This is a genomic window from Arthrobacter sp. (assembly GCF_031179385.1).
GTDB lineage: Bacteria > Actinomycetota > Actinomycetes > Actinomycetales > Micrococcaceae > Arthrobacter_D.
The window spans coordinates 1-42799 of sequence record NZ_JAPSHV010000009.1 but is presented as its reverse complement, the minus strand read 5'-3'; the positions used below and the strand labels follow the sequence as shown (position 1 = coordinate 42799).

Sequence of the window (42799 nt, the reverse complement as noted above, 5' to 3'; positions counted from 1 at the left end):
GACAAAGCCGATGTTCAGGACGGAGGGCTGGAACGCGGGCACGTCCTCACAGTAACGCAGTCAGCTATACCGCGTTCCTGGCTTCCACCCCTCGCTACGCTCGGCGCGGGGCCCTCGCCCAGTACGCTTAGGAGAATGACCCCACCGAAGTCCCCGCAGACCATGAAGCCGGCTACAGCCGCGAAGAAACTTGGCATCTACCTGCCCGCAACGCCACAGGAATTCCAGGACAACGACATCACCCGCGGCGGCTTCAACGAGCTTCAGGAGAACCCGCCCGAATGGCTCGCGGAGCTGCGCCGTAACGGTCCGCATCCCCGTCCCGTGGTGGCGCACAAGCTTGGCGTCTCGATCAGCGGCCTTGCCCGCGGTGGGATCACAGACCCGCTGACGACGGCGGAAATCACCGCGCTGCTGCAGTCGCCGCCCGACTGGCTGGTGGCCGAACGCTCCACAATGGCTCGGGTGCGTGCGGAGGAAAAGCGCGCCAAGGAAGCACGGCGCGCGAAGGACTAGCTCCTAGGCCGGATTCAGCGGTTCGATCAGGAGAGGGCTGTCGTCCCGGACCGGCCGAACCTCATGGAACTGTAGCCGTTCGGCAACGGGAGTGGAGGCGGCAACCGCTTCATCTGCCAGTTCCTGTGTCCCCTTGGTGGCTGGGTTCAGCCACTCGTTCCAGAACTCACGGGGAAGCGTCACCGGTGTGCGGTCATGGATTTCCGCCACTCCACCTACTGCTTCGCGCGTCAGGATGGTTGAGGAAAGAACCCACCGGTTGGGGTGGTCATCCGGCAGTTCACGATTACGCCACCATGCATACAGACCCGCGAAGACCACCGGCTCGCCGGGTAAGTGAATGTAGAACGGGATTTTGGTTTTGCCTTCGGTTCGCCACTCGTAGTATCCACTGGCCGGAATAAGGGCCCGGCGGCTCTCAAGGGAAGGTTTGAAAGTGGGTTTGCTTCCCACTGTCTCGGCTCTGGCGTTGAAGGTGGGTCCCTTGGTTTTCAATTCCTTCGAGAACGACGGCGTCAGCCACCATCGCGCTGCTTCCATCCGCCGGGTGACCTTGTCATCCTTGAGGGATTCCAGCACCACACGAATGGGATCGGTGGGACTGATATTCCACGACGGTTCGGGGAGGTTTTCACCCACTGCATCGACGTCGAAAAGATCCACCAGGTCCTTGTTTGAGCCTGCCACCACAAAGCGTCCACACATGGTGACAGGCTACTCTGTAGGGCCTATCCACAGGGCAACGGGTCAATTGACTTAATCGAACACGCGTTCGAATATTAAGTGTGAGTTCATCAGCAGCAGCCGTGGTTCAGGCGGCACCCACGGGTCAGTCCCCGCAGGGTGCACGCCGGGTGCTTTCTGCTGTGGATCACTCTGCTGATAAAGCCCGGCTCAAGGCGGAACTGCAATCCAAAATCAACGGCATGCAGAGCAGTCGGCCCTCTTCCCGGCGGTTGCCCACCGTGCCGGTGCTGGCAGGGGTCCTTCCGGGTGGCGGCCTGCAGGCAGGTTCAGCGTATTCGGTGACCAACTCCACCACTCTCGCCATGGCTTTGTTAGCCGGGCCCTCAGGCGCCGGAGCCTGGTGCAGTGTCATTGGCATGCCTACTTTCAGTGTGGAAGCCGCTGCAGGTTTCGGCATCGCACTGGACAGGCTGGTTTTGGTACCTCACCCCGGTGATCAATGGCTCACAGTGACTGCAGCAATGGTGGATGTCGTGTCGATTGTCCTGACCTGTGCACCAAAACACGTCGCTCCGTCCGATGCTTCACGCCTCATGGCCCGCCTGCGTCAGCGAGGGGCTGCGCTGGTGACCATGGGCCCCTGGCCGCACAGTGATGCCACACTGAGCGTGACCGGAAGCGATTGGCAGGGCCTGGGTGCGGGTACCGGACACCTTCGCAGCCGCAGGATGAGAATTACTGCGCGTGCTGCCACCGGCCGTGCCCGCACAGCAGACCTGTGGCTTCCCGGTCTTCAGCGCGGGCCGTGGTCAACATCCACGGCAGCCCCCGCTCAGGCAGAACCCGGACAACAGGAATTTTCCTACCGGTCAGCCCGCGCCTCATGAATCCCACTTCCTTGGGTGAACCCGTACCCGCTTCCCCTACCTCTACCCGCACCATGGTTCTCTGGTGTCCTGACTGGCCCATTACCGCGGCGCTCAGGGAATACCTCCTGCCTGCGGAACATCCCGTGGCATTAATCGAGAAGGGCGAGGTCTTCGCCTGCTCGCCCGCTGCCCGGGAACAGGGCGTCAAACGAGGACTCCGCCTGCGGGAAGCCCAGGCCCGGTGCACCACCCTCACTGTTCTTCCCTATGATCCAGCTCTTGATGCAAGAAGTTTTGAACCCGTAATTGCCGCTGTCGAGGAAATCATGCCCGGGGTGCAGGTCCTCCGTCCCGGACTATGTGCCCTCCATGCCAAGGGTCCCGCCAGGTATTACGGCAGCGAGGAGCATGCTTCAGCTGTGCTGCTCAAAGCCCTCGCCTCCATTGGTCTCACTGCAACCAGGGTTGGAGTAGCAGACAGTCCTTTTGCTGCTGAGCATGCAGCCCGGGCAACCGAGTTCCTGGATGATCCGGGGACGGATCCCGCGTGGATCATTCCACCCGGAGAGTCCGCATCCTTTCTCAGCAGCTTCCCTCTGGAAGTTCTGGAGGAACCGGCACTCGCGGTGGTCCTACGCCGGTTGGGAATACGGACCCTGGGCGATTTCGCTGCTCTTACCCGCGCCGATGTGCGGAACCGGTTTGGGGCGGAAGGCGCACTGGCCCACCTTAAGGCAAGCGGTCTTGACCACCACAGTGTGGTGGAAAGAAAACCACCGGCGGAACTCGACGTCGTCGTTCACTGTGAACCGCCGCTGGCACGCATCGATGAACTGACGTTCACCCTGCGCCTGTCCGCTGAGGAGTTCGTGAACCGGCTACGTGAGGCGGGGTTGGTGTGCACCGTTCTGGTAGTGCGGCTCCACTCGGAATCCGGTGAGGAATCAGCCCGCCTCTGGCGTCATCCACGGTGGTTCGACGCCGACGATGTCCTTGACCGGGTCCGGTGGCAGCTCCAGGGTAGCGGGAATGTAGAACATGGACTGAGCTCAGGGATCAGCAGGGTCGAACTTTCACCCGAGACCGTCGAGGACCTTAGTGACCATGCGGATGGCCTATGGGGAACGGGACCCGATGAGAATATCCATCACGGTCTTGCCAGGGTGCAGAGCATGCTGGGGCATGGTGCGGTGCTGACCGCCATGGTTGCCGGTGGACGAATGCTCACCGACCGGCAGGTTTTCATTCCCTGGGGAGATCCCCCATCGGAAGCGGCGGCGAAAAGTCGGGATCTCCCGTGGCCCGGCCAGCTTCCCGGCCCTGCTCCTGCCACCGTTTTTGATGAGCCTCGTCCCGTTGAAGTTCTAGATGGGACTGGTAGTGCTGTGGATGTTGATGAGCGCGGCCTGCTGACAGCTGCTCCTGCCGTATTGGTCGCGATGCCTCCCCGACAATCCGTCATTTCCTCCTGGGCCGGGCCTTGGCCTATCGTCGAGCGCTGGTGGGATTCGAACGGCCGAGCCCTCAACCGGTTTCAGGTGGTGGATGAATCCGGAACAGCCTGGCTGCTGCTTCTTGAGGATCACCGCTGGTGGGCGGAGGCAAGCTATGACTGAGTCGCAAGGATCCGTACCCTTACGGCTGGGGGAGCCCTGATGGGTTTCAATAATCCCCCTATTTCCTGGTCGGAGTTCGAACGAACCCTTTCCGACCGCCGCCGCCCCGGTTCCCCTCCCTTGGGAGCAGACGGGGGTGATAGCCCTGCGTGGTCACTTAAACGGCATCCATATTCGCCGCCGGAGGAACCCGAGCCTGTAGCGGCGGGTCCCGTGGTGCCCTACGCCGAGCTGCATGCACACTCAAACTTCAGTTTCCTTGACGGCGCAGCTAGCCCCGAGCAGCTCGTTGAGGAAGCCCACCGCCTGCGACTCCATGGGCTGGCGCTGACCGATCATGACGGCCTCTACGGTGTGGTGCACCTCGCTGAAGCGGCGGAGAAACACCCCGGGCTATCCACGGTCTACGGCACCGAGCTATCACTGGAACTGAGCAAACCCCAGAATGGGGAACCAGATCCGGAAGGTCGGCATCTGCTCGTTCTGGCCCGCGGCGCTGAAGGCTACCATCGGCTGGCCGCGGCGATCACCGAAGCACAGCTGAAACCGGAGGCAGAGAAGGGAAAGCCCCGGTACAACCTTTCCGAACTCGCCGGCAGGGCAGATAACAATTGGATGATCCTGACGGGTTGCCGTAAAGGATCCGTTCGGCACGCGCTCCTCAATGGAAGCGTCGAGGATGCGGAACAGGAAACCCGGCTCCTGGTGGACCTGTTCGGCGCGGGTAATGTCGCCGTCGAACTCTACGACCACGGCAACCCACTGGACAGTGCGCACAATGACGCCCTTTGGGATATAGCTTCCCGGCTTAGATTGCCTGTCGTCGCCACCAACAATGTGCATTTTGCGGTGCCGGAACAGCACCGGCTTGCTACCGCCGTCGCCGCCGTCCGCGCACGCAGGTCACTTGATGACATGAATGGGTGGCTGCCGGCGTCGGGCTCTGCCCACCTTCGTAGCGGCGCGGAAATGGCCGCCCGCTTCGCCGCCTACCCGGGAGCGGTGGCGCGGACGGTGGATCTTGCCGATGACCTTTCGTTCCGGCTCAGCAGCGTCAAGCCAGGATTGCCCAAACTGAACCTGCCGGAAGGCCACACCCAGATGAGCTGGCTGAGGAAACTTGTCTGGGAAGGGGCCGCGAAGTTTTACGCCGGCCGCACCGATGTTCACGAGCGCATTGAGAAGGAACTGCGCGTTATTGAAGAGAAGGACTTCCCGGGCTATTTCCTGATCGTGCACGACCTGGTCCAGTTTGCCCGCGGGCGGGGAATTCTCTGCCAGGGCCGCGGCTCGGCGGCGAATTCAGCTGTGTGCTACCTCCTGGAGATCACAGCGGTGGATTCCATCCTGTATGACCTCCCGTTCGAACGTTTCCTTTCCAGCTTGCGGGATGAGGAACCGGACATCGACGTTGACTTCGACTCCGACCGCCGCGAGGAGGTCATCCAGTACGTCTATAACAAGTACGGCCGGTTCAATGCGGCACAGGTCGCCAATGTCATCACGTACAGGCCCAAGTTCGCGGTCCGCGACATGGCCAAAGCACTCGGACACAGCCCCGGGCAGCAGGACGCGTGGTCCAAACAGGTGGAGCGCTGGGGCGCTCTGGTGTCCAGCGATGACCATGACATTCCACAGCCGGTGGTGGAGCTGGCACAGGGCGTGCTGAAGTTCCCCCGCCACATGGGGATTCACTCCGGAGGCATGGTGCTCACTGACCGCCCTATCGGCGAGGTCTGTCCCATTGAGCATGGGCGCATGGACGGGCGCACCGTCCTGCAGTGGGACAAGGATGACTGCGCCTGGATGGGTTTGGTGAAGTTCGACCTGTTGGGGCTCGGCATCATGGCTGCCATTCAGTACAACTTCGACCTGGTCAAAAAACACTTCGGTGAGGCATGGACACTGCACACCCTGCCGCGGGAAGAGCAGGGTGTGTACGACCAGCTGTGCTTCGCGGATTCCATCGGAGTGTTCCAGGTGGAAAGCCGCGCCCAGATGGGGATGCTGCCGCGGCTGCAACCCCGGCGCTTCTACGACCTGGTGATCGAAGTTGCACTGGTTCGCCCCGGTCCCATTCAGGGCGGCGCAGTTCACCCTTACATCAAGCGGAAACTGGGCGAGGAGGAAGAGAGCTATCTCCATCCCAAGCTGATACCGGTTCTGAAACGCACACTCGGCGTGCCGCTCTTCCAGGAACAGCTCATGCAAATGGCGATGGTGGTCGGCAACTGCTCGGGTGCCGACGCAGACCAGCTGCGTCGCGCGATGGGTTCCAAACGTGGGCTTGAGCGGATCGACTCCCTGAAGGAGAAGTTGTACGAGGGTATGAAGTCCAATGGGATCACCGGGGAGGTTGCCGACTCCGTGTATCGGAAGATCCAGGCGTTCGCCAACTTCGGGTTCGCAGAGAGCCACTCAATCAGCTTCGCTCTGCTGGTCTACGCCAGCGCCTGGCTAAGGCTTCACTATCCGGGGGCTTTCCTGGCCTCCCTCCTCCGGGCGCAACCGATGGGCTTCTACTCTCCCCAGACCCTGGTGGCCGATGCCCGCCGGCACGGCGTCACGGTACTTCGTCCGGACATTCTGCTCTCCGGAACCCATGCGGATCTTGAACATGACTCCACCGGCACGGGGACCACAGGCACGGACGAGTGCCTTGCGTTTCATCAACCTCCCGTAGGTAAGTTCGATCGCTCTGTTCCCTTTGATTCAACTGCCCATCGCCGGGACGGAAACTATGCAGTTCGGCTGGGGCTGGACAGCGTCCAGTCAATCGGCAAGAAGCTTGCGCAAGCCATCGTCGAGGAGCGCGAAGCCAACGGCCCGTTCAAGAATATGGGCGACCTGGCACGCCGAACCGAGCTGAACTCCAACCAGCTTGAAGCATTGGCAGCAGCCGGAGCTTTTGACTCAATGGGGCTCTCCCAGCGGGAGGCTCTCTGGCATGCCGGACCAGCCTCCACCGAACGCGAAGGCCAGATCAACGGCACCACGGTGTACATTCAGCCGCCCCTGTTTCCGGATCTAACGGACGTCGACCGCGTTGCAGCGGACCTGTGGTCCACCGGAATCACCACAGATGACCACCCGGTGCGCCACGTCCGGCCCACATTACGACGCCGGGGAGCACTGACAGCCGCGGACCTCCTTTCCGCGGAGTCCGGTCGGCGGGTTGAGGTTGGTGGGGTTGTCACACACCGCCAGCGCCCTGCCACGGCCAGCGGCATCACCTTCATGAACCTTGAAGACGAAACCGGTCTGGTGAATGTCATCTGCTCGGTGGGGGTGTGGCAACGGTATCGGCGGATCGCCCGGGAGGCCAGCAGCGTGCTCGTTCGGGGTGTGCTGGAACGGTCAAACGAAGGAGTCGTGAACCTGGTCGCCGACAAGTTCGAGGTCCTACGGCTCAAAGCCACAACCAAGTCCCGGGACTTTCGCTGACTTGCGTTGAGGCGCCCGACTGGCAACCGCCGCTACCCAGGATGGGCCACCGAAGAGGACAAAGAAAATGCCCCGACCTGAGGCCGGGGCATTCACTCTGGTGCGCGAGGGGGGATTTGAACCCCCACACCCTTTCGGATACTGGCACCTGAAGCCAGCGCGTCTGCCGTTCCGCCACTCGCGCATATTGAGCAAGGACCGTTACAAGAATCCTTCGAATCAGCAGAAACAAGCATAACGGAGCCGTGCCGAAACACCTAAACGTGTGAGCTGCGGCACCCACCGCAACTTTGCAGCCGAACAAAACGTTGAATGTTATCGACGGGCAGGATGCCCGGTTAAGGCCATTTAGGGGACGTCCCAGTAGTATCGAAACAAGACAGCAGCCGCCCGGCTCGCCTCCGCGCGCTTTCGTGCGAGCGCATTCGGGCAATCAAAAACGCAGGTGAGGAGGTAGAACATGGGCATTTTGGATAACGTCGAGCGCGGACTCGAAAAGATGGTCCGTGGTGCCTTCTCCACCGGTTCGCGCTCACAGGTACAACCCGTCGAAATTGCCAGTGCACTCCGCCGGGAGTTGGACAACAAGTCGTTGACGCTTGCCCAGGGACGCACCCTTGCACCGAATGTTTTCACCGCGCGTCTGTCGGATCCCGACTTCGCACTAGCCCAGGAATGGGGAGCGCCGCTGGCCGAGGAACTGTGTGACGTCGTCATCAAGCACGTCAACAGCCAGCATTACACCCTGCACGGCCCGGTCCGCGTTTCATTCACCCGCGACTCGAACCTGAAGCCCGGGGTGTTTGAAATTGATTCCGCCACCGAGAAGCAGTCATCCCAGCGCCCGGCCGCTCCCAATGCGCCCCGACGTCAGCCCACGCGCTACCAGCCGGTGCTTGAACTCGACGGTCAACGTTATTCCCTACACGCCGGATCGATACTGCTCGGCCGCTCGTCAGAGGCGGACATCCTGATCGATGACACTGGCGTGTCCCGACGCCACCTCGAGATCCACACCGACCAGGGACAGTCGCGCGCGGTGGACCTGGGCTCGACGAACGGCAGCTACGTGAACGGCCAGCGGGTTCAGGGCGAGGCTGAGCTGACTGACGGGTCCGTGATCACCATGGGCCGCACACGCATGACTTTCCGACTTGTTCCCGTGCAGAACGGTGGCCGCCAAGCATGAGTGATTTGACCGTAACGCTGTTGAGATACGGCTTTCTCCTGCTGATCTGGATTCTCGTGCTTAGCGTCGTCAGCGCGCTCCGTCGCGACCTCGTCGTCGGTCTCCGCAACCGGACCGGCGCCCCTTCGGCCCGGGAAGCGCGCAAAAACCCGGAACTTGTTGACGAGCCTCCCGCCAAGGCACAGGCACGACGCCTCGTTGTCACGGAAGGTCCCCTGAGGGGCACCTCCCTGGACCTGACCTCCAGCCCCATCCTCCTTGGTCGCGCACAAGAAGCGACCCTCGTCCTGGAGGACGACTATGCCTCCGGCCGCCACGCCCGACTGTTCCCGCAAGGCAGCCGGTGGTTCATAGAAGATTTGGGATCAACAAACGGGACTTACCTCGCCGGGAACCAACTGACCCGCGCGCTGCCGGTAGAACCCGGAGTACCAGTTCGGATCGGTAAGACGGTCATTGAATTGAGGCCATAGACCCATGGCCCTGGTTTTTCGTTTCGCGGCCCGCTCGGATGTGGGAAAGGTCCGCGCCAAGAATGACGACTCCGCCTATGCTGGGCGCTACCTGGCGGTAGTTGCCGACGGCATGGGCGGTCACGCGGGCGGGAACATTGCTTCAGCGTCAACGGTCCTTGATCTCGTGCACCTTGACCGCAAGGATTACGACGACGACGCCGGCACCCACCTGGCGGACGAAATTCAGACTGCCAACTCCCTCCTGTCCGAACTGGTGAGCACCAACCCACAGTTGGCAGGCATGGGAACTACAGTCACCGCGATGCTCCTGAACGGTGAGCAGATCTCGTTTGCCCACATCGGCGATTCCCGTGCCTACCGCCTGAAGGACGACGTCTTCGAGCAGGTCAGCGTCGACCACACCTTTGTGCAACGGCTCATCGATGAGGGCCGGCTCAAGCCGGAGGAAGCGGACATCCACCCGCACAAGAACGTCCTGATGCGAGTTCTCGGAGACGTCGATGCCAGTCCGGAACTGGATCTGACAACCTTCGACGCAACACCCGGTGAACGATGGCTCCTCTGCTCGGACGGGCTGAATGCCGTGCTGAGCGACGCCGCGATCGAACGGGTGGTGAGGGAGACAAAGGACCTGACCGCCTGCGTCACTACCCTCGTCGACCTCACCCTTGCTGGAGGTTCTCCGGATAACGTGACCGTTGTCGTCGTCGATGTGGACACGGCCACCGACGACGATCTCCGTGCCGCTGCCCTGACTGCCATACCGCCCGCTCGGGAAGCTGCGGGAGAAAAAGACACTGCCGCCTCTCCAGTTGAGAAAGAAGCCCCTGGAGCCGCGATCAGGGCGGACGTCATCCGGGAAGACCTCTCCTCCCGACCCCACACGCTCGTTGGCTCAGCGGCACTCGCGACCGAGACCGGACAAATCCCGATCGTTACGCAACGATCCACCGAACGGCGCGCGGCGATGATGCTGACGCACAAGGCTGCCCCTGCAGAGACGACCGACGACGACACTGCAGACGAGGAACCCGCACCGCGTCGCCGCCGATGGCTGCTGCCGGCCGCCCTGGCGCTGATGGCGCTGATCCTCGCCGCGGTTCTCGCCCTGGGGTACATGTGGACCCAAACGCGGTATTACGTCGCAGCCGCCGATAACAAGGTAGTCATCTATAACGGAGTTGCGCAGACTCTGGGACCGATACCCCTCAGCCACGTCGACCAGACAACTGACATCCCGGTCTCAAGCCTTCCCGAGTTCCAGCGCAACCGTCTGGAGAACACTCTTGCGGCGAGTGATCTGCAGCATGCCCAAGAGATCGTCGCGGACCTCCGCGAGTCATTGCGCGCGCTTCCCTGCCCTCCTGCGAGCGAACCCAGTCCTTCCCCAAGTCCCTCGCCGACTAGCTCAGCATCGCCTGCGACGGCCTCTCCGTCACCCTCGCCCTCACCGAGCGCGCGCGCGTCTGCTACGGCGAGTGCTGAGCCAAGCGCCAGCTCGTCCGCGAGCGCAGAAGCCGATTCAGGGGAACCTGCCCTGTGCGGAGGGAGAATCGAATGAGTGACGTCCTGACAATTCCCAAATCGCGGCGGAATGTCGAAGCTCTCCTATTGTTGGTGGCCCTCACCGTTGCCATCGGAGCCAACTGGCTTGTCGGCCTCGACAAAGAGAATCCATTCGACTCCGCCTTTTGGTCCCAAGGAGGGACGCTGGCGGCGCTTGCGCTGATCTTCCACGTGGTTCTGCGCTTCCGGGCTAAATATGCCGACCCAGTAATGCTTCCAATCGTCATCGCGCTGAACGGAATCGGGCTGGCGATGATTTACCGCCTGGATCTCGCTCTGCCGGCCGACTCTCGGGCGGTGGCGCCCAGCCAGTTCCTGTGGACCACAGTGGCGATGGCCGTATCGATTGCCACGCTCCTGGTGATTCGTGACCATCGCATCCTGCGCCGGTTCACCTACATCTCCCTGATCGTGAGCGCCGGTCTACTGTTGCTCCCTCTGACACCCCTGGGAGTGGAGATCAATGGTGCCCGCATCTGGATAAACGTTGGGGTCGGGACATTCCAGCCAGGAGAGATTGCGAAGATTACGCTTGCTATATTCTTTGCCGGGTATCTTTCGACCAACCGCGACCTGATCCTGCTTGCGGGCAAGAAACTGGGTCCGCTGCAGCTTCCCCGATTCCGGGACCTTGCGCCTATGGTCGCCGCTTGGCTGGTGAGCATAGGTGTCCTGATTTTCCAGCGCGACCTCGGCTCGTCCATCCTGTTCTTCGGCCTATTCATGGCCATGATCTACGTCGCCACGTCCCGGGTCAGCTGGGTGCTGATCGGCCTGGCAATGATCGCGGTCGGCGGATTCGTAGCGCTCCAACTCTTCAGCCACGTAGCGCTACGCATCGACAGCTGGATCAACGCCTTCGAACCCGAGGTCTTCAATCGAAACCCGGGCGGTAGCGGCCAAGTCATTCAGGGCCTGTTCGGGCTCGCGAATGGCGGGCTCGCAGGCACCGGACTCGGTCAGGGCAGGCCAGACCTGGTGACATACGCGAACAGCGACATGATCATCGCCGCGCTCGGTGAGGAACTGGGTCTGATCGGTCTGTTCGCGATTGTGCTGCTTTACGTCCTACTCATCTCGCGCGGTTTCCGGGCCGCGCTCGGAACACGAGATGGTTTCGGAAAGCTTCTCGCCTGCGGCCTGTCATTCACCATCGCGCTGCAGTGCTTCGTCGTCATCGGCGGAGTGACCCGGCTTATTCCACTCACCGGCCTCACAACTCCTTTCATGTCAGCCGGCGGTTCGTCCCTTCTGGCGAACTGGATCATCGTCGCCCTGCTCCTTCTCATTTCCGAGACAGCTCGTCGACCGGCAGTCAAGGGACCGATTCGCGAGACATTCCCGGAAGGCAAAGAACACCGTAATTCGCCGGTAACGGATAACACCAGGGAGGTCAGCGCATGAACCAGGCCATTCGACGCTCGTGGATCGTAGCCATCAGCATGTTCGCGCTGGTCCTCGGATCACTTACCTACGTTCAGTTCTTCCAGGCCAGCGCCCTGGAGAACAACGATTGGAACACCCGGACGATTCTTCAGGACTACGGCAAGAACCGCGGCGCGATCCTCGTCGATGGTCGCCCTATCGCCGAATCGGTGCCCTCCGACGACCAGTTCAATTACCAGCGCACGTACAACCAACCGGAAATGTACGCGCACCTGACGGGATTCTTCTCGCTCGTCAATGGCTCCACCCAGTTGGAGAACGTCATGAATGAGGAACTGTCCGGCAGTAGCGACGACCTCTTCATTGATCAGATGGTGCGGCTCTTCTCGGGTGCCGAAGCACAGGGAGCCTCTGTCGAGCTGACCATCGACCCGCAGATACAGCAGCTGGCGTGGGAGATGATTCCGGAGGGCCAGACCGGATCGATCGTGGTGCTGGAGCCGGCAACGGGAAACGTTCTCGCGATGGTATCCAAGCCGTCCTACGATCCGAACCTTCTTGCTGCACATGACACCTCCTTGGTCGTCGAAAATATCGACCAACTCTCGCAGGTTCCCGGGCTGTCCATCTACTTCAACCCGGCCACCCAGTCGCTGGTTGCTCCAGGTTCTGTCTTCAAGCTGGTCGTTGCGGCAGCGGCTCTCGAGTCCGGGCAGTTCGATGCGGAATCGACCATCCCGAATCCTCCGGTCCTTCCTCTTCCGGGAACCGACGTTGGACTCCCCAACTTCACAACCGGCGGGTGCGCTGCCCGGGATACCGCGGACCTCCGATTCGCACTTGAACAGTCCTGCAACACGCCCTTCGCCCAGATTGCATGGGAACTTGGCGAGGAAACCGTCCTGGAACAAGCGCAGGCCTTCGGATTCGGTGAATCTTTCACGATGCCGGTCGACGTGGCCAGCAGTCAGTTCCCAACCGAATTGGACGACGCACAGTTGGCTCAGTCTGCCATTGGCCAGTTCAGTGTGGCGGTCACGCCGCTACAGATGGCAATGGTCAGTGCAGCGATCGCGAACGACGGCGTTCTCATGAAGCCCAATCTGGTGAAGGCCGTCCGCGCTCCGGATCTTTCCATCATCAACGAACCGGAGCCTGAGGTTTATCGGGAATCGCTCAGCGCTGAGAACGCGGACCAAATCACCGAGTGGATGGTCAACGTGGTTGAGAACGGGACGGCGCGGAATGCCGCCGTCCCCGGCGTACAGGTAGCCGGCAAGACCGGCACCGCCGAAGTAGCCGAGCAGGGCGACAATGCCTGGTTCACCGGCTTCGCGCCGGCCGATAACCCCGAAGTAGTGGTTTCCATCGTTATGCAGGACGTCGACATCGCGACGGGTGCCCAGCTAACAAGTCCAAACGCTAAGAGACTCATAGAGGCGGTGTTGAATAGGTGAGACCTACTTCAGGTATCACATTAGGCGGCAGGTTCCAGCTAACTGATCGCATCGCCATCGGAGGCATGGGTGAGGTTTGGAAAGCGCGCGACCAGGTACTGGGTCGCATTGTCGCCATCAAAATTCTGAAAGAGGAATACACGGGAGACCCCGGCTTCCTCAATCGGTTCCGCGCCGAAGCCCGCCACACCGCTCTGCTGAACCACGAGGGTATTGCAAACGTCTTCGACTATGGCGAAGAAGGCGGGTCCGCCTACCTGGTGATGGAACTCGTCCCGGGGCAGCCCCTGTCCACGATCATTGAGCGCGAGCAGGTTCTTGCGCCGGATCGTGCCCTTTCGATCATTGGACAGACCGCCACAGCACTCAGCGTCGCGCACCGGCAGGGGCTGGTGCACCGGGATGTCAAACCTGGAAACCTCCTGATCATGCCCGACGGCCGAGTGAAAATTACTGACTTCGGTATCGCGCGGCTCGCTGATCAAGTGCCTCTGACCGCCACGGGCCAGGTAATGGGTACGGCCCAGTACCTGGCCCCCGAACAGGCCACCGGCCAGCCTGCCACCGGTTCCAGTGATATCTATGCTCTTGGCGTCATCGGATATGAGTTGCTGGCCGGCCGCCGTCCGTTCTCCGGCGAGTCGCAAATTGCCATTGCCCTCGCACAGGTCAATGACGCTCCACCTGATCTCCCGGAGAGCATTCCCCACCCGGTCCGCGCGCTCATCGCCAGCATGCTGGCGAAGGACCCGGCTGATCGTCCCGCCAATGCCGAAGCCCTTGCCGAAGCGGTCGATGCCATCCGACGCAATGACATTCGTGCAGCAGAGGCCGCCGTGCCCGGCATGTTGCTGTTCACTGATTCGACCGGCCCGCTGACCACCCCCGTGCCGGCGCCGACCAGCGCCACCCGCGTTGTGCCCGCCCCGACCACCTCGGCGCTGCCCACCGTTGCCGGCGTGGGAGCAGGTGCCGGAGCGGTCGCCGCTTCACGTGAATGGAGCGAGGAAGACGACATTGACCAGGAGATCCCGCGTGAGGAGGAATCACGGGGGCGCAGTCCGTGGCTGATCGCACTCGTCGTCCTGCTTGTCCTCGCGGCGCTTGCGGCGGCTGCGTTTCTTCTGACGCCGCTGCTCACCGCCGACGACGACGAACCCTCCGCCGCGCCGAGCACTTCGTCGTCGCCATCTCCGTCGGAAACGGAAAGTGAAAGCCCGACGCCGGAGGAAACCACGCCCGAGCCGACAACCCCTGAACCGACGACGCCGGAGGCCATCATCATCGATGCGGCCGCCTACCAGGGACGTCCCATCGAACAGGTTGTGGCCGAGCTGAATCAACTTGGATTCTCCGTCAATCAGCAACCCGAAACCACAGATGAGTTCGAACCAGGCATCGTGCTGTCGCTGAATCCCGTGGGTCCGCTTCCACCGGGTTCTCAAATCACCGTCACCTTCGCCGAGGCACCTGACACCGTGACGATTCCAGCCGGGCTGGAAGGCGCGACCGAGGAACAGTTGCAGCAAACCCTCGCTGATCTGGGATTGAGCGCTGTGCGTTCCAGCACTGAACCTTCGGATGAAGCCGCCGGCACCGTCCTGTCGGTAGATCCGGCGGAGGGCACCGAGGTAGAACCCGGCAGCACCGTACGCTACGTTGTCTCATCCGGCCCGGATGAGACTGAAGCGCCGCCGGCGATTGGTCCCGGCCAGACCCCGCCGCCGAACCAGGATCAGCCTTAGGGACATGTGAAGGGGCACCAGGTGAGCAGCGAGAGAATCCTTAACCGGCGTTACGAAGTGGGTGAACTGATCGGCCGTGGCGGTATGGCCGACGTTCACCTCGGGCGCGACGTCCGGCTCGGGCGCACGGTCGCGATCAAGATGCTGCGGCAGGACCTGGCCCGGGACCCGCTGTTCCAGTCGCGTTTCCGGCGTGAAGCTCAGGCAGTCGCCGGATTGAATCATCCAACCATCGTCTCCGTGTATGACACCGGGGAGGAGGAGATCGACGGCCAACATCACGACGACGTCCGCGTTCCCTTCATCGTGATGGAGTACGTTGCCGGACGGACTCTGCGCGACCTTCTCAAAGCCGGTGACCTGACACCGGAGACGTCCGTCGACTACCTCCTGGGAGTGCTCTCGGCCCTGGAGTACAGCCACCGCGCGGGAATTGTCCACAGGGACATCAAGCCTGCCAATGTGATGATTACCCCGGAGGGCCAGGTAAAGGTCATGGACTTCGGCATCGCACGCGCGATTGCCGATTCCGCGGCCACCATGACACAGACTCAGGCAGTGATCGGCACTGCGCAGTACCTCTCCCCGGAACAGGCACGCGGGGAGACCGTCGACGCCCGTAGCGACCTGTATTCCGCGGGTTGCCTTTTGTACGAACTGCTCACCGGAAGACCGCCCTTCATTGGCGACAGCCCTGTTTCGGTTGCCTACCAGCACGTCAGGGAGAAGCCCACTCCTGCCCGGGAAATCAACGGAAGCATCCCGCCGGCAATCGAAGCCGTGCTGCACATTGCGCTTGAGAAAGACCGAGCACATCGCTTCCAAACCGCAGCCGATTTCCGATCGGCGTTGCTTGATGCGCGCAAGGGCATTCGGCCCGGTGCACAAGCCGCTCCGACTGAAGCAATGGCCGCGGTCGCGCCACGCGCGGACGACGACGACGCCCCACAGACAAGGGCCCTGGCGAAGGTGCCGGCGGGCGGCAGCATCGCAGCGGATTCCCTGGCAGTGAACGAAGAAACCGGCTCGCTCCCGGCGGCTCATGCGGCGCAGAGTCGTCATGACGCCGATGATCGGCGGCGCTCGCGGCGTCGAGGCTGGATTGCAGTGTTGCTCGTGCTGCTGGCTCTGCTGCTGACTGCCGGCGGCGTTGCTTACTTCGGAATCCTCAATGCCCAACCGGAAGAGCCGGTACTCACGTCAGTGCCGGATGTTGATTCCATGACCGAAACCGATGCGAGTAACGCGCTTACCGCTGTGGGCCTGCGCCCGCAGGTCGAACAGACCTTTCACGATGAGGTCGAATCCGGCCTTGCAATCGGCACCGACCCCAGCGCGGGCAGTGAAGTGGAACCTGATTCGCTGGTGACGCTGCAGATATCCAAGGGCCCTGCCAACCGAACCATCCCGGAAGAGATCTTCCAGATGACGGAGTCCTCCGCCAGGGACGCGCTCGAGTCGGTCGGTCTGCGCGGGGGGAGTGTCAGCGAAACCAATAGCGCCACGGTTCCGGTCGGTCGGGTCATCGCAACCGAGCCGGCACTGGGTTCTTCGGTCCCTGCCGACTCGGAAGTGAACCTGGTGCTCTCCACTGGCCAGGTGACGGTTCCGCGAGTCGTCGGTCTCACGAGAGATGAAGCCGTGGCTATTCTCGAAGATCCCACCCGGGCGCTGGTGCCGCGCATCGAAGAGGAGCCGAACGCCGTCGTCGAGCCTGGCCTTGTAGTGCGGCAGGAACCGGACGAGAACACCAACGTCGCACCGGGCAGTGAGGTAGTGATCTACGTAGCCGTTGAGCCTCCCGCCGAAGAGCCTGCGGCACCTGCCGCTCCCACCACCGCTGCGCCGCCTCCCCCTGAGGAGGAAGAAGAACCCGGGAACCAGGGACGCGGGCGTGGTCAGGGGCAGGGGAATAACGACCCGTAAAATGCGGACTCCGGAAGGGTCAGGATCCGACCTGCTGGTGAATAAGCGGGCTCAGGGTAGCTGACCGCTCCGCCGCGCCGGCGAGACCAGTCTGCTCAAGCCAGTTGCCCAGCATCCTATAGCCACCCTCGGTCAGCACGGACTCCGGGTGGAATTGCACGCCGCACAGGGGAGCGGAGCGGTGCTCCAGACCCATGATGACCCCGCTGGCCGTTTGCGCTGTGACACGCAGTTCACCGGGGACGTCACCGACCGCGGCCAGCGAGTGATAGCGGGTCGCCGTAAGGGGGGAGTTCAGCCCCTGGAAGACATTGGTCGAATCGTGCTCAACCAGGGACGTCTTGCCGTGCATCAGTTCCGGCGCGTGCGTAACCGAACCACCGTACGCTTCGGCGAGTGCCTGATGACCCAGGCAGACCCCGAGCATCGGCTTGTTGTTCTCACCGCACCACTTGATCAGGTCAATACAAACACCGGCTTCTGCCGGAGCGCCCGGCCCGGGAGAAATCAGCACGCCGTCGCGCACTTCCGCCAGGGCGATCGCCTCCTCAAGGGTGACGTCGTCATTCCGTACAACCGTTGTTTCCGCGCCGAGCTCCTGCAGGTAGCCGACAAGGGTGTACACAAAGCTGTCGTAATTATCCACAACCAGGATGCGGGTGGGGCTGTTCATGATCAGGAACCAATCGTTGAATCTGTCAGTGGGCTGAACTGGGAGAGCCAGGGGAATACCCAATTCACAAGTGCCGTCAGGGCCGCGGCGAAAAGCAGGATGGACCAGATGACCCGCAGCCAGAGCGGACCGGGGAGGTGGCGGAAGATGAAGGCGTACATCAGGCGGCTCCTTCGGCAATTTTAGCGACTTGTGCCGCGATCTCTGTCGGCGGTCCTGCGTCCAGGGACTGGAAGGTCTCCATCACCGCATAGGCGATGATCCTTTCCTCTGCACCGAAGCGGGGGTTGCAGCTCGTGAGAGTGAGAACCCGTTCTGCAGGCTCATTCTCCGGTCGGGTGGGTACGGGCGCAAGCACATCAACGCGGTCAGGCAGCACGATCTGCGTGTTCCGATAGATGTAGGTGTAGTAACCGTCCTGCGTCTGGACATAAATCCGGTCGCCCGGGACCAGAGTGTGGATGTTGTCCAGCACCGCCCCGTTCGTCTGCCTGTGGCCGGCCAGCGCGAAGTTGCCAACGACGCCCGGCATACCTGTTTCCGGGTAGTGTCCGAGACCGAGATTGTCGAGAACCGCCGTCGTTACGCCGCTGGTTATCGGCCGGGTGAAATTGTCCCCGAAACGCGGAATGTAGATGACCGCAAACGTCTCACCCTGCGCTCGACCATCCATCACCGGCACCTGCTCAGGTGCCACGGGTTCCTGCCCCTGGGCTGGCTCCGGACGAGTGCTTCCCTCACCGAGGTCTGAGAAGAATTGCTCTACCGCTTGATCCTGCTTTGCATTGGATTCGACGTTGGTCCACCACAGTTGCCAAGCCACGAAAAGCAGAAGGACCACACCTGCGGTAATGAGAAGCTCACCGAAGACCTGGGCTGCGATGTGAAGGAATCCACGACGCCGGTGCCGGTCCGCGGGCATGCGATGGGAACGGTCACGGAGGGTCACCGCGATACCGCCGCCGAGGTTGCTCAAACCTTCTCCCTGCTTACGGATCTGCTGCCGGGCGTTGTGGCCTCGGTTCATTAGCTAGAATGGGCAGCTAGAACGGTGCCGATGACAATAGCCTCATTTCAGGATAACCGGTGTCATCGTCGCTTTCCGAGCCTGTATGACCGCAAACACAGTGGTTGGGTTAGCAGCCCACCGTCTAGGAGGATCCGTGCCCGAGTCGAAGTCCCGCAAGAAGCAGGTCGAGTCACAGACGCGTGCCGCTGCGGAGCCGAAGCCGAACCCTGTCTGGTTCAAGCCGGTGATGTTCGGGCTGATGATTCTCGGCCTGCTGTGGATTCTGGTGTACTACATCTCCGAAGGACGGTTCCCGATCCCCGAGATTGCGTCCTGGAACATCCTCATCGGCTTCGGAATTGCGATTGTCGGGTTCCTGATGACGACGCGCTGGCGGTAGCACCCAGGGAGACGAGACCCACAGGAGGCGCCCTCTAAGGGCGCCTCTTTGCGTTTAACTGCCCGCTCTTCGTACTGGCTAGTCACATCGGTACGCGCACGCGTGGGACATCCTGGCAACCTCCATGGCGAATGGAACTCGTCCGCTGGGTAATACACACGTTGTGCACCGAGTTTTCCACAGCTGTGCGTAACTTCGACTCCACGCTCAGTGTTTTTCGTGTGAATTCGGGAGTCTGCTTATCCACACCTGTGGAATTACATGTGTGTAAGTTTTCCCCGATGTGGATAAGCCCTGTGGAAAACTAGAACGGCGAGGCCACCAGATTGGCTCCTACAACGGTCAATGCAACCAGCACGAGTGTCAGGCCGGTCAGACCGGCCCACTGAATCAGGGAACGCCTAGGACTGCGCGGCGTGTAGGCGATGATGGCTGCGGCGGCGCCTCCTGCGAGAAGACCACCCAGGTGGGCCTGCCAGGAAATGCCTGGCACCACAAAACCTAAAACGGTGTTGATTGCTATCAACACGACCAACTGCCGGACGTCACCACCGCGTCGCCGCTGCACGATCAGCATGGCGCCGAACAGCCCAAAGACGGCTCCTGAGGCCCCTACAACGCCTTGGAGAGGGTTGGTGAGCAGAAGCACTGCAACCGAGCCGCCGAACGCTGCGATCAAGTACAGGGCGAGAAATCTGGCTCTGCCCAACAGCGGTTCCAGGGCCTGTCCCATAATCCACAAGGCGTACATGTTGAAACCGATATGAAGCAGGAATCCCGTGGAGTGCAGGAAGGCAGCCGTGACCATGCGCCACGGCTCCGGCGATACAAATTCCGAGGTGTAGATGCCCGCGTACGCGAGCGCATCGGTCACCCCTGGTAGCGCCATTTGGGCCACGAAGAGCGCCACACAGGCGCCGATGATCGAGAACGTGACGAGGGGGCGTCCTTGCCGGACGGTTCCGCCGAAGAGTGTCCTGGAAACCGGAGCGTTTCGCTGCGCCTCCCGAACGCAGTCAACGCACTGGATCCCGACGGCCGCCGGACGCTGACACTCCGGGCAGGCAGGCCTGCCGCACCGTTGGCACCGCACATAGCTCACCCTGTCGGGGTGACGTGGGCATACGGGAACGTCCTGGTCCGGCTGGTCCGCCGGGAGTCCATAGGTCATGCGGTGTTAGACCTGCTCAATGGTGATGCTGCTGATGACGACGTCTTCGAGCGGTCGGTCACGACCGTCGGTGGGGATGGCGTTGAGCTGATCGACGACGGCTCGTGACGCTTCATCTTTCACCTCACCGAAGATGGTGTGCTTGCCCTGCAGCCACGTGGTGGGAACCGAGGTGATGAAGAACTGCGAGCCGTTGGTACCACGTCCACCCTGAATTCCAGCGTTGGCCATCGCCAATTTGTAAGGAGTGGTGAAGTCGAGATCGGGGTTGATCTCGTCATCGAACTGGTAGCCCGGGCCACCGATTCCCTGGCCCAGCGGATCGCCGCCCTGAATCATGAAGTCCTGGATAACACGGTGAAAGACTGTCCCGTTGTACAGGGGGGCGTTGGTCTCCTCACCCGTCGCCGGGTGAGTCCAGGTGATGTCACCGGTGGCAAGCCCAACAAAGTTCTTGACGGTCTTCGGCGCATGGTTGCCGTAAAGCTCTACCTTGATGTCACCGAGGCTGGTATGGATAGTTGCGTGTGCAGTAGCGATTGCTGTCATGGGCTCCATTGTTCCACGCAGGGCTAGCGGTTTAGCTGGAAGTACCGCGTTCCGCGCACAGTGAAAATGCTGTGAAATGAATGAGCGGATAGCACGTAACTCCAGATAACACGTAGGCTGACTAAGAACAGTCACTATCCCTGGGAGGTAGTTGTGAAGAAATCCGAACACGTTGTCCGAACGCTCGAGAACAACGTTCTGATGGGCGTCGGCACGGCACGGGATTGGGCCGCTCCGCGTGTGGATGCAGCCAGGGTCTGGGTTGCTCCACGCATCGAGCGAGGGATTGAAACCGCCGCACCGAAGATTCAGCAGGGCGTGAACCGGGCGGCACAGAGCCTGAATGAGGGCATCGCGGTCGTTACACCTCGGATCCAGGAGAGCCTGGATCGTGTAGGGCCGCGCTTCAACCAGATCGTCGACGGAACCGGTCCACGAATCCAGGAGACTCTGGATCGTGCCACCCCTGCAATCAATCAGGCACGTGACCGCGTAGTCACCGAGTACATCCCGGCCGTCTCGTACCGCCTGGGGGATGTTGCGGACTCTGCGTCCCGCTCTCTTGCCGCTGCAACCGTCCCGGCAGGTGTGGCGGGTGTGGTCACCAGGGTTACCGGTGACAAGAAGGCCGTGAAGAAGTATCAGAAGGCCGCCGTCGTTGCAGCTCAGCGTGCAGCGAAGGACCTCCGGCGCAGCAAGAAGAGTCAAGGCAACAAGGGCTGGTTGATCGTCGGCATCATCGCCGCTGCTGTGACAGCCGGCATCGCCGTCTGGCGTGCTTCACAGCCGGTGGAAGACCCGTGGAAGACGCCGGCCCCGGTTGAACCGAAACCAGTGGCCGACGTCGCTCACAATGACGAAGCGAAACAAGCGGTCGTCGACATGAAGGAAGCCGCTGATCGCGCCGCGGAGAAGTCAAACGACGACGACGCGGGCGCACCGAAGGGACCTGCTGTCTAGGTCGCACCGACCCACTTTCAAGCGGGAAAGATCCACCGATGGGGGATCTTTCCCGCTTTTTCGTTGCTTCCCGCCTGACGTCGGCTGGCTGGTGATAGATTTACGGCCGTGCACCCCGCGAAGCCGTCCGTGTCGATTGTGATTCCGGCGTACAACGAGGAAGGCGTTATTCGCCAGTGCCTCATTGCCGCTATCTACCAGTCCCTCCCGGCTCACGAGATTGTGGTCGTGAATAACCGCTCCACCGACCGCACCGCGGAGATCGTCCGCCAGATGCAGCTGGAGTATCCGGAGAGTCCCATCCGCCTGCTGGAGCAGAACGAGATTCAGGGGCTGATCCCCACCCGGAACTTCGGTCTGGATCATGCAACCGGAGATGTGCTGGGCAGAATCGACGCTGACTCTGTCCTTGAGCCGGACTGGGTGGAAACGGTACAGGCAGGGTTCTGCGACCCGAAAGTGGCGGCCGCAACGGGACCAGTGGTCTATTACGACATGCCGATGCGGCGTTGGGGTCTCAAGGCGGACGACAAGATGCGCCAGCTTGTTCTGAAGCTCGCGCGCAACCAGTACCATTTCCTGTTCGGTTCCAACATGGCGCTTCGCCGCACGGCCTGGGAACAAATCCGCGACCATACCTGCCTCGACGAGCAGGATGAGATGCATGAGGACATCGATATCTCCCTGCATCTGGCGGAACAGGACCTGGTCATCCGGTACATACCCGGGATGATCAGTGGTATGTCCGCCCGACGCCTTGAGAACTCTCCCAAGGACTACCGGTACTACGTAACGCGCTTCGACCGTACCTACCGCGCACATCAGATCGACAAGAGAGTGCTGAAGATCCCCATGTTGATCTTCATGTCCATCTACTACCCGGCGAAGGTCCTGCGCGCCGTACACACCGCGCGCGCTGCGAGGTCGGCTACGGCGCATCGCTAGCGGCGGATGCGAGGCTACTCGAGCCGGTGAGAGCGGGTCCTGAAAGTACAACTTCAGATAAAAAGGAAGGGACCCCAGCTAGTTAGCTGGGGTCCCTTCCTCTTACGGTGGAGGCACGGGGACTCGAACCCCGAACCCCCTGCTTGCAAAGCAGGTGCGCTACCAATTGCGCCATGCCCCCGTAAAACGGAACCTGATCAGTATACCTGATCCGTGAAGCGAAACTTCACTCGACCGGATCGGTCGCCTCGCTCCACACTTCTTTTTCCTTCTCGGATTCCTGCCACCGCTTGTAAGCGAAGATTCCTGCGACAGCGGCTGCCGCTACCAGCAACTTCTTCACAGTGCTCCTCACTTGCAGTTTCCTGCCGGTTTCAGGATCCGTGGGCGTACCAGGACTTGAACCTGGGACCTCTTCGTTATCAGCGAAGCGCTCTAACCGCCTGAGCTATACGCCCCCGTACCTCATCGGGCCGAGATACGACTTTACAGCAGGCCCTCAGCGATCCACAAATTGAGGACCTGTGTGCACTCAGTCGTCCGTAAGGGTCACACCGATACCGCCCACAAGAGTGGACGAAATGTTGTACAGCACGGACGCCAGCATTGCCAGGGCGGTCAACAGAACAACGTTCACCACAGCGATAATCGTCGCGAAGGAGACAACCTGTCCAAGGGACGCGAACTGTCGAAGGTCGAAGCCGGCTCCCTCGGATCCGGCGATCTCACCAAGCAGCTGATTAACCCGATCGAAAATTCCCGTCAGATCCAGCACTGTCCAAATCACAATCGCGGCGACGACTGTGACAATGCCCAGCGCCACGGACAGGAGGAACGCCATCTTCAGAACCGACCAGGGGTCGATTTTGCTGACAAGCAACCGCGCTTTACGGGCTTTCGCCTTCGGGGCAGGTTTCACCAGTCCCGGTCTGTTGCCGGTAGGCCGTGCTCCTGAAGATGCCGGCCGCTGAGGTGGCCGAGCCGGTGGATTGACCCGAGGTCCTCCGCCTGATGACCGCACGGCACTGCCCGCAGCAGCGCGCGGATTTGAGTTGGCAGAACTCACTCGGAACCTCCAATATCGCTTGGCTCAGCCGCCGGCTGAGCCGTTTCTTCTGACGACAACGGTACTTCATCTCCGCCATCCGGCGCAGGTGACGCGTCATCCACTCCCATGACTGGAATCTCGTCGTCTGTCGTCAGCCCCCGCTCGGTGTTGCGGGCGACAGCGATGATCCTGTCGGACTTATCCGGCTTTGCGAAGATGACACCCATGGTGTCGCGTCCCTTTGCCGGAACGCCCGCCACGGCGGAGCGCACAACCTTACCGCCGCCCATGACGACGAGGACCTCATCCTCTTCCTGGACGACGAGGGCCCCCACGAGGTCTCCACGCACTTCGGCGAGCTTCGCAACCTTAATACCAAGACCGCCCCGGCCCTGGACACGGTACTCGTCAACCTTGGTTCGCTTCGCGAAGCCACCCTCGGTCACGATAAAGACATAGGAGTCGTCGCTCACGACATTGGCTGCCAGGAGCTCGTCGTCCGGCCGGAACTTCATTCCGGTCACGCCTGACGTCGCTCTTCCCATTGGACGCAGCGCCTCGTCCGTGGCGCTGAAGCGCAGCGACTGTCCCTTCCGGGACACGAGCATCATGTCGTCGTTCTCCGAAACCAGCTGGGCCGACACCAGTTCATCACCGTCACGCAGGTTGATGGCGATCACGCCGGCGGATCGGTTGGTGTCGTAGTCCTCCAACCGTGTCTTTTTGACCAGTCCCCGCTTAGTCGCAAGCACCAGATACGGAGACTGCTGATAGTCCCGGAGGTCGAGTACCTGAGCGATGGTCTCATCAGGCTGGAATGCCAACAGGTTCGCTACATGCTGGCCCTTCGCATCACGAGCTGCCTCGACGAGCTCGTAGGCCTTCGCCCTGTACACACGCCCCAGGTTCGTGAAGAAGAGGAGCCAGTGGTGCGTGGTGGTGACGAAGAAATGCTCGACGACGTCGTCCCCGCGCAGCTGCGCGCCGCGTATGCCCTTGCCGCCGCGGGCCTGCTGGCGGTAGTTGTCGCTCCGTGTGCGCTTGACGTATCCGCCGCGGGTAATGGTGACAACCATTTCCTCTTCAGGGATGAGATCTTCCATGCTCATGTCGGAGTCATAGCCCATGAGAATCTCGGTCCGGCGGTCATCGCCGTGCTTGTCGACGATTTCCTGCAGTTCCGTCGAGACGATCTCGCGCTGCTGCACCTCGGAGGCGAGGATCTTCTTGTATTCGGTGATTTCAGCTTCGAGCTTGGCGTGCTGATCCTGAATCCTCTGGCGTTCCAGAGCCGCCAGGCGGCGAAGCTGCATGTCCAGGATTGCCTGCGCCTGGATCTCGTCGATGTCCAACAGGCCGATAAGACCGTTGCGTGCGTCCTCTACGGTGGAGGACCGGCGGATGAGCGCGATCACTTCATCCAGCGCGTCGAGCGCCTTGAGCAACCCACGCAGGATGTGGGCGGCTTCTTCAGCCTTGCGGAGCCGGTACTGGGTCCTGCGGACAATGACTTCAAGCTGATGGGTAACCCAGTGACGGATAAACGCATCGAGGCTGAGCGTACGGGGAACATCGTCAACGATGGCGAGCATGTTAGCGCTGAAGTTTTCCTGCAGCTGCGTGTGCTTGTAGAGGTTATTCAGCACAACCTTGGCGACGGCGTCGCGCTTCAGGACAATCACCAGACGCTGTCCCGTACGTCCGGACGTTTCATCCCGAAGGTCCGCAATCCCCGAAACCTTGCCGTCCTTAACGAGGTCGGCGATCTTGATTGCCAGGTTGTCGGGGTTCGCCTGGTAGGGCAGTTCAGTGACCACCAGGCAGGTGCGGCCCTGAATCTCCTCGACGTTGACCACGGCACGCATGGTAATGGATCCACGGCCGGTTCTGTAAGCATCCTCGATGCCCTTGTGCCCCAGAATTTGTGCACCGGTGGGAAAATCCGGACCCTTGATGCGCTGAATCAGAGCTTCAAGCAGCTCTTCCTTGCTCGCTTGCGGGTTCTGCAAGTACCACTGCACACCGTCCGCCACCTCACGCAGGTTGTGCGGCGGAATATTGGTGGCCATGCCTACGGCAATACCTGAAGAGCCGTTGACCAACAGGTTCGGGAACCGCGACGGCAGGATAGTGGGTTCCTGGTTCTTGCCGTCGTAGTTGTCCTGGAAATCAACTGTTTCTTCGTCGATATCACGGACCATCTCCATGGCCAGCGGAGCCATCTTGGTCTCGGTGTACCGGGGTGCGGCCGCGCCGTCGTTTCCGGGAGACCCGAAGTTTCCCTGACCAAGCGCAAGCGGGTACCGCATAGTCCAGTCCTGGATCAGACGAACCAGCGCATCGTAGATCGCGGTGTCACCGTGCGGGTGGTATTGACCCATGACTTCGCCAACCACGCGCGCACATTTATTGAATGAGCGGTCGGGCCGGTAACCGCCGTCGAACATGGCGTACAGGACGCGGCGGTGAACCGGCTTCAAGCCGTCCCTGACATCAGGCAACGCCCGACCGACAATGACCGCCATGGCGTAATCGAGGTAGGACCGCTGCATCTCTGTCTGCAGGTCCACCTGCTCGATGCGGTCAGTCAACACCGCACCCTCGACGGGTGTTTCGTCCCCGGGAACCTCAGGCGTTACTTCGTCACTCATCTAGTTCGTTCCATTTCGTGAAGGCGTGTCAGGAACCGGTCATTGAGAGGTGCTCGACCGGCCATGTCAGTTCGGCATCGATCAGATGTCGAGGAACCGTACGTCTTTAGCGTTCTGCTGAATGAAGTTGCGGCGCGACTCGACGTCCTCGCCCATCAGCACCGAGAAGATCTGGTCAGCTGCGGCGGCGTCGTCCATGGTGACCTGCAGAAGGGTCCGGTTATCCGGATCCATGGTGGTTTCCCACAGCTCGGTGTAATCCATCTCGCCAAGGCCCTTGTAGCGCTGGATGCCGTTTTCCTTGGGCAACCGCTGGTTGTTGGCCAGACCCATCTTGATGGTCTCGTCCCGCTCGCGGTCGCTGTACACATAGGAGTGCGGAGCGTTGGACCATTTGATGCGGTACAGCGGCGGCTGCGCCAAATAGACATAGCCGTTCTCGATGAGCGGACGCATGTAGCGGAAGAGCAGCGTGAGGAGCAGCGTGGTGATGTGCTGCCCGTCGACGTCGGCATCCGCCATCAGGACGATCTTGTGATACCTGGCCTTCTCGACATCGAAATCCTCGCCGATACCCGCGCCGAACGCGGTGATCATCGCCTGGACTTCTGCGTTGCTGAGTGCGCGGTCGAGCCGGGCACGCTCAACATTCAGGATTTTTCCGCGCAACGGCAGGATTGCCTGTGTTTCCGGGTTACGACCACGCACAGCCGACCCACCCGCAGAGTCACCCTCCACAATGTAGATCTCCGATTTCGAAGGATCCTTGGACTGGCAATCCTTCAACTTGCCCGGCATGCCGCCGGACTCCAGCAGGCCCTTGCGCCTGGTGGACTCGCGCGCCTTGCGCGCAGCCAAGCGGGCCTGCGCGGCCTGGATCGACTTGCGGATGACGTCGCGGGCAGGACCGGGGTTCCGCTCCAGCCAGTCACCCAACTGGTCGGTGACAACGCGCTGCACGAAGCCCTTGGCTTCGGAATTACCCAGCTTGGTCTTGGTCTGACCCTCAAACTGGGGCTCGGACAGTTTGACCGAGATGACGGCGGTGAGCCCTTCGCGGATGTCATCACCCGTAAGGTTGTCGTCCTTCTCCTTGATGATGTTCTTTTCGCGTGCGTAACGGTTGATCAGGGACGTCATTGCGGCACGGAACCCCTCTTCGTGGGTGCCGCCCTCATGCGTGTTGATCGTGTTCGCGTAGGTGTGCACGCTCTCGGAGTATGCGGTAGTCCACTGCATGGCCACTTCCACAGCGATGGAGCGGTCGGAGTCCTCCGTCTCGAACGCAATGACGTCTTCATGAATGACGTCCACGCGCTTCGACGAATTCAGGTGCTTGACGTAGTCCAGCAGGCCGTTCTCGTAGAGGTACTCAACGTGCCTGTGCTTGTTCTCTTCGGACTTCTCCGCCTCGGCATGCGCGGCGTCCGTGATCTCTTCGGTTTCCACCTCGGGAACGCGCTCGTCCACAAGGCTTATCCTCAGGCCCTTGTTGAGGAATGCCATCTGCTGAAAGCGTGCCCGAAGGGTTTCGAAGTCGAATTCAACGGTCTCGAAGATCGACGCGTCCGGGTAGAACGTCTGGGTGGTTCCGGTCTCACCGGTTTCTTCGCCCTTTTCCAGCTGACCGACCGGTTTGCCGCCCTCTTCGAAGGACTGCCGCCAGACATGTCCCTGACGCCGGATTTCCGTGTCAACCCTGGAGGAAAGCGCATTCACGACGGAGATACCCACACCGTGGAGGCCACCGGAAACGGCGTATCCACCCCCACCGAACTTGCCGCCCGCGTGGAGGATGGTCATGACCACTTCCACGGTGGGCTTACCCTCGGTGGGATGCATGTCGACGGGGATGCCGCGCCCGTTGTCTATGACCCGTACACCACCATCGGCAAGCAGCGTGACCTTGATATGGTCACAGTAGCCTGCCAGGGCTTCGTCCACAGAGTTATCCACAACCTCGTATACGAGGTGGTGCAAACCGCGCGGACCGGTGGACCCGATATACATACCGGGCCTCTTGCGAACCGCTTCAAGTCCTTCCAGGACCGTGATGTCGCTCGCGCCGTAACCCTTTGGTGCGCCGGAACCACTTTCCGGCATGCCGGCAGATTCCACTTCGTTGTCGTTAGCCACGGACGCTGTCGACTCCTTGTTGTCCTAGTGTTGCCTAGTCTCAGAATGAAGGCATCCCGGAAAGGAATGCCCACGGCTCCCATTCTACCGTGCACGCTGTCACAACACCGCGCCAATTGCCCCCTGGCGGTGAATAAACCGCCATTTAAGCTCACAGCAGGGGGTCGCGTGGGGGCGTATACGTCCACTGGGGTCCGCTGGGCGCTGTACGGCATTCATCGAAGACCCAAAGCAGCCCGATCAGGAGGGTTACCCGTAGGTGTCCCGGGGCCCACGCCCACGAACCGATCGACCACCCTTTCGCCAGGATGGAGCGGACGGGCCGACGACCTTCATTGCCGTGACTACTCCGGGTCCGAGCTCGCTCTCAAACCGTTTGAGGAGGTCGGGGCTGATCAGCCGGAGCTGTGTCGCCCAGGCGGTCGAATCACACCGCACCAGCAGCGTGGTCTCGTGAAAACTCTCCGGGGTGCAGTGCGTGGAGATGTCCGGGCCCACCAACTCCGCCCATCGCGCCATCACTGATCCTACGGCCACCGGAGAATTCCACCCGCGTTCGCTCAGGAGACGCCCGAAGACCGCGCCGACCCCCTGCGGATCGCGTCCGGAATAGGAATCCTGGATCGTGGAGCGACGCGATGTGCTCTCAGTACGACGGCGGCGCGCGGCCGGAATTCTAAGATCGCCTCGCGCTGCGGACGCGTTTCGTAGCCGGTTCAGCAGTAATCGCGGTGCGTCCTGACCAGAAGTGTCGGATCCATCGGGAAGCGACACGCTGCCGGCGTCGTTGTCTGTCGGTCTACCGTGGGCTTTGGCGGCTTCGTCTTCAGGCCGGTATTTCACGGAACCCTCCCGGGACGACCGAGAATTGCCGTCCGTCAAGCGCACTTGGCACGTCGTCACCTACCGCTGCTGTCACGAGGACCTGTTCAGCACCGGCCACCACCGACGCCAACCGTTCCCGGCGGTCAGCGTCGAGTTCAGCGAAGACATCGTCGAGGATGAGCACCGGCGAAGAACCCGGCGTCTGGTCGTCATCGTTGAGGAGGTAGTACGAACCGAGACGGAGCGCGAGAGCCATGGACCAGGTTTCGCCGTGGGAGGCGTATCCCTTGACGAGCGCTCGACCGAGCATCAACTCGACCTCGTCGCGATGCGGGCCGACAAGGGAAATCCCGCGTTCCGTCTCGCGTCGGCGCTGTTCAGCGATCGCTGCCAAAAACCGTTCGGTAATCTCATCGACGGAGAGAGTACTCAGATCTTCCGCAGTCGGCGCCGACTCGCCGTCGTCGTCGGGCAAGGGGCCGATGAGGGACGAACGATACGCTGCGTTGGCAACCTTGGTGCCGTCGGTCAGCTCGCGGTAGGCCTTCTGGACGTGCGGCAGAAGTCTGGTCAAAACCGCGAGGCGCGCGTGCAGAAGCTGGGATCCGACTGTCGCCAGATGTTGGTCCCATACCTCGAGCGTCGCTTGATGGGCAGTGGACAGTCTGCCTCCGCGGAGGGACTTGAGCAGGGCGTTGCGTTGTTTCAACACACGCTCATAATCCGCCCTGATGCCCGCGTGGTGCGGAACCAACTGCACCATGAGGTCATCCAGGAACCGCCGACGATTGGAGGGATCTCCCTTCACCAATGCGAGGTCCTCGGGCGCGAACAGAACCGTCCGGAGAATGCCGGCAGCATCGCGCGCGCGCACGGGGTTCGCACGATTGATCCGCGCACGATTACCGCGGTCTCCGTTGATCTCCAGTTCGACGCTCGTAGCCTGCGCCCCACGCACCAACCGCCCACGAACCAGCGCCCGTTCGGCATCGAAGGCGATGAGCGGCTTGTCCGTACTTACGCGATGCGACGACAAGGACCCCAGGTATCCGATGGCCTCGACGATATTGGTCTTGCCGACTCCATTTGGGCCTACGAACACCGTCACGCCGGGTTCGAGAGCCACGTCAAGCTGCGAATAACTGCGGAAATCTGTCAGAGAGAGATGCTGGACGTACACCGCGACTCAATCATGCGGAATTCCGGGGCGGACGCACCGCGTGGCCGCCGAACTGGTTCCGCAGCGCGGCCACCATTTTCAACGAGGGTGCATCTTCCTGGCGTGAACTGAAGCGTGCAAAGAGCGCTGCTGTGATCGCGGGCGCTGCCACTTCGTTGGCGATAGCCTGCTCAACGGTCCAACGGCCCTCACCGGAATCTTCGATGTACGCACCGACATTGCTGAGTTTAGGATCTTCCTCGAGTGCCTTGACCAGCAGGTCCAGTAGCCAGGATCGTACGACGGTGCCTTTTTGCCATGCCCGGAAGGTACCGGGGACGTCCTTAATGATGTCTTTCGCTTCGAGCAGTTCATACCCTTCCGCGTAAGCCTGCATCAGGCCATACTCGATGCCGTTGTGCACCATTTTCGCGTAGTGCCCGGCGCCTGTCTCACCTACGTGAACAAAGCTTTCTTCGCGTGCTCCGTCGGGGCGTAGCGCGTCAAACACCGGCATGAGACGTTCGACGTCGGCCTCAGCGCCGCCGACCATCAGGCCATACCCGTTCTCGAGTCCCCAGACACCACCGGAAACCCCGCAGTCGACAAAGTGAATGCCTTTCGGGGCGAGCGCTTCGCTGTGTTCCTGGTCGCTGCTGAACTTCGTGTTTCCACCATCGATGACGAGGTCGCCTTCAGCCAGCTTCTCTCCGAGCTCACTGATGACCTGGTCCGTGATGCTGCCCGCCGGCACCATGACCCAGACAACACGTGGCGTAGGCAGAGCAGCGATGAGGTCATCGACGGTGGCGACGTCGGAGACATCCGGATTCCGGTCATACCCGGTTACTTCAACACCGCGTGAGCGAAGCCGCTCCCGCATGTTGTACCCCATTTTTCCGAGACCGATCAGGCCGATGTGCATAGTGTCCTCCATGGTTCGGTTGACTGGGGGCGGGCGACGACTCTACTGGTTGGGTAGCCTCACCGGCATGAGCAGGTATCGGTAGTCTTCGCGGTCCTCACCGGTAGCTTCTTCCTGAGCTGAGATAACAGCGGGCTTCGGCGGAGTCGTGAAGGAGAAACGTACGAATTTGCTGCTGAAGGCGCCGAGACCTTCGCTCAGGTAGTGCGGATTGAAAGCGACGGTGATGTCGTCCCCATCCAGCGTTGCTTCAATCGCTTCCGAAGCCTGCGCGTCTTCGCCTGTACCAGCATCGAGCACTACCTGGCCTGCGCTGAACGCAAGCCTTACAGGCGTATTGCGTTCTGCGACCAGGGCAACGCGGCGAACTGCTTCGACGAGCTGGCTGGTCTCCACAGTCGCATGGATTGGCGTATTTTCCGGGAAGAGAGAACGGATTTTGGGGTAGTCACCGTCGACCAGCAGCGATGTTGTGCGCCGGCCGCCGCTTTCAAAGCCGATCAGTTCGCTGTTGTCGGAGAGTGCGATCTTGAGATCTCCCGCACCACCAAGCGTCTTGGCTACCTCACTCAACGTTTTTGCCTTCACCAGAGCACTGGTTGAGATTCCCGGGTTGGTGGGCTTCCAGGACAGTTCGCGGAGAGCAAGCCTGTACCGGTCGGTGGCGAGGAACGTGATGAGGTCTTCCTCGATCTCCATACGGACACCGGTCAGAATCGGCAGAGTGTCGTCACGGCTTGCTGCAATGATGACCTGTGACACGGCTTCGGCGAATGCATCTCCGTCGACAACACCGCTGACATCAGGGAGGGCCGGAAGTTCGGGGTACTCCGCTTCGGGCATGGTTGCGAGGTTGAAGCGGCTGTTCCGGCAGGTCAACGTGACCTTCGAGCCATCCGTTTCCACCTCGACCGGCGCAGACGGCAAGCTGCGGCAGATATCGGCGAGCAGCCGTCCGGAAACGAGGATTGTGCCCTCTTCCGCTATATCCGCAGGGATTTCAAGACGGGCCGATATCTCATAATCGAAGCTCGCGAGGCTGAGGCTGCCGGCGCCGGCCTTGATCAACAAACCCGAAAGCACAGGCACGGGAGGCCGCGGTGACAGGGAACGAGCCGTCCACGTTACGGCCTCGGCCAGGACATCGCGCTCGACTCGGAATTTCACTGAAGGGTGCCGCCTTTCGCGAGGTACATCGGGGGAAGTCACACATCCTCGACCCTTCCGGCAAGGAGGACGGGTGAGCGAAGGTCAACTCTACTGAGTCACAGCTTAGCGCGACACAGTGGGGTGGCTTGCCGGGGCGGACGAAGGGGAAATGTTATTTGGACAAGATCGGGGTTTAAGGATCAGTAGTGTTAATAACTCCTGTGGATACTGTGGATAACCGGAAGGATCGGTGCGGTTCCGGGAGTTTTCCCTGTTGACAGGTTGTGCACTCAGGACGCCGGCTGCGTCTGCACGGTGTGTACGACATCCTTGTGATTCAGCGGGTCCACAGCCTCGACGGTGCTTGTCCTCATTAACGTCCACCACAAACAAAGGGTTATCCACAATTCTTTCCACAGCTGTTAATTCAGCTCGCTGCGGCGCTTGAGGTCACCTACGCATCCTTGCGGTGATGCTTGATTCGGTTCGTAAGCTCGGTCACCTGGTTATAGATGGCGCGGCGTTCGGCCATGAGTTCGCGGATCTTACGGTCAGCGTGGATGACCGTCGTATGGTCCCGGCCGCCGAGTTCGGCTCCGATTTTGGGAAGAGACATATCGGTCAACTCCCGGCAGAGGTACATCGCGATCTGTCGAGCCGTAACGAGGGTCCTTGTCCGTGATTTGCTGCATAGGTCATCCAGCGTGATGTTGAAGTACTCGGCCGTCTGAGCCATGATCAGCGCCGATGTGATCTCCTGGGCGCCGTCGTCGGTGATGAGGTCCTTGAGTACGATTTCTGCCAGATTCTCGTCGACTGCCTGGCGATTCAGGCTCGCGAACGCCGTAACCCGGATGAGGGCGCCTTCCAGCTCGCGGATATTGGTGGAAATCTTCGACGCTATGTATTCGAGAACCTCGTCCGGGGCACTCAACCCTTCGCTGATTGCCTTTTTGCGAAGGATGGCGATTCGCGTCTCGAGTTCGGGCGGCTGGATATCAGTCAGAAGTCCCCACTCGAAGCGGGAGCGCATTCTCTCTTCAAACCCGGACAACTGCTTGGGCGGCAGGTCGGATGTGATCACTACCTGCTTGTTGTGGTTGTGGAGGGCATTGAAGGTGTGGAAGAACTCCTCCTGGGTCCTGTCCTTGCCGGAGAGGAACTGGATGTCGTCGATGAGGAGAATGTCGACGTTCCGGTAGGTCTGCTTAAAGCTCGTCCCTTCGTCATCCCTGATTGAGTTGATGAAGTCGTTGGTGAACTCCTCTGAATTCACGTACCGAACGCGAATACCCGTATAGAGGTGCCTGGCATAGTGCCCGATGGCGTGCAGCAGGTGGGTCTTCCCAAGTCCCGAGTCACCGTAAATGAACAGGGGGTTGTACGCCTTGGCAGGTGCCTCGGCTACAGCGACCGCCGCCGCGTGGGCAAATCGGTTCGATGAACCGATCACGAAGGTGTCGAAGATGTACTTGGGATTGAGACGCCCGAACTCGTGAGAATTGCTCGGCGGTGTGGGTGAAGGAGCCTGATCGCGCTGCGCAATTTCCTCCGGAACCTCTTCTGGCTCCTCCTCGATGATCGGAGTAAGGTCCGGGTCGATGACGAAAGCGCACTGAATCTCTTCGCGGAAAACGTCACGCAATGCGTCATTGAGCGGGCTCTTGAGCTGACTCTGGAGCACTTCACGTGTGAGTTCATTAGGAACGGCGACGAGAAGCGTTGTGCCAATCAGTCCCTGCGCCTGTGCGAGGACCACAAATCCGCGCTGGCGCGGCGAAATCCGATCATCCTGTTCAAGGGTACGAATCACCTTGCGCCAGGAGCTGCCTACATCGTTGATCTCGTCGGTACTCACTCGCGTCCTCAGTTGGAAGTTCAGCCAGCCCATCCAGGCCCCTACACAGGCACCAATCCACAGACTTATGCACAGCCCGTGGATAAATACGCCACCCGGCAACACTAGACGATGAAAATTACAACGGATAGCTGGCGGAAATCCTGTGGATAAGATCACGTGAACTGCTACCGAGAGCCGGCGGGAAAGGCGCTTGAAGCCACGGTTGTCCACATGCCCCGCCCTACCATGGGGACAGGAGCCGTCACTGAACCGGTTTGACCCTGCTGTGCCCGGTGCCCTAACGTTATGTAGTCCTTTATGTCTGCATTTCGCATGCCTCCATACCAACGGCTGATCGCTGAGCAGTATGCCGTGGGCAGGCAAGGCAGATGTACTACAACTTCATTGCGCCGGTCCGTTCTTCCCCCTTGTTGCAACGGCAGCGCATGCCAAGAACGTTCTGGAGTATCACAGTGAGCAAGCGGACCTTTCAGCCGAATAACCGCCGTCGTGCCAAGAAGCACGGTTTCCGCCTTCGCATGCGTACCCGCGCCGGCCGCGCCATCCTGGCTGCGCGTCGTGGCAAGGGACGTACCGAGCTTTCGGCTTAGTATCAGTTAATTCACCCACCGGCGCTGGTCCTCTGACAGCGCCCTGACCGTCCCGGAGCTCCAGGTGCTCTCTACCGCCCACAGAGTGCGGACGGCCACAGATTTTTCATATACCGTTCGTTCCGGTGCCCGATCAGGGTGCCGGAACTTGGTGTTATATGCGGTTGGAACCGATACGGACGCACCCTCCAGGTTCGGATTCATTGTGTCGAAGAATGTTGGGAACGCCGTCACAAGGAACCTCGTTAAGAGGAGACTGAGAGAAGCAGCGGCATCTGCTCTGGTTCAACGACCGGAGGGGATCGATGTTGTTGTGCGCGCACTGCCCCCGGCAGCCTCAGCGAATTGGTCCGACCTCAGGGCGGACTTCGAGCGGTGTCTGGCATCAAGCGTGAAGCGGTTCAGCAAGGGCGGCGGCAGAAAGGGAGACGGTAAATGACAGCGGATCATTCGCCGTCGAGTCTCTCCCGGTGGGCACTTATGCCCCGCGCCGTTCTGGCCGGTATTCTGATGGTGTACCGCAAGTCGATTTCGCCTCTTTACGGTCCGGTGTGCCGATTCTTTCCTTCCTGCTCGGCATATGCGCTTGAAGCAGTGACAGTTCACGGCGCTCTGAAAGGTTCGTGGTTCGCCGCTAAGCGACTGTGTCGCTGTCATCCCTGGAACGACGGCGGTGTTGATCATGTGCCGGTCGGAGGAAGACGTTTTGCACCGGGCGAAGAGCCACAGATTGTAGTGCTGAATCACCCGGTGATTCCTGCAGATGAGGAAAGCCGCCCCGCGGCCTGAGGAGCAATAGATTATGGATTTCTTCGAGACGATTCTCCTGCCCTTCCGGTGGCTGGTGTCCTGGGTGATGTGGGCTTTCCACGAAGGATTCACCTTCCTTGGTATGGACGCAGCGTCGGGGTGGACCTGGACTCTGTCCATTGTTGGTCTCGTTGTCGTAATCCGTGCGGCGCTGATTCCGGTCTTCGTCAAGCAGATCAAGGCCCAGCGTGGGATGCAGGCACTTCAGCCTGATCTTCGGAAACTGCAGCAGAAGTACAAGGGCAAAACGGATCAGCTCTCGCGTCAGGCCATGACGCAGGAGCAGATGGCGCTCTACAAGAAGCACGGAACCAATCCGTTCGCCGCATGTCTGCCGATCCTCATCCAGATGCCGTTCTTCTTTGCGCTCTTCACGGTTCTGAACGGCGTGTCGACCGCCAGTGACAGAGGTGAAGGCATCGGTGCCCTCACCGTCGAGGATGTTCGCCAGTTCGATTCGGCTGAGATCTTCGGAGCACCACTCTCCTCTTCATTGCTTCACGGGTTCGGTACCGAAGGTCATACATCGGTCGTGGTCCTGTCCATCATCATGATTCTGGCGATGACGGCTTCGCAGTTCATTACGCAGAAGCAGATCATGGCCAAGAACATGTCGGAAGAGGCCATGCAGAGCCCCTTCATGCGTCAGCAGAAGATCATGCTTTACATCCTTCCGCTGGTCTTTGGCGTAGGCGGCATCAACTTCCCGATCGGTGTACTCATCTACTGGACCACCACCAACCTGTGGACCATGGTGCAGCAGTTCTATGTGATTCGTCGGATGCCCACTCCAGGTTCCCCAGCTGCGAAGGCCCTGGCGGAGCGCCGCGCGAAGAAGGGGCTGCCGATGGTGCCGCTACTTGGCGAAAAGAAGGCCGAACCCGCTGTTGAGGTAGTAGCGCAGCCCAAAGCTCAACGAGTACAGCCGCAGCGCAAGAACAGGAAACGCAAATGAGCACTGACAACATGCAGGACGAGACTCTCGAAGCCGTTGACGAGCAAGCAGCTGTCCAGGACGGTGGGGGCTCCGCGGAAGATGAAGGTGACATCGCTGCGGATTACCTCGAGGAACTCCTGGATATCGCCGACATAGACGGAGACATCGACATCGAGGTGCGCAACGGGCGTACGTACATCTCTATCGTGTCCGAAGACAATGACGCCCAGGGCTTGCAGGCCCTGGTGGGACACGACGGAGAGGTCCTCGAAGCTCTGCAGGAACTGGCCCGGCTCTCCGTGCTTACCTCGACCGAGCATCGCTCACGACTCGTCCTCGACATTGACGGTTTCCGTGACGCGCGCAACAAGGAGCTTCGCGAGATTGCCGAAGAAGCTGTTGGCAAGGTCAAGGAAACTGGCGAAGAGGTCGCGCTGGCCCCGATGTCTGCTTATGAGCGGAAGATCGTGCATGACATCATTGCTGATCTTGGCATGGTCAGTGAGTCTGAGGGCGAGGGCTCCCGGCGCCATATTGTAGTCTCGGCCGGCTCCTGAGCTCGGCTGTCTTTTCCTAGGAGGGCTCGCGCTTGACGATCGAGATCGGTAGCAAGGAATTAGAGGCAGCTCGCAGCATATTCGGGGATCGATTCACGCTCGCCGAGCGCTTTGTGGAACACCTGGCCACCTCGGGAATCGAACGGGGACTTCTGGGCCCGCGTGAATTGCCGCGGCTATGGGACCGCCACGTATTGAACTGTGCAGTGGTTGGAGAGCTGATCCCGGCAGATGCGGCAGTGGCCGACGTCGGTAGTGGAGCTGGTTTGCCAGGGCTGGCTCTGGCGATTGCGCGCCCTGATGCGTCCTTCGTTCTGATTGAGCCGCTCGAACGCAGGGTCAATTGGCTGCGTGAAGTGACAGATGACCTTGGCCTCACCAACGTGGAGATTTTTCGGGGGCGTGCTGAGCAGGCCGTGGGCAAGTTCGAGGTAAATGTCGTCACTGCGCGCGCAGTATCAGCTTTGTCCGGCCTGGCCACCTTGACGATGCCGCTCCTGAAGCGTTCCGGAGAGGTGCTCGCTATCAAGGGTCGAAGCGCGGCCGAAGAGGTGGAAAAGGCAGCCAAGGTCATTCGTCGCCTGGGCGGGAAGAGCACGAGTGTAGAAACGGCCGGCAGCGCACTGCTGGACGAACCGACGACTGTGGTCCGCATCGTCGTCGTCCGCTGATCCTGTCAGCGATCCGGAACTTCGGAATACTGCGGGTTGCCTGCCGAGGTAATGGGGCTATACCAGATAACCTAGAGTGGACCCACCCGGCACCTGAAAGTGAGCGAGAAGCTTGTGACGAAAGATTCTGCCACGCGGCGTGAGCAGCCTACGTCGACGATGGGCACATCTCTGGCTATCACAATCGCTGATATTCAACCTGAAGTGTTTTCCAATCCGGTCAACACTGGCATCGTTTCACGTGAAACAGGTGTCGCAGACATTTCGAGCAACTCAGGCTCGAACGTCAGCGCGAAATCGAACAGTACGAAGAATGTGATCGACGTCCTGGACGACAGCACTCCGCTAGCCCGCGAGCTCGCTTCCGAAACACGGCGCCGTGAGAAGCTGTCTGGACGTAAGCTCCCTCGCCCGGCCGAGACCCGGGTGCTCACCGTGAGCAATCAGAAGGGCGGAGTGGGTAAGACCACCACAACGGTCAATCTCGCGGCAGCTTTGGCGTCCGCTGGGTTGAACGTGTTGGTCATCGATATTGACCCACAGGGCAACGCTTCTACCGCCCTTGGCATTGAGCACCACGCCGAAGTCGACAGCATCTACGACGTACTGATCGATGACCTCCCCCTATCCAGCGTTGTGGCGCCCTGCCCGGATGTTCCCAATCTGATCTGTGCGCCTGCCACCATCCATCTGGCTGGTGCGGAGATCGAGCTGGTGTCGCTGGTAGCTCGTGAACAGCGTCTCCGTCGCGCGATTGAACTGTATGCGAAGGATCGCAAGGAGAACGGGCAGGAGCGGCTGGATTACATCTTCATCGATTGTCCGCCGAGCCTCGGGCTGCTGACGGTGAACGCATTTGTTGCTGCCCGCGAGGTGCTGATTCCGATTCAGTGCGAGTATTACGCGCTTGAAGGGCTAAGCCAGCTGCTGAAGAACATAGAGATGATTCAGAAGCACCTCAACGCGGACCTGGTTGTGTCAACCATTCTGCTCACGATGTATGACGGTCGCACTAACCTTGCTGCTCAGGTAGCGGCCGAGGTTCGTGAGCACTTCCCGCATCAGGTATTGAAGGCCGTAGTCCCTCGATCAGTGCGCATATCCGAGGCTCCAAGCTACCAACAGACCGTACTTACGTACGATCCATCCTCCAGCGGCGCGTTGTCATACCTGGAGGCAGCGGCAGAAATCGCCGAGCGCGCCTAGAGCGCCTGCGCTGATAAGCAGGGCGATCACAGTAGACTGGACGCGATATCAATCGCTGCAGTTTGTCTGCTCTCCTTTGAGAGGAACCGTTTCATGCCTGAGAAGCGTAGGGGTCTAGGTCGGGGACTGGGTGCTCTCATTCCGAGCAGCGCAGAGCAGCAAGATGGCTCAGCATCGAACGGTGGCACCAGGGTAGCCGAACGGGGTCGGCCGGTTGACCTCTTCTTTCCCTCGCCTGAGCCGAAAGAGTCGGCTGAGAACGATGATTCTGGCACGCAGGGTGCCCGTGCGCGTACCGCGCCAGGCCGTACTTCCATCAATAAGGATGCGCTGACGGCGCCATCCAAGAGGACCAGTGGACGCGCGCAGGCAGCAGTGAAGCGCGGGCCAGCAGCCAAGCCAGCGAAGCCCAAGGCCGGCGCAAGCGTCAAAACCGGCGGGAAGACCGCGGCCGATAAGGTGCAGGAGGACTCGGCAGTAGCGGACGCCGCGGTTCACGAGGTTGCGACTGAACCTGCTGATGATCGTACGCCGTCTACCGCCTCTGTAGACCTGGCTGCAGATACTCAGCCGACACTGGCTGCAGCGTCCGGAGAAGCCACTGACAGCGAAGCAGCACAGGTTTCCGTCGGAGATTCTGGACATTCCGTAGACGAGAAGAACGACTCCATCGAGGTTGAAGCGTCCTCCTCGGTGATAGCGGAAGACGAGGACGTCTCGGGTGTCGACGTTCCACGTGAAACGCTCAGGGAGGTGCCCGGTGCGCGCTTCGCTGAGCTTCCGATTGACTCGATTCATCCCAACCGGAAGCAGCCGCGTACCGTCTTCGATGAAGACGAGATGGCTGAACTTGTTCACTCTGTTCGAGAGATTGGCGTGCTCCAGCCAGTCGTGGTCCGTGCCTCCTCAGAGGGTGGGGAACATGCCTACGAACTGGTGATGGGTGAGCGTCGTTGGCGCGCGTCGAAGGAAGCTGGCCTGGAAACAGTTCCGGCGATCATTCGAGATACGACTGACGATGACTTGCTTCGTGACGCGCTTCTCGAGAACCTGCACCGCAGTCAACTGAATCCGCTTGAGGAAGCGGCGGCGTACCAACAACTGCTCGAGGATTTCGGTTGCTCGCAGGAGGAGCTGGCCGTTCGAATTGGGCGCTCACGTCCGCAGATTTCGAACACGCTCCGGCTCATGAAGCTGCCCCCTCTTGTACAGCGTCGCCTTGCTGCGGGTGTGCTGAGCGCGGGGCACGCTCGTGCTCTACTGGGTCTCTCTGATCCTGCTGAAATGGAGAAGCTTGCGCAGCGCATAGTTGCAGAAGGGCTATCTGTACGGTCGACGGAGGAGATCGTTGCAATGAGCGACGGACTCCGGCGTCCGACCAAGCCCTCAAACCCGCGGGCGGGTGCTCGACATGAGCGCCTCGATTACCTCGCCACCTCACTTTCGGACCGGCTCGACACCAACGTGAAGATCACCCTGGGTGCCAAGAAAGGCCGCGTCAGTATCGAGTTCGCAAGTGTCGATGACCTCAATCGCATCATGGGCGTTCTTACTCCGTCCTCATAGGCAATGTGGAAAGGCACCGTTTCACGTGAAACGGTGCCTTTCGCTAGATGACCGGGGTAGCAACGTCGCCGGGCCGGTGAGCATAGTCGTCCGGTTCATTGCCAGGCCCGACCACACGTCCGAACGAGGCATGCTGTTTGTGGGGTGGAGCTGATCTGAGCGCTACTCCATCGGTCCTTCTTCGATCCGCAAGCGTGGCTGTTCATATGACGCTGTAAGTCCCCCCACCACGAACTCTCTCCAACCGGGAGCACCCGATCTCACAGGCTCGCTGATCGTCCGTCTCAGAGTGTTAGTCAACTGGTGATCCCCTACGCCGAGCGCAATCGAGGCTTGTTTCACGTGAAACGGCCTGTGCGTACTATGTGGGTCGTGTCTGGGGCAAGATTTCGCCAGCCTGTCGTAGTCCTCAAGGAGGGATTCCACCAGGCTGTTCATAGGGAGCCGGGAAACGCTCGGCCAGCGCTTGTTTGCATTCCTAGTTCCTGATCCGCAGCACAGCCGGATGGCACTTCAACCGCGCCTGGACTGAAACAATAACGGAACGGATGTCGCGCCACTGAGATCCCGCACTTTCATTCACCCTCCAACCGGGGACCCAGGCGCTCGGTGACACGACAGTTCCGGCAGTAGCTCAAGGCGTTTCACGTGAAACGATCGGCGGGCCCAGCATCGTCTCATGGAGGCGCGGTCGCGGTTTGCGCATCGACGTGGTGAGCATTGCAGCGGCGCCAGCACGGCACTGGGAGGGACCCGCCCGATCTCTCGGATCCCCTATCGGCAAGGGCAGTAGCTTTCGTGCGGTCTCTGCGGCTACGTTCAGTACCGGCTCCTCCGCAGCGTTACCTAGTCCTATGTTGGGCCTAGCATGACCGCACGCTCTAAGTGCCGCCATTATGGGCTCCAGCTCAACTTATAGGTGAGGTTGTCTGCGAGACTGAAGCGGGCAGCGCACAGGCGCTGCGACCGAGCTTCTGCTTCGCCTCGTTCTCGGTGCTTCACGTGAAAGAGCGAACGCCTGCCGCGCACACTTCTGTTAAGCTCCGAGTGCCTTTGAAAAGAAGGGAAAAGAACGAACCAAAGCGCGCTTGAACTAGGGCGGATGCCTGCGTGCGGTACCAACAACCGAGAACAGCGGTTTTCCACTACGTTCCTGCGTGCTGAGGGCCCCCCTGCCCATACGCCAGCCAGTGGAGTATCGGCTCGGAGACTGCTGATCAGCTCGTTCTTCGGCACAGGCTGGCTTTCGCCCTTGCTGTTAGCGGTGAAACGCACGTCATATCCGGACTCGCTACTTTAGTACGGTGGAACTACGGTACCGGCCCCTCATGCGGCAGGAAGGATTGCTCCTTAGAGTTTAGAGCTTAGAGCTAAGGGCTAAGAGGGAAGAGCGTTTCACGTGAAACACCGCGGGGAAAGTATCAGAGCGCGATCATTCCTGACTGATCAGACAACGCTAATAGAAGTACATAACAACCAGCACTGCGCCGGCTCTTGTGGTCGAGCGTGGTTTCGGAAAGTCGAGCCGTGTACGAAGCGCGCCGTGATCCTCTATGCGCCCAGTGGTGACCAGTCCTCTCAAGGTGATGTTCAATTTGAGCAGAGGGCTACCTGAACGGTCGGGCTCGCTCTTCTCTGGTGTTGATCCTCAGATCGAGACGTCGCATCAGCGTCCCAACGGTGGTGTTCGCTCGCGCCGACTTGGCTTTGGGTGTAATCTCACGAACCGCGACGTCGGAATACAGCCAGCATACGGCGTCCCCTTCCAACCGGTGCACAACGTATGGTCCACCCGATGGGCAGCTGTTCTCGTGGTCAGTTTCACGTGAAACATTGATAGGGTGGCCCAGGCCTGCGTCACCCTACCGCCGGTGCGATGCTTGACGCCAAGCGCCTAGGCATCATCGCTTTGTACCGCTTCCCCGTGACCCAGAGCGCGGGCAGGGATTCATCTCGTAACCTAGAGACTACTGGCGGGCACGGGCAAACGTGACCGTACGCCGCCAGTGTCTTCGCGTAACGTCGGCAGTCGTGACCCTCGGGCTGTACCCTTTTCGGGCCTGCCAGCACCGATCAGATTCGGACATCCTAGGAGTAGGATCGCCAGGCTCCGCCTGACACGGA

The 42799-nt window shown here is 60.7% G+C and carries 37 protein-coding genes and 3 tRNA genes; 22 read left to right on the top strand and 18 right to left on the bottom strand.

Annotation, left to right across the window (positions count from 1 at the left end; genetic code table 11):
• The first annotated feature begins 162 nt into the window (after positions 1-162).
• The gene (locus RIF85_RS03210; protein ID WP_375164822.1) at positions 163-516 is read left to right on the top strand and encodes a DUF5997 family protein; all 354 of its coding nucleotides are present in this window, start codon (positions 163-165) and stop codon (positions 514-516) included.
• A 3-nt stretch (positions 517-519) separates the two neighbouring features.
• On the opposite strand, the gene RIF85_RS03205 is transcribed toward RIF85_RS03210, so the two are convergent.
• On the bottom strand, positions 520-1221 hold the full coding sequence (locus RIF85_RS03205) for an SOS response-associated peptidase (protein WP_309070464.1): 702 nt from the start codon (positions 1219-1221) through the stop codon (positions 520-522).
• A gap of 80 nt (positions 1222-1301) precedes the next feature.
• Between RIF85_RS03205 and RIF85_RS03200 the strand changes: the two genes are divergently transcribed.
• From RIF85_RS03200 to RIF85_RS03190, 3 genes are read left to right on the top strand one after another with little or no spacing between them, the layout of a single operon-like run.
• Entirely contained in the window at positions 1302-2090 is a 789-nt protein-coding gene (locus tag RIF85_RS03200) for a hypothetical protein (protein ID WP_309070463.1), read from the top strand.
• The gene (locus RIF85_RS03195) at positions 2087-3688 is read left to right on the top strand and encodes a DNA polymerase Y family protein (protein ID WP_309070462.1); all 1602 of its coding nucleotides are present in this window, start codon (positions 2087-2089) and stop codon (positions 3686-3688) included. Before RIF85_RS03200 ends, RIF85_RS03195 begins: the two co-directional genes overlap by 4 nt.
• A gap of 39 nt (positions 3689-3727) precedes the next feature.
• Positions 3728-7132 (top strand): error-prone DNA polymerase, encoded by a 3405-nt coding sequence (locus RIF85_RS03190; RefSeq protein ID WP_309070461.1) that lies wholly within the window; start codon positions 3728-3730, stop codon positions 7130-7132.
• Between the two features lie 98 nt (positions 7133-7230).
• Here RIF85_RS03190 and RIF85_RS03185 read toward each other — a convergent pair.
• Positions 7231-7316 (bottom strand) — tRNA-Leu (locus RIF85_RS03185).
• A gap of 276 nt (positions 7317-7592) precedes the next feature.
• Between RIF85_RS03185 and RIF85_RS03180 the strand changes: the two genes are divergently transcribed.
• Genes RIF85_RS03180 through pknB form a run of 7 tightly spaced genes read left to right on the top strand, consistent with a single transcriptional unit; the run spans position 7593 to position 16877 of the window.
• Positions 7593-8321, top strand: coding sequence for a DUF3662 and FHA domain-containing protein (locus tag RIF85_RS03180; protein ID WP_309070460.1), 729 nt, complete (start codon positions 7593-7595; stop codon positions 8319-8321).
• On the top strand, positions 8318-8794 hold the full coding sequence (locus RIF85_RS03175; protein ID WP_309070459.1) for an FHA domain-containing protein: 477 nt from the start codon (positions 8318-8320) through the stop codon (positions 8792-8794). The genes RIF85_RS03180 and RIF85_RS03175 overlap by 4 nt, the downstream gene beginning before the upstream one ends.
• A gap of 4 nt (positions 8795-8798) precedes the next feature.
• On the top strand, positions 8799-10358 hold the full coding sequence (locus tag RIF85_RS03170; protein ID WP_309070458.1) for a protein phosphatase 2C domain-containing protein: 1560 nt from the start codon (positions 8799-8801) through the stop codon (positions 10356-10358).
• Positions 10355-11767, top strand: a complete 1413-nt coding sequence (locus tag RIF85_RS03165; protein ID WP_309070457.1) for an FtsW/RodA/SpoVE family cell cycle protein — start codon at positions 10355-10357, stop codon at positions 11765-11767. The genes RIF85_RS03170 and RIF85_RS03165 overlap by 4 nt, the downstream gene beginning before the upstream one ends.
• A complete protein-coding gene (locus RIF85_RS03160; RefSeq protein ID WP_309070456.1) occupies positions 11764-13206 on the top strand; it encodes a penicillin-binding protein 2 in 1443 nt (480 codons plus the stop codon). The genes RIF85_RS03165 and RIF85_RS03160 overlap by 4 nt, the downstream gene beginning before the upstream one ends.
• Entirely contained in the window at positions 13203-14951 is a 1749-nt protein-coding gene (locus tag RIF85_RS03155; protein ID WP_309070455.1) for a protein kinase, read from the top strand. Before RIF85_RS03160 ends, RIF85_RS03155 begins: the two co-directional genes overlap by 4 nt.
• A gap of 21 nt (positions 14952-14972) precedes the next feature.
• The gene (gene pknB / locus RIF85_RS03150) at positions 14973-16877 is read left to right on the top strand and encodes a Stk1 family PASTA domain-containing Ser/Thr kinase (RefSeq protein ID WP_309070454.1); all 1905 of its coding nucleotides are present in this window, start codon (positions 14973-14975) and stop codon (positions 16875-16877) included.
• 19 nt (positions 16878-16896) lie between these two features.
• Here the strand turns inward: pknB and RIF85_RS03145 are convergent, their stop codons facing one another.
• The 3 genes from RIF85_RS03145 to RIF85_RS03135 are packed head-to-tail and all read right to left on the bottom strand — an operon-like array spanning position 16897 to position 18472.
• Positions 16897-17550, bottom strand: a complete 654-nt coding sequence (locus tag RIF85_RS03145; protein WP_309070453.1) for a gamma-glutamyl-gamma-aminobutyrate hydrolase family protein — start codon at positions 17548-17550, stop codon at positions 16897-16899.
• A 2-nt stretch (positions 17551-17552) separates the two neighbouring features.
• Entirely contained in the window at positions 17553-17711 is a 159-nt protein-coding gene (locus RIF85_RS03140; RefSeq protein WP_309070452.1) for a hypothetical protein, read from the bottom strand.
• Complete coding sequence (locus RIF85_RS03135) at positions 17711-18472, bottom strand: class E sortase (RefSeq protein ID WP_309070475.1); 762 nt, start codon at positions 18470-18472, stop codon at positions 17711-17713. Before RIF85_RS03135 ends, RIF85_RS03140 begins: the two co-directional genes overlap by 1 nt.
• 241 nt (positions 18473-18713) lie before the next feature.
• Between RIF85_RS03135 and RIF85_RS03130 the strand changes: the two genes are divergently transcribed.
• Positions 18714-18959 carry a cell division protein CrgA gene (locus RIF85_RS03130; RefSeq protein WP_309070451.1) on the top strand — a complete coding sequence of 82 codons (246 nt, stop codon included), beginning with the start codon at positions 18714-18716 and terminating at the stop codon, positions 18957-18959.
• 304 nt (positions 18960-19263) lie between these two features.
• Here the strand turns inward: RIF85_RS03130 and RIF85_RS03125 are convergent, their stop codons facing one another.
• Complete coding sequence (locus tag RIF85_RS03125) at positions 19264-19833, bottom strand: rhomboid family intramembrane serine protease (protein ID WP_375164820.1); 570 nt, start codon at positions 19831-19833, stop codon at positions 19264-19266.
• Positions 19834-20136: 303 nt separating this feature from the next.
• Positions 20137-20679, bottom strand: coding sequence for a peptidylprolyl isomerase (locus tag RIF85_RS03120; RefSeq protein ID WP_309070449.1), 543 nt, complete (start codon positions 20677-20679; stop codon positions 20137-20139).
• 153 nt (positions 20680-20832) lie between these two features.
• Here RIF85_RS03120 and RIF85_RS03115 point away from each other — a divergent pair, with 153 nt between their 5' ends.
• Complete coding sequence (locus RIF85_RS03115; RefSeq protein ID WP_309070448.1) at positions 20833-21639, top strand: hypothetical protein; 807 nt, start codon at positions 20833-20835, stop codon at positions 21637-21639.
• Positions 21640-21747: 108 nt separating this feature from the next.
• On the top strand, positions 21748-22584 hold the full coding sequence (locus RIF85_RS03110; RefSeq protein ID WP_309070447.1) for a glycosyltransferase family 2 protein: 837 nt from the start codon (positions 21748-21750) through the stop codon (positions 22582-22584).
• Between the two features lie 108 nt (positions 22585-22692).
• On the opposite strand, the gene RIF85_RS03105 is transcribed toward RIF85_RS03110, so the two are convergent.
• From RIF85_RS03105 to dnaA, 11 genes are all read right to left on the bottom strand, one after another.
• Positions 22693-22765: transfer RNA gene (locus RIF85_RS03105), tRNA-Ala, on the bottom strand.
• Positions 22766-22810: 45 nt separating this feature from the next.
• On the bottom strand, positions 22811-22927 hold the full coding sequence (locus RIF85_RS03100; protein ID WP_309070446.1) for a DLW-39 family protein: 117 nt from the start codon (positions 22925-22927) through the stop codon (positions 22811-22813).
• A 41-nt stretch (positions 22928-22968) separates the two neighbouring features.
• A tRNA-Ile gene (locus tag RIF85_RS03095) sits at positions 22969-23042 on the bottom strand.
• A gap of 74 nt (positions 23043-23116) precedes the next feature.
• Positions 23117-23650: a DUF3566 domain-containing protein gene (locus RIF85_RS03090; protein WP_309070445.1), complete on the bottom strand. Its 534-nt coding sequence runs from the start codon at positions 23648-23650 to the stop codon at positions 23117-23119.
• Positions 23647-26283 carry a DNA gyrase subunit A gene (gene gyrA, locus RIF85_RS03085; protein ID WP_309070444.1) on the bottom strand — a complete coding sequence of 879 codons (2637 nt, stop codon included), beginning with the start codon at positions 26281-26283 and terminating at the stop codon, positions 23647-23649. The genes RIF85_RS03090 and gyrA overlap by 4 nt, the downstream gene beginning before the upstream one ends.
• A gap of 81 nt (positions 26284-26364) precedes the next feature.
• On the bottom strand, positions 26365-28419 hold the full coding sequence (gyrB, locus tag RIF85_RS03080) for a DNA topoisomerase (ATP-hydrolyzing) subunit B (protein ID WP_375164382.1): 2055 nt from the start codon (positions 28417-28419) through the stop codon (positions 26365-26367).
• 249 nt (positions 28420-28668) lie between these two features.
• Entirely contained in the window at positions 28669-29193 is a 525-nt protein-coding gene (locus RIF85_RS03075) for a DciA family protein (RefSeq protein WP_309070473.1), read from the bottom strand.
• Between the two features lie 52 nt (positions 29194-29245).
• Positions 29246-30424, bottom strand: coding sequence for a DNA replication/repair protein RecF (gene recF / locus RIF85_RS03070; protein WP_309070443.1), 1179 nt, complete (start codon positions 30422-30424; stop codon positions 29246-29248).
• A 10-nt stretch (positions 30425-30434) separates the two neighbouring features.
• Positions 30435-31328 (bottom strand): phosphogluconate dehydrogenase (NAD(+)-dependent, decarboxylating), encoded by an 894-nt coding sequence (gnd, locus tag RIF85_RS03065; RefSeq protein ID WP_309070442.1) that lies wholly within the window; start codon positions 31326-31328, stop codon positions 30435-30437.
• Between the two features lie 42 nt (positions 31329-31370).
• Complete coding sequence (gene dnaN / locus RIF85_RS03060; protein WP_309070441.1) at positions 31371-32495, bottom strand: DNA polymerase III subunit beta; 1125 nt, start codon at positions 32493-32495, stop codon at positions 31371-31373.
• Between the two features lie 436 nt (positions 32496-32931).
• Entirely contained in the window at positions 32932-34368 is a 1437-nt protein-coding gene (gene dnaA, locus RIF85_RS03055; protein WP_309070440.1) for a chromosomal replication initiator protein DnaA, read from the bottom strand.
• A 422-nt stretch (positions 34369-34790) separates the two neighbouring features.
• Between dnaA and rpmH the strand changes: the two genes are divergently transcribed.
• The 8 genes from rpmH (at position 34791) to RIF85_RS03015 (ending at position 40675) form a co-directional block, all read left to right on the top strand.
• Positions 34791-34928: a 50S ribosomal protein L34 gene (gene rpmH, locus RIF85_RS03050; RefSeq protein ID WP_003800212.1), complete on the top strand. Its 138-nt coding sequence runs from the start codon at positions 34791-34793 to the stop codon at positions 34926-34928.
• Between the two features lie 64 nt (positions 34929-34992).
• Positions 34993-35367 carry a ribonuclease P protein component gene (gene rnpA / locus RIF85_RS03045; RefSeq protein ID WP_309070439.1) on the top strand — a complete coding sequence of 125 codons (375 nt, stop codon included), beginning with the start codon at positions 34993-34995 and terminating at the stop codon, positions 35365-35367.
• A complete protein-coding gene (gene yidD / locus RIF85_RS03040) occupies positions 35364-35717 on the top strand; it encodes a membrane protein insertion efficiency factor YidD (RefSeq protein WP_309070438.1) in 354 nt (117 codons plus the stop codon). Before rnpA ends, yidD begins: the two co-directional genes overlap by 4 nt.
• A 13-nt stretch (positions 35718-35730) precedes the next feature.
• Entirely contained in the window at positions 35731-36693 is a 963-nt protein-coding gene (yidC, locus tag RIF85_RS03035) for a membrane protein insertase YidC (RefSeq protein WP_309070437.1), read from the top strand.
• Complete coding sequence (locus RIF85_RS03030) at positions 36690-37232, top strand: R3H domain-containing nucleic acid-binding protein (RefSeq protein ID WP_309070436.1); 543 nt, start codon at positions 36690-36692, stop codon at positions 37230-37232. Before yidC ends, RIF85_RS03030 begins: the two co-directional genes overlap by 4 nt.
• Positions 37233-37270: 38 nt before the next feature.
• On the top strand, positions 37271-37903 hold the full coding sequence (gene rsmG / locus RIF85_RS03025; protein WP_375164821.1) for a 16S rRNA (guanine(527)-N(7))-methyltransferase RsmG: 633 nt from the start codon (positions 37271-37273) through the stop codon (positions 37901-37903).
• Positions 37904-38002: 99 nt separating this feature from the next.
• Positions 38003-39109 carry a ParA family protein gene (locus RIF85_RS03020; RefSeq protein WP_309070434.1) on the top strand — a complete coding sequence of 369 codons (1107 nt, stop codon included), beginning with the start codon at positions 38003-38005 and terminating at the stop codon, positions 39107-39109.
• Between the two features lie 375 nt (positions 39110-39484).
• Positions 39485-40675 (top strand): ParB/RepB/Spo0J family partition protein, encoded by a 1191-nt coding sequence (locus RIF85_RS03015; RefSeq protein WP_375164383.1) that lies wholly within the window; start codon positions 39485-39487, stop codon positions 40673-40675.
• Positions 40676-42799 lie beyond the last annotated feature (2124 nt).

What these genes read in the sequence shown, in the direction of transcription:
- RIF85_RS03165 (WP_309070457.1), top strand. Translation starts at nt 10,355, where the DNA reads ATGAGTGACGTCCTGACAATTCCCAAATCGCGGCGGAATGTCGAAGCT.
- RIF85_RS03170 (WP_309070458.1), top strand. Translation starts at nt 8,799, where the DNA reads ATGGCCCTGGTTTTTCGTTTCGCGGCCCGCTCGGATGTGGGAAAGGTC.
- RIF85_RS03145 (WP_309070453.1), bottom strand. Translation starts at nt 17,550, where the DNA reads ATGAACAGCCCCACCCGCATCCTGGTTGTGGATAATTACGACAGCTTT.
- RIF85_RS03190 (WP_309070461.1), top strand. Translation starts at nt 3,728, where the DNA reads ATGGGTTTCAATAATCCCCCTATTTCCTGGTCGGAGTTCGAACGAACC.
- RIF85_RS03205 (WP_309070464.1), bottom strand. Translation starts at nt 1,221, where the DNA reads ATGTGTGGACGCTTTGTGGTGGCAGGCTCAAACAAGGACCTGGTGGAT.
- RIF85_RS03120 (WP_309070449.1), bottom strand. Translation starts at nt 20,679, where the DNA reads ATGACAGCAATCGCTACTGCACACGCAACTATCCATACCAGCCTCGGT.
- gyrA (WP_309070444.1), bottom strand. Translation starts at nt 26,283, where the DNA reads ATGAGTGACGAAGTAACGCCTGAGGTTCCCGGGGACGAAACACCCGTC.
- RIF85_RS03195 (WP_309070462.1), top strand. Translation starts at nt 2,087, where the DNA reads ATGAATCCCACTTCCTTGGGTGAACCCGTACCCGCTTCCCCTACCTCT.
- RIF85_RS03210 (WP_375164822.1), top strand. Translation starts at nt 163, where the DNA reads ATGAAGCCGGCTACAGCCGCGAAGAAACTTGGCATCTACCTGCCCGCA.
- dnaA (WP_309070440.1), bottom strand. Translation starts at nt 34,368, where the DNA reads ATGGGCTGGCTGAACTTCCAACTGAGGACGCGAGTGAGTACCGACGAG.
- gnd (WP_309070442.1), bottom strand. Translation starts at nt 31,328, where the DNA reads ATGCACATCGGCCTGATCGGTCTCGGAAAAATGGGGTACAACATGCGG.
- RIF85_RS03160 (WP_309070456.1), top strand. Translation starts at nt 11,764, where the DNA reads ATGAACCAGGCCATTCGACGCTCGTGGATCGTAGCCATCAGCATGTTC.
- RIF85_RS03140 (WP_309070452.1), bottom strand. Translation starts at nt 17,711, where the DNA reads ATGTACGCCTTCATCTTCCGCCACCTCCCCGGTCCGCTCTGGCTGCGG.
- yidC (WP_309070437.1), top strand. Translation starts at nt 35,731, where the DNA reads ATGGATTTCTTCGAGACGATTCTCCTGCCCTTCCGGTGGCTGGTGTCC.
- RIF85_RS03030 (WP_309070436.1), top strand. Translation starts at nt 36,690, where the DNA reads ATGAGCACTGACAACATGCAGGACGAGACTCTCGAAGCCGTTGACGAG.
- yidD (WP_309070438.1), top strand. Translation starts at nt 35,364, where the DNA reads ATGACAGCGGATCATTCGCCGTCGAGTCTCTCCCGGTGGGCACTTATG.
- RIF85_RS03180 (WP_309070460.1), top strand. Translation starts at nt 7,593, where the DNA reads ATGGGCATTTTGGATAACGTCGAGCGCGGACTCGAAAAGATGGTCCGT.
- RIF85_RS03175 (WP_309070459.1), top strand. Translation starts at nt 8,318, where the DNA reads ATGAGTGATTTGACCGTAACGCTGTTGAGATACGGCTTTCTCCTGCTG.
- RIF85_RS03135 (WP_309070475.1), bottom strand. Translation starts at nt 18,472, where the DNA reads ATGCCCGCGGACCGGCACCGGCGTCGTGGATTCCTTCACATCGCAGCC.